The organism is Streptomyces sp. NPDC033136 (assembly GCF_055578235.1).
The window spans coordinates 283,041-339,129 of the sequence record NZ_JBVIPD010000004.1 but is presented as its reverse complement, the minus strand read 5'-3'; the positions used below and the strand labels follow the sequence as shown (position 1 = coordinate 339,129).

Here is a 56,089-nt window from a genome sequence, read left to right as displayed (position 1 = left end):
TCGGCGACCCGCCTGAGCTCGTTCTTCTCCGTGTCGTAGAGCCGCGCCTCGAAGATGTCGGAGTCGCTGCGGCCCCGGTAGTCCTCCGAGCCGCCGGAGATCAGCACGCTGTCGTCGGGCAGGATCGAGGCGTTCGGGTAGCGCGTGCCCCTGTCCAGGGACGGGCCGTCCTCGAAGCTCGGGTCGGCGTCCTTCAGGTCGACGATCCGGGTCTTCTCGCTGGACTCCTGAGACTCGCCGACGCCACCGCCGCCGATCACCATGTACGTCTCGTCCTGCGCCGGCGGCAGCAGCACCGTGCCGGACGTCTCCATCAGCTCGGGGTCGCTCAGCCCCGGTATCTTCGTGAACTTGTTGGTGTCCACGTCCCACACGCCCGGGTCACGGCCCACGTCGTCCGGCCCGTAGCCCGCGTTGGACCCCGAGTAGAAGACCTTGCCGTTCTGCATGAGGAACAGCGCCGGGTAGGTCGGGAACTGCCGGACCCTGCCGGTGTAGGTCCACTTCTTGGTCTTCGGGTCGAAGACCTCGTTCTTGCCCGGGACCAGCTGGCCGATGTCGTCGAGGCCGGAGACGCTGAGGATCCTCCCGTCGCTCAGGGTGGTGAGCGTCGGGTACCAGCGGGCCTCCTTCATCGGGTCGACCTTGATGTACTTCTCGGCCACGGGATCGAACTCGAAGGCGTCCCGGATGCCCTGGAAGTCCTTCTTGTCGAGCGCTAGCTTCTGCGCGATGCCGTAGGTGTTCTGGGCGTCGGCGCCCTTCAGGCCGTGCACGCGGTAGTTGTCCTGCGTGCCCGTCTCGTACTTCTTGCCGCGCTTCTGCGCCTCGACGTAGATCCGGCCGAGGCCGGGGTCGTTGCGCAGGAACCTGCCGGTCGCCTTGTCGAAGACCTTCTTCGCGCGCGGCACGAGCACCGGGTCCTTCGAGACGAAGGTCCGGCCGTTCTCCTTGCCCGTGAACTTCGTGCCGGCGGGCAGCGTGATCGGCTTGTCCGGGTTCTCGTTGTGCACGATCATCAGGCCGCCGGCCTTGGTGACGTCACCCTTGAGCTTCTCGTAGCGCTTCGTGCCGCCCGCGATCAGCAGGTTGCCGTTGGCGAGCTGCGTGTGGCCGGTGCAGAACAGGTCGGCAGGTGTGGGGACCTTCTTGACGGTGCCCTTGACCGGGTCCCAGATCCGGGTGTCGAACTTCTTCGCGTCGAAGTTGTCCTGGTTGTTGCCCGACCCCGCGACGAGCAGCACCTTGCCGGTGCGCAGCAGTGCCGCGTGGATGGTGTTCTGCCGGTACTCCTCGGGGAAATCGATGATCTCCCACTTGCCGTTCGCGGCCTTGTACTCCGGCTTGTTGATTGTGTACTGGTGGTATTTCTCGGTGCTGAAGCGGTAGAGCCACGGCCCGTTCATCCCGGCCAGCGCGAGTACCACCGCCGTGCCGATCGCGAGTCGACGGGCCCGGCGGCGGCCTGCACGGTCGTTCATTCCTTACGTCCCCCAAGTCCACCAAGGGCGATCTGCATGGTCTGGTCGGATTCCCCGACCTCCCCGTTTCCGCCCGGGGCGGCGGCCCAACCGGGCTGGTGCCGCGGGGCGTGGGCCGCGGGCTGCTGCGGGATGGGCAGCGGCTGCGTCCGGTTCGGCCCCGCGGGGTCCTGCGGCTGCTCCCCGGCGGGGGCGGCGGGCTTCTTGGCGTCCTGCCGCAGCTGCCAGCGCCAGGCGAACACCGGCGAGGCCGTGATCAGCAGCGCGAACGTCGCCCAGATGATCATCGCGGGGTGGGAGTGGCCGAAGACGAAGCCGGCGGCGATCGAGGCGGCGAAGATCAGGATGAAGTACCAGTGGTAGCGGAACGTGCCGAACCAGCGGTCCGGGCTCGCCGAGTCGCCCTTGGGCGTGACCACGAACTTGCTCTTGCGCCGCAGCACGGAGTCGATCAGCGCCTTCGCGTACAGCGGCGCCGACAGCGCGGACATCACCATGCCGGCCACACCGCCGGAGCCCTCCGGCTCGTGCGGCGAGACGTTGTGCCGGCGGTTCCAGACGTACAGGCCGATCTGCAGGGCGGAGGCGTTGCCGTAGAGCATCAGCCAGACCGCCGGGTCGATGTTCACACCCGAGGCGCCCAGGCCCAGGAACAGGCAGCAGCTCAGCGCCGCCAGGATCCAGTTGAGGGCCGACATCGGGTAGAAGATGATCATCATCGTGTAGTTGAAGAGCTTGCTCGGCGGCAGCGAGTACCAGCCCTTCCAGTACTGCCCGATGATCGTCTCGTACGTCCCCCGGGACCAGCGCATCTGCTGGGTGAAGAAGTCCGTCCAGGCGCTGGGGCCCTCACCGACCGCGAGCACGTCCGGCGTGTACACCGAGCGCCACTTCTTCCCCGTCGCCGGGTTCTTGTGGCGGTGCATCTCGAAGCCGGTCGCCATGTCCTCGGTGATCGAGTCGTACAGACCGCCGATCTGCTTCAGCGCCCTGATGCGCACGGCGTTGGAGGTGCCGACGAACATCGGGGAGCCGTAGCGGTTGCCGGCGCGCTGGATCAGTGCGTGGAAGAGGAACTGCTGCGACTCTGCGGCCTTGGTGATGGGGTTGTCGTAGTTGCCGTAGACCTGCGGGCCGATGACGAAGCCGACGTCCGGGTCGCGGAAGAAGCCGAGCATCCGCTCCAGGTAGTTGGGCAGCGGCACGTGGTCGGTGTCGACCGAGGCGAAGAAGTCGTAGTCGTCGCCGTGCGCATCGAGCCAGGCGTTGTAGTTGCCGTGCTTGGTCTTGGCGCGGTGCGGGCCCTTGGCCTGGTTCCACTTCGCGACGCCCTTGCGGGAGAAGTGGTGCACGCCCAGGCGCTCACAGACCGCCTTCACCTCGGGGTCGTCGCCCTCGTCGAGCAGCCACACGTGCATCAGGCCCCGGTGGCGGATCCTGACGGCCGCCTCCAGGGTCTTCGTCACCATCTCCAGCGGCTCCTTGCCGGGCACGAAGGAGGTGAGGAAGGCCACTCGGGTGCCGGTCTCGGGTACCACCGGGATCGGGTCGCGGGCCACCAGCGTGGCGTGCGCGTTCGACAGCACGTTCATGCAGCGGAAGAACTCGATCAGGCCGATCGAGACGAGCATCACCATGTCGAGCGTCGGCAGCCAGTCGAAGGCCGGGTAGTCGCGCTCGGTCCAGTGCTCGGGCTGGAGCAGCCAGAACAGCAGCACCAGGGACAGCACCGGGGCGGCGGCCAGCATCAGGGCGACGCGGATGCGGTGCGGTTCCTGCGAGATGAGCGAGCGGTACTGCACCTTGTACGGCTTGCCCGGATCCGGCTGGGTGAGGGGACCCGCGAGCCGGCTGTAGTGCTCGTAGTCGTATCTCGGCAGGGTCTTCTTGATCCGCCGGAACGTCCCCGTGGTGCTCATGCGGTGCGTTGGCACCCTGAGCTGAGTGGTCTGGGACGGGTCGTCGTCCTGCCGGGCACCCGTGGGCCTCGACGTCATGAGTCATCCCCCCACACGCGGACAGCCGCGTGTTTCGTAGCTTCCTACCGTCTGCTGCGGGTCCCCCTCGACCTTCACAGACGTATCAGTGGTGGATCGCAGTCACCACGTCATCCACACCCTATAGACACGGCAACGCGACCTTCCGGTTGCATGATGCCCCCCACGGCATCGCTCCAGGACCGGGGCCCCTACCCCCGCCCGGCGCGCGACCGGCTCCGAATCCCCCCAACTGCCACGAAACCGCAGCATCTTGAAAAAGAAGAAACCCAGGGTTCTACGGCGCCCGTCATGATCGCAAGATGCGAAACGCGGTGGTTACCGGTCATACGCGTCATACGTGTTCATTGGGGTGAGTGTGGAGGACCGGTGGAGTAGCTGTGGACAGGCGGGCGCGGATGTCGCCGAAGTGCTCCCTCATGGCCTTGATGATGAGCTTCTTGATCCGCTCCCGGAGGTCACGCGCTGCCATGGCGAGAGGGTATCCGTCCCCTCGCACGGTGCGCCGGGTTCCGGCCAGAGAGGACCAGAGAGGGGGAGCGCCCTTCAGGTGTCGGGGCATACAAGAAGGCCCCCGCTTCCGCGAAGGGCCTTCCGGTCGGTGCGCCGCCAGGGACTCGAACCCCGGACCCGCTGATTAAGAGTCAGCTGCTCTAACCAACTGAGCTAGCGGCGCGCGCTGACGGCGTAACTCTACCGGACCTCAGGAGGTGCTCCCGACCACCCGACCGGCCCCCTGGCGGTCCCCCACAGGGCCCCGGCGTACATCGTTCGGACCGTCAGCATGCGCGCACGGAAGACAGTTGCGAAACTGACGACGCGCGCCCGGACGTGCACGGGCACCGCATTTTCCGCCGGAAGTGTGAGGGGAATCGCATGGAGTCTCCGGTATTCGAGGAATTCGACCCCGCGAGCGACTGCGACTGCCCCGGCTGTGTCCACTGGCGCCGCGTCCTGCCGCATTCCCCGGCGGGCCGCCGCACCGCCCACCCGGCCGCGCACCGGGCTCTCGCCCTGGCCGCCGTGGCCTCCGCCGCACTCGGCGCGAGCCATGCCGTCCCCGCCGGTGCCGCCCCGCACGCACCCCACCGGCCGGGCGTTCCCGCAGGTGACGAGCCCGACACCTCTCAGGGCCACCAGGCCCCGCTGCACGGCCCCGGCGGCCGCCCCGCGAGGCTCCCGGCGCTCTCCAAGCCCACCGCCATCACCCGTGCGGAGATCATCGACCGGGCCAAGACCTGGGTCGCCGCGAAAGTGCCGTACAGCATGACGGCGTACTGGTCCGACGGTTACCGGCAGGACTGCTCCGGTTATGTCTCGATGGCCTGGCGGCTGCCCGGAAACGAATGGACCGGCAACCTCACCCGGTACGGGGAGCGGATTTCCAAGGAGGAGCTCCAGCCGGGCGACATTCTGCTGTTCCACGATTCGTCCGACCCCGCGAAAGGCTCGCACGTCGTCATTTTCGGCGGCTGGACGGACACCGCACACACCTCCTACCTGGCCTACGAGCAGACCCGTCCGCACACCCGCCGGCAGTCCATCCCGTACGCCTACTGGAGCGACTCCGACCGGTACGTCCCCTACCGCTACAAGGGCGTCACCCCGGAGGGACCGCGGACCGTACCGGGCAAGGAACCGGCCGCCGGGAAGCCGGGCGCACCGGCCGCCACGCCCTACCCGGGAGCGGCGTATTTCGGCCCCGGCGCGAACAACAAGTACGTCACGCTGCTCGGCCGCATGCTCGTCGCGCGCGGGGCCGCGGGCTCCTACGCCTCGGGCCCGGGGCCGCGCTGGACCGACGCCGACCGGCGGGCGACGCGGGCGTTCCAGCTGGCCCAGGGCTGGACGGGCGCGGACGCGGACGGGCTGCCCGGCCCGCGCACCTGGGAACTGCTCGTCACGGGCCGGGGCAAGGACGTGAAGGGCGGGGCGGTGGCGCCGCCGCCCGCCTCCCACGGCGTCCCCGGTTACCCGGGGCGGGCGCTGTTCCGCCCGGGCGCGAGCAACACGTACGTCACGCAGCTCGGGAGGCAGCTCGTGCGCAAGGGGTTCGGCAGGTTCTACCGGGTCGGGCCGGGTCCGCGCTGGAGCGAGGCGGACCGGCGCGCCGTCGAGGCGTTCCAGCGCACCCAGGGCTGGCGGGGCGGCGCGGCGGACGGCTACCCGGGGCCGGAGACCTGGCGGCGGCTCTTCTCGTAGGCCCGGCCGACGGGTCCCGAACCCCGGTCGGGACCTTCCGGCGGGCCCGCACCCGGCACCGGGGACCACCCGTGACGCATCTGGCGCGGAGGCTGGAGGCACGCATGAGTACGACCACTTCCCACACGTCCGAGCCCGACGGACCGGCCGGAGGGCCGGTCCGGCCCACCCGGCTCATCCAGAACGAGGCCACCACCGAGATTCCGGTCCACCTGCTGTTCCGCGACGCCCCCGCCCCGGCGCCGGTGCCGCTCAAGCCCGCCGTCGTGGCCCGTCGGCAGGGCACCGGGGAGCAGCCGCGCCTGCGGCGCCCGGCGCCCGCGCCGCCCCGCCCGGTGCCGAAGGTCGACCCCGACCTGGTGGAGCGGCCCGCGCGGGTGCTGCCCGGCGCGGCGGGCGTGCTGGCCGCGGCGTGCGGGGTGGCCGGGTGCGCGGTCACCTCCTGGTGGGCCGGGGTGCTGCCGCCGCTCGTGCTGGAGGCGCTGCGGCTTCCCGCCCAGGCCGGGGCCGGGCTCGGTCCCGCGCAGTGGGCGGCGTACGCGGGAGCCGGGGCGCTCGGGCTGTTCGGGCTCGGCGGACTGGCCCGGGGCCGCACCGGACGGGCCTGGGTGCTGGACCTCTTCGGCCGCTACCGGGGGACCGTCCGGCGCTCCGGTCTGCTCTGGGTCAACCCGCTGCTGCTGCGCCGCCGGGTGGACGTGCGGCTGCGGCACTGGCGCAGCGGACCCGTGCCCGCGGCCGACGCGGGCGGGGTCGCGCTGCGGGTGGTCGTCCAGGTGGTCTGGCGGGTGCGGGACACCGCGCGGGCCATGCTGGGCGTCGAGGACCACGAGGCGTATCTGCGCGAGTGCGTGGAGGCGGCGCTGGCCCGGGTGCCCGTCGAGATGCCGGGCGCGGCGAAGGGGGCCGGGGGTGCGGCGGCCGGGACGCTGACCCGGCTGGTCGCGGCGGACGCGGCCCCGGTCGGCCTGGAGGTGTTCTCGGTGCAGCCGCTGCGGGTGGAGTACGCCCCCGAGGTCGCCGCCGCGATGCACCGCCGCCGGATCGCCGCGCTGGACGCCCAGCACCGGGCGAGCGTGCTCACCTCGGTCGTGGACTCGGTGGAGGACACGGTGACCCGGCTGACCACGCGGGGGCTGGTGGAACTCGACGACTACGAGCGGAAGGCGCTGGTGAGGGATCTGACGGTGGCGTTCTGCGCGGGCCGGGGAGAAACGGCTCCGTGATTGGTATGGACATGTTCAACTAGCGTCCCTGCCCTCAGACTTGATCCAGACCAGCGGCAGACTGCCGTCCGGGCTGAGCGGCCACCACGCCATCGTCGCGGTGTGGACGATCGCCGACACGGCCAACGCGTTCTACGCCTGCTCGGACGTCACGTTCTGAACCTCTGAGGTTCTCTTGAGTCACCGGTGCGGCCGGCGTGGGTAGGTTCCTCCCACGCCAGCCGATCGGGGCCGGCGGGGGACCTCGGGGGATGTGCGATGGATGTGATGTTCTACGGCGTGCCCGGCCTGATCATGGTCGGCGTGCTCTTCATGGCGTACCGCGTGCTCTGTCGCTGGCTGCAGATCCGCGGCGCCTGGAACAGCGGCCTGACGGCTCAGGCGCGTTGCCTGCGGGCGTACACGACGACCGGCGGCGGTCATGACACGTCCGTCCGTACGACGCTGCACCACGTCTACGAGTTCTTCACGCACGACGGTCGGGTGATCCGGTTCGAGGAGGAGGACGGACGGGGGACGATCCTCGAGGGCGACTACGTCACCGTCTACTACACCGACGGCCCCCAGGTCGTGGCCACGGCCCACGCGCCGAGCCGGGGCAAGCACGCGGCGGCCACGTTCGGCATCCTGGCGTTCCTCGGCGTGATCGTCGTGTTCTGCGTCGGCTTCATGGTCGTGTACACCGAGATGTCGGCGATGGCCTCGGACGTCGCCGGATTCTGACACCGGGGCCCCGAACACGCCGAAGGGCCCTCCGCTCCCACAGAAGGCCCTTCACCGGTGCGCCGCCAGGGACTCGAACCCCGGACCCGCTGATTAAGAGTCAGCTGCTCTAACCAACTGAGCTAGCGGCGCATGACTCCCGCCTGCCGCCGGAAGTGTGTTCCGCGGCGGGCGACGCGGAAAATACTACCTGGTCCCGAGGGGTGCTCCGGACCACCCGGCGGCACTTTCACGGCACTAGATCGCCATGGACAGCAGGAGCGGTGCCGCGTTGCGGTTGAGGGTGTCCGCGGCCTGGCGCAGGCGGTGCGCGTGCTCCACGGGGAGGGAGAGGGCCAGGCAGCCGACCGAGGAGCCGGCCGTGACGGGGACGGCCGCGCAGACCGTGCCGACCGCGTACTCCTGGAGGTCCAGGACGGGCACGGTGGGCGAGTGGGACTCCAGCCGGGACAGCAGCAGCCGGTCGCTGGTGATGGTGCGCGAGGTGAGGCGGGCCATCTTGTGCCGGGCGAGGTGGTCGCGGCGGCCGGCGTGGTCGAGCTGGGTGAGCAGGCTCTTGCCGATGGCGGTGGCGTGGGCCGAGGAGCGGAAGTCGACCCACTCGTTGACCTTGGGCGTGGCCGGGCTGTCGGCGTACTGGGTGACGCTGATCTCGCCGTCGACGTAGCGGCTCATGTAAACGGCGGCGCCGACCGAGTCGCGCAGCCGGTCGAGGGTGTGCTGGAGCTTGTCCCGCAGCGCCTGCTCGCGCTGGCGGGCGGAGCCGAGGCGGGCCAGGGTCTCGCCCGTGACGTACGCGCCGTCGGCGACCTGCTCGACGTAGCCCTCGCGGCGCAGCATGCGCAGGAGCGTGGTCAGCCGCTCCGGTCCGATGCCGGTGCGCCGGGCGAGTTCGGTGTCGGTGACGCCCGAACTGTTTCGCGCCACCGACTCCAGGACGCGCAGGGCTTCCTGGGCCGAGTGGTACGGGGTGGTCGGCTCGTGCTTCAGCGCCACGGTGGTCTCCCCCTGCGCTTGCTGTAGGGCCGTAATCCGGTCAGTGAACCTGTTCCAGGTTAACCGGCAAAGGCCGTGCGCGGGGCGGGGGTTGACAAGATTGCCGGGCACCCGAACTGGGGCAATGACACTCTGGCATATGCCAGAAGCATGCCCCAGTCCGCGGGCCCCGGGTTCTGCCTGGTCACACGGCGTAGTCAGAGGACTGCGCTGAGGAACTCCCGGGTCCGGTCGTTCTCCGGTTCGCTGAAGATCCTCTCCGGCGGGCCCGACTCGATGACCCGGCCCGAGTCGAACATCAGTACCTGGTCGGAGATGTCCCGGGCGAAATTCATCTCGTGGGTCACGCAGAGCATCGTGATGTCGGTGGAACGGGCGATGTCCCTGAGCACGTCGAGCACGCCCGCGACCAGCTCCGGGTCGAGCGCGGACGTCACCTCGTCCAGCAGCAGCACCCGCGGGCGCATCGCCAGGGCCCGGGCGATCGCCACCCGCTGCTGCTGCCCGCCGGACAGCTGCGCCGGATGCGCGTCCTGCTTGTCGGACAGGCCCACCATCTCGAGCAGGCCCTTGGCCCGCTCCACGGCCTCGTCCTTGGACATGCCGAGGACCGTGACCGGCGCCTCGGTGATGTTCCGCAGCACCGTCATGTTCGGGAACAGGTTGAACTGCTGGAAGACCATCCCGATCTTCTTGCGGACCTCCCGGACCTCCTTGTCGGAGGCCGGGAACAGCTTCTGCCCGTCGACCGTGATCGTGCCCTCGTCGGGCTTGAGCAGGGTCATCAGCAGCCGCAGGATCGTGGTCTTGCCGGACCCGGACGGGCCGATCAGGGTGACGTGCTTGCCGGCGTCGACCGAGAAGTCCAGGTGGTCCAGGACGGTGTTGGTCCCGAACCGCTTGGTGACCTGCTCCAGCCGGATCAGCTCGCCGGTGCTCGCGGCGGAGTCCTTCTCGGGGTTCTTCTCGGGGTCGGGGATCGTGTCAGTGGGCAAGGCGTCGCTCCAGGGCTCGCAGGGCAAGGGAGGCCAGGTAGGAAATGACGATGAAGGCCACGCCGATCACCGTCAGAGGCTCGGTGAACTGGAAGTGCTCACGGGCGAAGAGCTGTGCCTCGCCGAGCATCTCCAGCACGGTGATCGCCATCAGGATCGGAGTGTCCTTCAGCATGGCGATGACGTAGTTGCCGAGTGCCGGGACGACCCGGCGGACCGCCTGCGGAAGGATCACCGCCGACCAGGTCCGGCGGGGGGGCAGGTTCAGCGCCGTGGCGGCCTCCCACTGACCCACCGGAACGGCCTCGATGCCGGCCCGGTACACCTGCATCGTGTAGGTCGAGTAGTGCAGGCCGATGCCGACCACGCCGGTGGTCAGGGCGGAGAAGGTCAGGCCCCACTCGGGCATCACGTAGAACAGGAAGAAGAGCTGCACCAGCAGCGGGGTGTTCCGGATGAACTCGGTGACCACGCCGACGGGCCAGGTGACCCAGCGCGAGGGCGACCGCATCAGCAGTGCCCACACCAGGCCCAGCACGAAGGAGATCACCGAGCCGATGACCAGGATCTGCAGGGTGACCAGCAGACCGTCCCAGAAGTGCGGCATGAAGTCGGCCACCGCGCTCCAGTCCCACTTCACGAGAAACCTCCCACACCGGTGGCCTGGGGCTGCAGCCTGGATTCGGCGTCGGCCTTGGGCTCCTTGCCCACCCCTGCCTTCAGCTTCTTCTCCAGGCCCCGCATGAGCCGGGTGAGCAGGAAGGCGATGACGAAGTAGATCAACAGGATGTACGTGTAGATCTCCGCGCTCTCCTGCAGCGCGAGGCGCACCAGGTTGCCGCTGAACGCCAGGTCACCCATGCCCATCAGGGACACCAGCGCGGTGCCCTTCAGCAGTTCGACCAGCAGGTTCGAGAACGGTGGGATCATCTCCGGAACCGCCTGCGGCAGCAGGATCAGTCGCATCCGCTGCCAGGGGGTGAAGCTGAGGGCGATGCCGCCCTCCCGCTGGGCCGGATCGACGGCGGCGATGGCGCCGCGCACGATCTCCGAGCCGTACGCCCCGTAGGTGAGCCCGAGCGCGAGCGTTCCCGCCCACATGGGCACGAGCTGCCAGCCGAAGCTCAGCGGCAGCACGAAGTAGATCCAGAAGATCATGATCAGCGCGGAGGTCCCGCGGAACACCGTGGTGTAGAAGCCCGCGAGGAACCTGACCGCCCGCGACTGATGGGTGCGGGCGATACCGACGACGAACGCGACCGCCGCGCCCAGCAGGGCGCTGAAGACCAGCAGTTGGAGGGTCGTCCAGATGCCTCTGACGACGAGTTCCCAGAGTCCGGATGTCATCCGCCGCAGAGCTCCTTCGCGGTCATGTCCGTCATCTCGTTCTCGGTGAAGCCGAAGGGCTTGAGAATCCGGAGCAGTTCGCCGCTGTCCTTGAGCTTGTGCAGCTCCCGGTTGAAGGCGTCACGCAGGTTGGTCTCGCTCGGCCGGAACGCGAAGGCGCCGCCGTCGACATGCGGTTCACCGTCGACGATCGGCTTGAACGGCTCGGTCACCTCGGCCTTGGTGGACTTCTTCACCACCTCGCGCGTGGTCAGCGCCGTACCGGCGAAGACGTCCGCGCGCCCGGTCTCGACCGCGTTGAGACCGGCCACCTGGTCCGGCACGATGAGGATGTCGTCCTGTTTGTAGCCCGCCTCGACGGCGTAGGCGATCTCGGCATAGCCGGTGCCGGTCGCGAACTTCGCCTTCTTCTCGACGACGTCCTTGTAGTCACGCAGGCCCAGCGGGTTGCCCTTGCGCACGATGAACGAGTCGAGCATCTGGTAGTCGGGGTCGGAGAAGATGACTTGTTCGCAGCGCTCGGGGTTGATGTACATCCCGGCGGCGACGATGTCGAACTGCTGTGAGTTGAGGCCGGGGATGAGGGAACCGAACTCGGTGGGGACGGGCTGCACCCGGTCCACTCCGAGCCGCTTGAAGATGACCCTCGCCAACTCCGGCGCCTCGCCGGTCAGCTCGCCGTTCTTGTCGATGTAGCCGAAGGGGATCTCCCCGGCGATGCCGAGCCGCGCCACGCCCTGCGCGCGGAGTCGCTCCAGGAGCTCACCCCCCTCGGTACCGGAGGCGGTGGCCACGCGCGAGCATCCGGACGCACCCAGCGCGCCGAGCGCCGCGACCCCCGCGAGCAGCGACCGGCGGGTGGGCCCTGATGTGCGATCACGCCTGACTATGGGCGGAATTCTGTCTGGTGGTGAGGCCATGGGCGCGCGGCTACCCGAAGCACTTCGAGTTATGCCGATCTTTTTGGGACCGATATCGCGCCGATGCGCCCTTGACCGCGGCGGTCCTGGGCACTGCCATGGAGGGCATGGCTGATCGCTTCATCGAAGTCTCGCTGGTCAAACGCGACATCCACTGCACCGCACGGCTGCTGGACGACCGCGCCCCCCTCACCTGCGCGGCCGTCTGGGACGCGCTGCCCCTCGCCGGCGACGTCTACCACGCGAAGTACGCACGCAACGAGATCTACGCCCTCTTCCCGCCCTTCGCCGCGACCGAACCGCCACTGGAGAACCCGACCGTCACCCCCATCCCCGGCGACCTGTGCTATTTCGCCTTCGCCGGGGCGGAGTTGGGGACCAAGGCGTACGGCTACGACCGCGAGGTCCGCGCCGGGACCACACTCGTCGACCTGGCCCTGTTCTACGAACGCAACAACCTGCTGCTGAACGGCGATGTCGGCTGGGTCCCCGGCACCGTCTGGGGCCAGGTCGTCGACGGCCTGGAGACCATGGCCGAGGCGTGCAACGACCTGTGGCGGTCGGGAGCGGCGGGGGAGACGCTCAGCTTCCGGAGGGCCTGAGCCGTCCGGCCGACGCCACCCCGGGCCCTTCTGACGGATCTCCGCGGCGTCACGACGCCCGGCACGCACTCTCGCCGCACCGCACGAAAGCCCGAGTAACACCGCTACGAGGGCTTCCGCGCGGCACGCCGAGAGCACGCACCGGACGCCGTTCCTTCTCCCACGGAGATCCGTCAGAAGGACCCCTAAGCCTCGTACAGCGCGTGGGCCGCCCGCAGCACCAGATCGTCCCGGTGCCGGGCGGCCACGAGTTGCAGCCCGACCGGCAGCCCGTCCCCGTCGGTGCCGACCGGCACGCTCGCCGCGGGCTGCTGCGTCATGTTGAACGGGTAGGTGAACGGCGTCCACCCCGTCCAGCGCCGGTGGCCGGATCCTTTCGGCACCTCGGCGCCCGCCTCGAACGCCGTGATCGGCAGGGTCGGCGTGACGAGCAGGTCGTACGTGTCGTGGAAGCGGCCCATCCGGCGGCCCAAATCCATCCGGACGTCCACCGCGGCCAGATAGTCCAGCGCCGAGTAGCGGGCGCCCCGCGCGCAGATCTCCCGCAGGCCCGGGTCCAGCAACGCGCGCTGGTGCGGGCCCAGATGCTGGGTCACCCGGGCCGCCCCGCTGAACCACAGGGTGTGGAAGGCCTCCACCGGGTCGGTGAGGTCCGGGTCGGTCTCCGTGACGTACGCGCCGAGCTCCGCCAGCCGCTCCACGGCCTGCCGCACCGCCCGCGCGACCGCCGGCCGCACCGCCACCTGCCCGCCCAGCGACGGCGAGTACGCCACCCGCAGGCCGCGCACCCCGCCGGCCAGGCCCGCCGCGTACGCCCCGGGCGGCGGGGCGAGCGCCGACCAGTCGCGCGAGTCCGGGCGGCCGATGACGTCCATCAGCAGCGCCGCGTCCGCCGCGTCCCGGGTCATCGGCCCGACGTGCGCCAGCGTGCCGAACGCGCTCGCCGGGTAGAGCGGCACCCGCCCGTAGGTCGGCTTCAGCGCGAAGATCCCGCAGAACGACGCCGGGATCCGCACACTGCCGCCGCCGTCCGTGCCCAGCGACAGCGGTCCCGCGCCGAGCGCCACGGCCGCCGCGCTGCCGCCGCTCGACCCGCCCGCGGTGCGCGCGGGGTCGTACGGGTTGCGCGTCACGCCGCTGAGCGGCGAGTCGGTCACGCCCTTCCAGCCGTACTCGGGAGTCGTCGTCTTGCCGATGAAGACCGCGCCGTGCTCCCGCAGCCGGGCCACGGACGGGGCGTCCTCGTCCCAGCGCCCCGCCGGGTCCACCGCCTTCGACCCGCGCAGGGTCGGTGCGCCGCGCAGCAGCAGGATGTCCTTGACCGTGACCGGCACCCCGTCCAGCAGCCCCTGTGGCTCACCGCGCCGCCAGCGCTCCTCCGACTCCCGGGCCCGCTCCAGCGCGTCCTCGGCGGTCAGCCGGACGAAGGCGTTCACCTCCGGCTGGACCGCCTCGGCCCGCTCCAGCGCCGCGCGGGTCGCCTCGACGGGACTCCACTCGCCCTTGCGGTACCCGTCGAGGAGCCGTACGGCGGTCAGCTCGGTGAGCTCGGTCATCCACTCTCCTTAGGAATGTCAGTGTCCGGGTACGTACCCACGCCGCTTGTCGACCACGTTCCTCAACGGCTCGCCGGCCGCCCACAGTTCGTACAGCTCCACGAACTGGGCCCCGAGTTCGTCGCGCCAGCCGACGGTGTCGCCGCTCATGTGCGGGGACACGATCAGGCCCGGGGCCTGCCAGAGCGGGCTGTCGGCGGGCAGCGGCTCGGCCTCGAAGACGTCCAGGGCAGCGCCCGCGATCCACTGCTTGGCGAGGGCGTCGGCCAGCGCGTCCTCGACGACCAGCTGACCGCGGCCGATGTTCACGAACCGGGCGGACGGCTGCATCACGCCGAAGCGGCGGGCGTCGAACATGCCGTGCGTCTGCTCCGTGAGCGGCGCGGCCGCGATCACCCAGTCGGCGCGAGCCAGCAGCCGGTCCAGGTCCTCCGGGCCGTGCACGCCGGTGCGGGCGGCGCGGCCGACCAGCGCGGTCGTGATGCCCAGCGCCCCGAGGGTGTGCGCGATCGCCCGGCCGATCGGTCCGGAACCGACCACGACGGCCCGGCCCCCGGCGACCTTGTGCGACTCGCGGTGCCGCCAGGTCCGCTCCCGCTGCAGCTCCAGCGTGCGCGGCAGGTCCTTGGCCATCGCCAGCACGAGCGCGGCCACGTACTCGGCGATCGGCTGGTCGAAGATGCCACGCGCGTTCGTCACCACCGTGTCGGAAGCGGCGAGCTCCGGACACATCAGATGGTCCACGCCGGCGCTGGCCGTGTGCACCCAGCGGGGCCGCGGACCCTCACCCGGCCACGCGTCCCGTACGGCGCGCGAGGTGAAGTCCCACACCAGGAGTGCGTCCGCGCGCGGGAGGCGCTCGGCGAGCCCCGCCGCGTCGGTGTGTTCGATACGGGCGCGGCCGGTGAGGCGGCCGAGTCGGGGGAGGGGCTCGGCGTCCAGGACGAGCAGAGTGGGGGTGGACATGAGCAGCCGTTTCTCCAGCCGTTCGGCGGGGCCGGCGGGCCTTGAGGCGCCGGTCGGTGACGACGAGTTAACCCGGCGTTGACCAAGGGGTGATCCGGGCGGATTGACCACGCTCGCACCCGAACCTACCGTCGTCAACACGGGCGTTCCCACGATCCGTTGCACACTCGTTGCCCAGTGTGAGGCCGGTGCCTGCCATGGACGTCTCATTTCTCGGCGGGCCCAGCCCGCAGCGCGGGGTCGGCGTGGTCGCCCCTTTTGACTTCGCACTCGACCGCGAGCTGTGGCGCTGGGTACCGGACGAGGTCTCCCTGCACATGACGCGCACGCCGTACGTGCCGGTCGAGGTGAGCCTCGACCTCGCCCGCCTGGTCAGCGAGCACGAGACGCTGAGCGAGGCGGTCCGCACCCTCAACGCGATCGCCCCCGAGGTCGTGGCCTACGCCTGTACGTCGGGCAGCTTCGTCGGCGGCACGATGGGCGAGCGCGCGATGTGCGAGGCGATGAGCCGGGCCGGAGCCGTGCCCGCCATCACCACCTCCGGCGCGCTGCTGGAGGCCCTGGTGGAACTGGACGTACGGCGGGTCGCGCTGGTCACGCCGTACACGGTGTCGGTCACCCGGTCCCTGGAGGCCTACGTCGCCCAGGCGGGCGTCACGATCTCCGGCTGCGCCTTCATGGGCCTGACCCGGCACATCTGGAAGGTCCCCTACCGGGAGGTCGTGGACATGGCCCGGCAGGCCGTCCGCGGGGACGCCGACGCCCTGTTCATCAGCTGCACCAACCTGCCCACCTACGACGTGATCCCCCAACTGGAGGCCGAGCTGCGCATCCCCGTGATCTCGGCCAACCAAGTGACGATGTGGGCGGCGCTGCGCCGACTGGGTACCCGTGCGGTGGGGCCGTATCAGGCGCTGATCAATCCGGCGGCGCGTTCCGGTCCCGTAGCGCCGGGGGCGGACCCCGGTCCCGTAGTGCCGGAAGAAGAGCAGCAGCAGGAAGGCTGGACATGACAGCACTGGGATTCCTCTACCCGGGCCACTCCGCCGAGGACGACTATCCGCGCATCGAGCAGTTGCTGGGAAGTGACGTCCGGGTGGACCTGGTGCACACCGACATCGGTGAGGACGCGCACCGGGTGGACGCGCTGCTCGAGATGGGCTCCGCCGGGCGGCTGGCGGCGGGAGTCCAGGAACTGCGGCACGCCGGTGCGGACGCCGTGGTGTGGGCCTGCACGAGCGGCAGCTTCGTCTACGGCTGGGACGGCGCGCAGGAACAGGTCCGCGCGCTGGCCCAGACGGCCGGCATGCCCGCCTCCTCCACGTCCTTCGCGTTCGTGCACGCGCTACGGGAACTGGGGGTACGGCGGGTCGCGATCGGTGCGACGTACCCGGAGGACGTGGCGCAGCTCTTCGCGCGGTTCCTGCGCTCGGACGGCGTCGATGTCGTCTCGGCCAGCAGCTCCGGCATCATCACGGCCGCCGAGGTCGGCACCTGGGGCGAGGCGGAACTCCTGGCCATGGCCCGGGACTCCGACCACCCCGACGCCGAGGCCCTCCTCCTCCCCGACACGGCCCTCCACACGGCGGCCCACATCGCGGCCCTGGAGAAGGAGCTCGGCAAGCCGGTCCTCACCGCCAACCAGGTCACGGTCTGGGAGGCCCTCCGCCTCGCGGACCGGCGGGTGAACGCGCCGGAGCTGGGGGCGCTGTTCACACGGGAGCCGATCGTCCAGGCGTGAGCGCCGGCCCTCGCCGCCTGCCACGGTTGCCGCAGACGGCGAGGGCCGGCCTGCGACCGATAGCGGCGGTGGCGGAACGGAAGGCACGGCAGTGTGCGCGGCGACTGGGAGCACGCCGCCGGTGCGCCCGCCCGGCCCTCACCGGAATAACCGGAGACAGTCCCCTGTTAGAGCCGGAACGACAGCACACGGCCCACAGCAGGAGGCACCCCACCGTGGCGGCAGACGAGATACGCGGCGCAGCGCAGGGCAGCGCCCCCGTCCCCCTCTCCGTACTGGACCTGGTCACCGTGGGGGCCGGCCGCACCGCATCCGACGCGCTGCGCACCAGCGTCGACCTGGCCCGCCTCGCGGAGCGGCGCGGCTTCCACCGCCACTGGGTCGCCGAGCACCACTCCATGCCGGGCGTGGCCTCGTCGTCCCCGGCCGTGATCCTGGCCCACCTCGCCGCCCACACCGACCGCATCCGGCTCGGCTCGGGCGGCGTGATGCTGCCCAACCACGCCCCGCTCGTGATCGCCGAGCAGTTCGGGACGCTGGAGGCGATGGCCCCCGGCCGGATCGACCTCGGCCTCGGCCGCGCTCCCGGCACGGACGGTGCCACGGCCGCGGCCCTGCGCCGCACCGACCGGCCGGGCGAGGGCGCCGACGACTTCCCCCAGCAACTCGCCGAGCTGACCCGGTTCCTCGACGACGACTTCCCCGACGGGCACCCCTACCGCCGTATCCACGCCGTACCGGGCCCCGTCCAGGCCACCTCTCCCGGCGGTGTCCAGTCCCCGCACCGCCCGCCGCTCTGGCTGCTCGGCTCCTCCGGCTTCAGTGCCCGGCTCGCCGGCACCCTCGGGCTGCCCTTCGCCTTCGCGCACCACTTCTCGGCGCGGAACACCGTCCCCGCCCTGGACCTGTACCGCGAGTCCTTCCAGCCGTCCGCCGTGCTCGACGAGCCGTACGCCCTCATCGGCGTCTCCGCGCTCGCCGCCGACGACGAGAGGGAGGCCCGCCGCCAGGTGCTGGCCGCCGCCCTCAGCATGGTCCGGCTGCGCACCGGCCGCCCCGGCCTGGTGCCCACCCCACAGGAGGCGGAGGCCTACACCTTCAGCCCCGTGGAGCGCGACTTCGTCGACTCCTGGAACGCCAACGTCCTCCACGGCACCGCCGACGAGGTCCGCTCCGGCCTGGACGACCTGCACAAGCACACCGGCGCCGACGAGCTGATGATCACGGCCAACGCGCACGGCGGAGAGGTCCGCCTGCGGTCCTACGAACTCATCGCCGACGCCTACGGCTTGCCGACGCCCGCCTCCGCCTGAAGATCCGGCGTGCCCAGCAGCTCGGAGATACGGTCCGGCGGCACCGGACGGGAGTAGAGCCAGCCCTGTCCGGTGTCGCAGCCGATGCTGCGCAGCCGGGTCGCCTGGGCCGAGGTCTCCACGCACTCGGCCGTGACGGTCAGCCCGAGCCGGTGCGCGAGCTGGATCATCGCCTCGACGACGACCTCGTCGGCCGGGTTCGCCCGGGCGGCCGCCTCCCGGTCGTCGTACTGGAAGCCCCGCACGAACGATCCGTCCAGCTTCAGCACCGACACCGGCAGCCGGCTCAGGTACGCGAGGTTCGAGTAGCCGGTGCCGAAGTCGTCGATCGCGATGCGGACGCCCATGTCGCTGAGGGCCTTCAGGGTCTGCAGCGGGCGGCCCGCCGAGCCCATCACCGCCGACTCGGTGAGCTCCAGCTGGAGCAGGTGCGGCGCCAGGCCCGTCTCGGCCAGGGTCTCCGCCACGTCCGCCACCAGGTCGGAGTCCCAGATCTGGCGGACCGCCACGTTCACGCTGACGAAGATCGGCGGCTCGTCCGGGTGGTCCAGCTGCCAGCGGCGGGCCTGTTGACAGGCCGTACGCAGCACCCAGCGGCCCAGCGGGACGATCGAGCCGTCCTCCTCCGCGAGCCCGATGAACCGATTCGGCGTCAGTACGCCGAACTGGGGATGGTGCCAGCGGATCAGCGCCTCGACCCCGTGCAGCCGGTCGTCCTCCATGCCCACCAGCGGCTGGTACTCCAGCCGGAACTCGCCCCGGTCGATGGCCGGGCGGAGCGTGGAGGCGAGGGCCTGGCGGGTCATGCGGTGGGCGTTGCGCTCCGGGTCGAACAGGGTCCAGCGGGCCTTGCCGTCGGCCTTCGCCCAGTACAGCGTCGTGTCCGCCGCCTGCATCAGGGCGGTGGGCGTCGTCCCGGCCGCGTGCCGCTCCACCACGCCGATCGACGCCGACACCGACAGCCGCTGGCCGGCGATGTCGAACGGGTCCTGGACCGCCCGCAGCGCCGACTCGGCCAGCTCGGCCAGCTGTTCGGTGCCGGTGGAGTCCTCGACGAGCAGCGCGAACTCGTCGCCGCCGAGCCGGGCCACCAGCGGGACGCTGGTCCGGGAGTGGCCGGCCTCGTCCGCGCAGCGCGTCAGACGCTCGGCGACGGCGGCCAGCAGCCGGTCGCCGACGCGGTGGCCGAGGGTGTCGTTGATGGCCTTGAAGCCGTCCAGGTCCAGGCAGCACAGCCCGATCCGGCCCGTGCCGCTCTCCTCGTACGACTCCGCCTCCAGCGCGGCCGACAGGCGTTCGAAGAACAGCGTGCGGTTGGGCAGCCGGGTCACCGGGTCGTGCATCTGCAAGTGCCGCAGCCGGGCCTGGAGTTCCCGGCGGCCGCTGATGTCGGCGACGGACAGCAGCACGCCCCGGTCCTCGGCGGGCAGCGGGGCGACCGTCACCTGCACCCACAGCGAGTGCCCGTCGGGGTGCTTGAGGCGGCGCGTGCAGCGCAGCCGGGACTGCCGGCCGCGCAGCACCTCGCGGTAGGCGTGCCAGGTGCGGGCGTCGGAGGTGAGGTCGACCAGGTCGGCGGCGACGGCTCCGGCGAGCGCGTCCGGGGAGCTGCCGAGCAGCGCGGCGAGCGCGTCGTTGGCGTCGGCGACCATGCCCTCGCGGTCGACGACGGCCATGGCGAGCGGGGCGGCCGTGAAGACGGAGCGGTAGGGCTGCCGTGACGGGGGCTCGGTACGGGGAGACGTGTCGATCTCACTCTCTGCGACGACCGGCCGGTCGAGGTCTGCCGCGGGCGCCGGCCCTTCGGAGGTTCCGCTCACCGCTCGCTCCCGCATGTATTCGATCTCTGTCCGTGCAGGAAAGGTCAGGAAAGTGTGCCGATCATAGAGGCTGGCCCCAGGGCCTTCCAGCCGGTGTCCAGTGTCCCGGACCAACCCGCCCTTCTGCCAGATCGTTTCTGCTCGCCCTTGGGCGGCTTCTTCAGGCCCTCGACCAGTTGTGACGTTCCGTGAGCGCTTCAGGGGTGTCGGCTTCCGTGATTTTTCGGCCCCTTCACCCAACTGGTGTAGGCAAACAGGACGCAGTACGACAAATCATCACAGGCTGGGTGCGGTGTCCCGCGAACCGTACCCGGAGGTACCCGTGCCGCGTCCGTTTCCGCGCGCCCGACTGCGCAGCACCGCGGCCGTGTTCACCACCATGTCGGCCCTGGCCGCCACCTCCCTCGGCACCGGCCCGTCGGTCGCCGAGTCCGACCCGGCCGCGCCCTGCGCCCTGACCCGCACCGACGCCCACCACTCGGAGGGCCTGGACACCTGGAACGCCGCCTATCCGCGCCCGGCCCGGTCGCTGGACGCGGTCATGGTCTTCCTGTCCTTCCCGGACGCCCACCCGCTGACCACGCCGCAGGAGCTGACCGCCGACCACTTCCCGGCCACCACCCGCTTCTTCGGACGCGCCTCCTACGGCCGCTTCACCCTGCGCCCGCACTCGCTCGGGCACTGGATCCAGATGCCACAGCCGTCCACCGCCTACGACATACAGCGCGACTGGAGTCCCAGGCACCGGGCCGCATATCTGCGTGACGCCCTCTCCGTGACCGACCCGCAGGTCGACTTCTCGCGCTACGACATCGTGTACTTCGTGGCCGACCCCGACGCGCCCGGCGTGGACTCCGACGCGACCAAGGTGGTGAACCTGACGAGTCCGCTGCGGGCCGACGGCACCGACCTGCGCCGGATCGTCACGGTGTTCGAGCAGCATCCGCCGGACCGGCTCGTCCTCGCCCATGAGACCGGGCACGTGTTCGATCTGCCCGACCTGTACCACCGCCCCGTGGACGGCAAGGGTGACTGGGACACGCATGTCGGCGACTGGGACCTGATGGGCAGCCAGTTCGGACTCGCCCCCGACCTGTTCGCCTGGCACAAGTGGAAGCTGGGCTGGCTGAATCCGAGGCAGGTGCGGTGCGTGCGGGACGCCGGGCCCGCCCGGCTGACCCTGGAGCCACTGGCGGCGGGGCCCGGAGGGCCGGCGACGGGGGCCGCGGGCACCCAGGCCTTCGGGCTCGGGCGGGGCGCCAAGCTCGCGGTGGTGCGGACAGGGCCCGACACCGTGCTCGCCCTGGAGGCGCGCGGGCCGGTGGGCAACGACGTGGCCGCGTGCAAGCAGGGGGTGCTCGTGTACCGGGTGCGCGGCGGCGCGCAGTCGGGGGGCGGGCCGATCGAGGTGATCGACGCCCATCCGCACACCGAGGCGTGCTGGGAGGACTCCGTCTACCCGCCCCTCGCGGACGCGCCGATCGCCCTCGGGGAGAGCTTCACGGTGCCGGGGGAGGGCGTGCGCGTGGAGGTGGAGGGGCGGACGGCCTCCGGGGCCTGGACCGTGAAGATCACGGTCGGCCGTTGAGGGCGCGGCGCTCCGTTCCGGGTATGCGAAAGACCCCTCGCTCTCGCGAGGGGCCTTTTGTCGTCTGTGCGCCGCCAGGGACTCGAACCCCGGACCCGCTGATTAAGAGTCAGCTGCTCTAACCAACTGAGCTAGCGGCGCCTGCTGACGTCGTAGACCTTAGCATCCTGGTCGGCGGGAGGAAAAATCGATATCCGCACGGCGGACCGGGCCGCCCGCACGGCCGCCCACAGCAGTACCTCGGGGCCGGGAAGCCAGGGCTGACGGGTGTCGGGGGCCACGAGCCAGCGGGAGCCGGAGCGGGCCGGGGCGGCGGCTCCACCGGACGCCGGGATGGTGCGGGAGGTGCTCTCCGCCGGTGCCGGGACGGTCACGGCGTCGCCGGTGCCGTGGCACAGCAGCGGGGGCACCGCGTCCGTGCGGCACTCCCGGGCTTCCCGCGGATCCTGGGCGTCCCGGGCGCGGGTGCCCCACTCCTCCCACTCCAGGAGCGCCGGCAGCCGCTGGGCGGTGCCCGGCGCGGCGAACAGCAGCATCCTGCACCGGAGCTCCGCGACCGGGCCCGAGCCGGGACCGTCGTCCCACAGCCGGTCGAGCATCCGCCGCCCGAACACCGCGGGCGCGCTGACCACGTCGAAGACCGAGCCGCAGGGCAGCACGACCGGGGCGTCCGGACGCTCCTCCCAGAGGGCGAGCGTGCTTCGCGGATACGTTCCTGCCGACGCGAGCCAGGCGGCTCCGTCCGGGGTGACATCGGAGGCGTTCCATGCGCTGCTCATGGCACCCAGGTCTACCGGCCGTGAGCGCGTGATTCCCGAGGGTTGCGGGAAACCGGGACGGCAGGGGGTGGGAGGGGGTATCTTGCCCGCCTGGCATATGCCCTGGGGGTCGGGTCCGCTTCAGCCGTGGGCCGCTTTCACAGGGCGTCGCCGGGCCCCCGGTCCTCGGCACCGCCCCGCAGCAGGTCCCGCCCGAACTCCACCATCTTCTTGGCGTAGTCCTCGGTCCACTCGGCCCGCTCGGCGATGTCCGCGGTCGTCAGCCGGTCGAACCGCCGGGGGTCGGCCAGCTGCGCCGCCGCGATCGCCTGGAACTCCACCGCCCGGTCCGCCGCGGCCCGGAACGCCAGCGTCAGCTCCGTCGCCCGGGCCAGCAGCGCCCGGGGATCGTCGATCGACTCGAGGTCGAAGAAGTGCTCAGGATCCGAGGCCGCCTCCGCGGGCTCGAAGAGCAGGGGCGCGGGGCGTAGCCGCGGTTCGTTCCGACGCGGCGTGGGCTCCGCCATGTCTTCTCCTCCTCGTACGTCGCGCATGACCCGCCCGGTGCAGCGGGCCACCGTCCATTCTCTCGCGGGCGCGCAAGTGGGCATCGTGGTCGTGGGTACGGCTGCCACACCACCCGGTGTTCGCCACGGCTGCCGGGACACGGGGTGTTCCGGCCAGATCCGCGAGCCGACTGGGTCCGCGCGTGCCGCCCCTCTTGCCGACGCGCGTCACGGTCGCCATACCACCCGGTGTTCGGCCAGGTGTGCGAGCACCGCGTGGTTCGCCTCCCAACCGTCAGGGCTGTTTCATCGGCCGCCTCCGGCGGCGTACCGGCCTCCGGCCGGCGGAGGCGGGGGGGAGGTTCTGTCCGGCGTGGGTCACGGTCGCCATACCACCCGGTGTTCGGCCAGGTGCGCGAGCACCGCGTGGTTCGCCTCCCAACCGTCAGGAAACTTCACCACCGTGCCCAGCTGCACCGGCTCGGTCGACGGATAGTCGTCCAGGAGGTCGGTCACCCCCGCGCGGCACACCACGATGCAGGCGTGCCGGTGGCGGGAGGCCAGGACGCAGAGGCGGCCCGTCTCCAGGTGGAAGGCCGTGGCGTCGGGGCGGCCGGAGAGGGGGTGCAGGACCACCGTGACGTCGTACTCCCGGCCCTGCAGCCGGTTCGCCGTGTCCACGACCACGTCGGTGACGCCGAGGTCGGCGAGGGCGGCCCGGACCGCCGCCGCCTGGTCCCGGTGGGCCGTGCCCACGGCGACCCGGTCGGCGGTCAGGGGGGAGGGGTCGGGGGAGCGCTCCGAGGTCGCCGCGCCACCGCGGTCCAGCAGACGCAGTACGACCGCCGCCACCGCCCGGACCGCCTCCGGGTCCGTACGCGGAGTGTGCCGGGCGGGCAGTTCCAGCAGGCCCCAGCCCGCGGCGGCCGCCTCGTCGATCACCCGGTCGGGGCCCGAGCCGTCCGACGGCACGGCGAAGGACAGGGAGCGGTCGCCGTGGCCGGTGCCGCTGCGGAACGGTGTGAAGGGGTAGAAGGCGTCCGACACCAGGGGCGCCGCGGACGCCGGGAGCCGCCAGGACACCGGCAGGCGGTGCTGGGGCAGGTCCGGGTTGTGCGCGAGCAGGGTCGTCACCGCCGAGGCCGACGGGTCGTAGGCGAGGCCCGCCCACTGCTCGCTGCCGACGATCGCGAACGGGTCCAGCTGTCCCGGGTCGCCCACGAACAGCGCCCGCTCGAACAGCCCGGCCACCGCGAGCAGCGCGTCCGAGCGCATCTGGTAGGCCTCGTCGACGATCGCGTGCCGCCACGGCTCGTCGACCTTCACATGGGCCCACTTCGCGGCGGTCGAGATCACCACGGCCAGCCCGGCGAGATCGGCCGCTTTCGCCGACTTGCGGACGTTCTCCAGGCCGTCGAGCGCCTTGTCGTACGGGTCGGCGTCGCTGCTGTGCAGCCGCCCCACCGGCAGCTCGGGGTTCTTCTCGGCGAGCCGCAGGACGAGGTCGTCGACCTGGGCGTTGGTCTGAGCGACCACCATCAGGGGGCGGCCGGCCTCGGCCAGTTCGAGGGCCGCGCGGACCACCAGCGTGGACTTGCCCGCGCCGGGCGGGGAGTCCACGACGACACCGCGCGCGGTGCCCCGCACCGTGTCGTGGAGGATCGCGTCCGTGGCCCGGCCCGCGGCGGCCGAGGGGTCGAACACCGTGGTCACAGCACATCCTCCTCGGTCACCGGGTCGGCGGCCTCCAGGGCCGCCTCACCGGGCGGCCCGCCGTGCGTCCACGGCGTCTGCTCCGGATCGGGCAGCTTCGCGCCGCCCCGCTGCTCGTGCTCGAAGAGCGTGAAGCAGACCCGGTCGCCCTTCTCCGGCACCGACCCCGGCTCGGGCTCCTTGCCGCGGCCCATCTTGTCGAGGATCCGCAGCACGACGCAGGCCCCGTCCTCCTCGGCCGCGACGAACTCCGCCGACTGCGGCTTCCCGCCCAGCGACCGGTACACCTTCGTCCGCTCCCCGAGATGCGGCCGGTCGTCCGTGCGGACCGTGACCAGGGGGCGCGGGCTGGGCCGCTTGCCGTCGCTGTACGCCATCACGACATCGGTGACCTCCCCCGCGAACGCCTCCCCGGACAGTCGCCGGCCCGCCATCACCAGCGGGTCGTCGAGGGCTTCCTGCGCCTCCAGCCGGGCCTGTTCGCGCTCGCGCGTGGCGAGCTTGTTCGCGGCGGTGACCGCGTCGTCGCGGCGCGGCTGCGGGGGCTCGCCGGCCAGGACCCGGTCGCGGTGGCCGGTGAACGACCAGCGGTCGCGGGTCCACCGCTCCCCGACATGTGCCCCCTCGGGCAGCCCCCGCAGCAGGTCGAGGCCCTGCCAGACCTTGTCCCAGGTGGGCAGGGTGCGGCTGAGCACCAGGTCCCGGATCTCCCGCTCGGCGGCGGCCAGCGCACCGAACCGGTCGTCGGCCTCCAGGCCGTCCTCGGCGGCGGCGAGCGCCGTGCGGGCCCGGTCGTAGCGCTCGACGGCTGGGGCGAGCAGCTTGTTGTCGAACGCCGGGTCGGTGGCCGGACCGGCCGGGGGGCACGTCAGCTGCCCCTGCTCGTCGCGCTCCAGCTCGGCCCGCAGCGCCGCCTCGGCGCCGGTGACGCCCTCGGGCGGGTCGATCCAGGCGAGCAGTGCCCCGAGGTGCTGGTCCTCCAGGGTGGACTGCCCGGTCGCCCAGTGCCGGCCCAGGACGTCGGTCATCGCCAGCAGCAGCGAGGAACCGGGCACCCGGGCCCGCTCCCCGAAGTGCGTCAGCCACCGCCCGAGCAGCGGCACCCGCGGCGGCGCCGGATACGGAGCCTCCGGCTCCTGCTCCGCCGTGCGCCGGAACCGCATGGAGCGCCCGAGGAGCCGCACCAGGTCGATGCCGGCCCGGCTCGGCACGATCAGCTGGGGCGCGTCCGCGCACAGATCCACCTCGACCTTGACCCGCTTGCCGGTCTCCGGGTCGGTCTCGGTGCGCTCGGCGGCCTCCACGACGTCGGCGTACGCGTCGACGTACGGCAGCAGCATGTCGGCCAGCTCGGCCAGGAACGTGAACCGCAGGTCGCGGTCGCGGGGCTGCGGGACGGCCAGCAGGCGCGGCGCGTCCCGGTCGGTGCCGACCAGCGCGCCGAGCGGGGCACCGGCCTCACCGGCGGTGACGAGCGGCACGAACACCAGCGGGTGGTCGCCGAGATGCCGGTGCCGGACGGTGGCGGCGGGCTGGGCGCGGCCGGTGCTGACGGCCTCGAGGCGGGCCAGGGTGGAGATCAGCGACACGCCGCCTCCAGTGCCTCGGCGCGCAGGGCGGCCGCGCGCCGCAGGGCCGCCACCGCCGGATCACCGGGATCGCCGGCCTCACCGCGGGCGGCCGCGAGGACGTCCTCCACGGTCGTCAGGCCGCCCAGCTCCGCCCGCACCGGGCGGCCGAGCGAGGTCACCGCGCCCGTCTCGCGTGACCGGCCCCGGCAGTGGAAGGCCAGCTCGCACGTGGACAGGCACTCGGGCGCGTAGGACGCCGGGACCGACTCCACGGCGGCCGTCAGTTCGCCGGCGGGCAGCTCGGGCGAGAAGCACGTGCCCTCGGGGAGCGCGTCGGCGATGTCCTCGATGCGGGTCAGCCGGGCCAGCTGGCGGGCCGTCACCGCCCGCTGCTTGCGGATGTCCACGGCGGACGCGGCCGCCATGTTGGAGAAGTCCCGGGGGCAGACGAGCAGAATCCGGTGCCGCACGCGCGGGGCCGGGTCCAGCCGGGCCGCGACCTCCTCCAGCGCCAGCACGTACACCGCTGCCTGCCGGGCCGCCGCGCCGACCTTCGCCGGGTCCGCCGACCCGTCCAGCAGCGGGAAGGACTTGATCTCCACGACCGTCCAGCTGCCGTCCGGGTGCACCACGACCGCGTCCGGCTCCAGGAACGCGGGGGAGCCCGCGACGTCCAGCGCGAGCATCGGGTGGTCGAGCAGCGTCCACTCGCCCGGGTGCGCGACGGCCTCCCGCAATTCCAGTTCCGTACGGGCCGTACGCCCCTGCGGGCCGGGCGCGGTGAGGTCCGGCACACGCGCGTCGGCGGGCGGCTCGGCCGAGCGGTCCAGCTTCTCGTGCACCAGCCGCAGCAGCTCCGCACCGCCGTCGGCCTTGACCCGCGCTTCGAACGCGTTGCCCCGCGTGAGCGCGAACTGCGACTGCCCGAAGGCCGGCGGCGAGCCCAGCGCGCTCGCCAGCGTCGCCTTGTTCACCCCGGCGCCGTCGAGGATCGCGCGCCGCGCACAACCGGGGTTGGCGGCCAGCGCCGCCAGAGCGCGCGCGTCCAGTGCCTTCGCGGGTACGTCGGGGCCGCGCAGCTCAGCGAGCCTTCCCCAAGCTCTCGACTGCGCTCGAGCAGGGGAGACCCCTATCCGCAGCGCCGTCCCCCGCGTCCTGGGGGGAGGCACTCGGCTCGGCTCCCGCTCCGAGCCGCGACTCGCGCTGCCGTGGAATTCGCTCACCCGCGGAAGTCTGGCATCCGGCACTGACAATCGAGGAACCCGCGACGGAAGAGTCCGCCGCGACCGGTGCGACGCGCGGCACGAACGGTGCCTTGACCCGGTCCGCGGTCCGCATCACGATCGGCGCCAGCAGCAGCCCGGCGGCCATCACGGCCGCGCCCGCGGCAGCGTCGAGGAAGTAGTGGTTGGCGGTGCCCATGACCACGATCGTCGTGATCAGGGGGTAGGCGACACCGGCCGCCTTCGCCAGGCGCGTACCGCCGTAGCGCCACAGCATCACTCCGCACCACAGGGCCCAGCCCACGTGCAGACTCGGCATCGCCGCGTACTGGTTGGTCATGCCCCCCATGCCGCGCGGTGCGCTCGCCGCGCCGCCCCACCAGCCGTAGGAGCTGTACTGGGCCATCGTGTCCACGAAGCCGTGGCTCGCGTCGAGGAGCCGGGGCGGGCACGTCGGCAGCAGGGTGAAGCCGATCAGGCCTATGAGGGTGGACGTCATCAGCCAGGTGCGGGCGGCGCGGTAGCGCACGGCCCTCGAACGGAACAGCCACACCAGGATCGCGGGAGTCACCAAATAGTGCAGCGAGGCGTACCAGAAGTCGGCGGGTATGCCTATCCAGGGTTCGCGCGTGAAGAGGCGGTTGAGCGGATGCTCGGCGTTGAGATACAGGGCCTTCTCGATGCGCAGGATCGCCAGGCCGTGGTCGACCGCAGTGGAGACGTCGCCCCGGGCGAGGAGCCGGCCCGCCGTGTAGCACGCGTAGACCAGAAGGATCAGAGGCAGCTCGGTCCACCAGCGCAGCCTGGCCGCGGGGGCCGCCTCGGTGCCCGGTGTCTCGGTGTGCGGCATCCGATCGCCCTCCCCCTTGGTCATCACGCGTAGCCCGGTCGGCCGTGCCACTTTACGGCGTGGGCGCGCGCCCCCGGGGGCGCCCTCCGGACCTCGAAGACGCAGAGATCGCCCCCCGGGTTGCCCGCGACCAGGGTGCGCGATGATGGAGGAGTTCCGCTCGCGTTTTTCATCCGGAAAGGTTCCCCATGGCCGCGCGCATCCTCCTGGCCCGCCACGGACAGACCGCGTGGTCCCTGTCCGGCAAGCACACGGGCCGGACCGACGTGCCGCTCCTGGAGGAAGGCCGGCGCGGCGCCAAGCTGCTCGGGGAACGCCTGCACCGGGCGCCGTACGACGGGCTGCCGGGCGTCGAGGTGCGCACCAGCCCGCTGGCACGCGCGCGTGAGACCTGCGAACTGGCCGGCTTCGGCGACCGCGCGCGTACCTGGGACGCGCTGCTGGAGTGGGACTACGGGGCGTACGAGGGCATGACCCCGGCGGACATCCAGGCCGCCCGGCCCGGCTGGCTGATCTGGCGCGACGGTGTCCCGGACGGCGAGACGCTCGCCGGCGTCACGGCCCGGGCGGACGAGGTGGTCTCCTGGGCGCGCTCCGAGGACCGGGACGTCCTGGTCTTCGCCCACGGGCACATCCTGCGGTCCATCGGGGCGCGCTGGCTGGGCCTGCCGATCGACTTCGCGGCGCGGATACGGCTGAACCCGACGTCGTTGTCGGTGCTGGGCTGGGCGTACGGGGAGCCGGCGATCGAGAGCTGGAACGACCTGGGACACCTGGCCTGAGATCCGGGGCAGGTTCGGGGCAGGCCCGGGGCAGTTCTGGATCAGACCTGGATCAGAGCTGGATCAGACCTGGACCAGGTCCGGGTCAGGCCTCGATCAGGTCCGGCTCATGCCATACGCGGCAGCGAGGCGTGCCTCTCCAGGAACGCCGACACCCCCGAAGCCCTCCGGTGCGGCAGCAGCACCCGCGCCGTGGCCGCCAGCATCGTCTGGACGCGCGACGACTGGACCTCCTCCAGCAGATCCAGCACCTTCATCCCCGCCACCGCCGCCTCGTCCGGCCGGCCGCCCCGCGCGAGGTCGTCCGCCAGCTCCGCGGTGTACAGCGCGATGTTGCGCGTGAAGTGCGGATCCTGCAGCTCCGCCGCCCGGCGCGCGTGCCGGGCCGCCCGGGGCCAGTCGCCGAGGGTGGACCAGCACTGCGCTTCCAGGCCCTCCAGTTCGGCCTCTCCGTAGAAGCTCATCCACTCGGGGTCGGTGTCCGAGAGGCCGCGTTCGAAGAGGGCCTGGGCCCGGGCCAGGGCCTGCTCGCAGCCGACGCGGTCGGCGAGGCCGGCCCAGCCGCCCGCCTCGCGCAGTGCGAGCAGCGACATCAGCCGGGCCGAGCCCACCGGCCGTGCGACGCGCTGTGCGGCCTGGGCGGCCCGGACCGCCTCGCGCGGCCGGCCCGCGTCGCGTGCGAGGAACGCCGTGTTGCAGAAGGCGTGCGCCTCCAGACCCGGGTCGCCCGTCATGCGGGCGGTCGCCAGGGCCTCGGCGTAGTGGGAGCGGGCGTCGTCGAAGCGCCCCGAGTCGTGGGCCAGCCAGCCCACGGAGATGGCCAGTTCACCGGCGCCCGAGTAGAGCCGGTCCGCCGTCGTCTGCCGGGTCGTGCCGGCGTCCAGCAGGGCGTAGGCCGCGCGCAGCGGGGCGGCGGCGCGGCGGTAGAGGCCGTCCGCCCCGTGCCGGTCGTCGAGCAGCCGGATCCGGATGACGGCTTCTTCCAGGGCGCCCGCGTCCCTCGCCCCGGCGCGGCGCACGGGGCGCTGAGCCGCCGCGGCGTCGCGGGCGAGGCCGACGGGCCCCAGCGAGGCGGCGGCCACCGTGGCGCCCCCGCCGGTCATGAACGCGCGACGTAGCACGTCGCTCTCCTCGTAGGTGTCGTGCGGGTGGTACGGGTCATGCGGGTCGTGCGGGTTCTGCGTTGCATACGGCTCGCACGCCCCACTGGTCTCACTGGTGGCGTTCGCCGGGTTCGTGGTGCGCGTCGGGGGTACGTCCTCGGTGTCGCGCGCCCGGCGTCCGCGTACCGACGAGCGCGGCGCGAACCCCAGGTCGGTGAGCGTGCGGCCTGGGAACATGTGCAGGAACACCCGTTCGTACGCGTAGTTGGGACACCGGATCTCGCCCGCTTCGACCCGGCCGATGTACCGCGCGTCACAGCTGACCTGCTCACCGATCTCCATTCCGGCCCGGCGGATCACCGCGGCGAACTCGGTCGGCGAGCGCTGTCCGCGCAGGTGCCGGAAGACGAGGTTCGGCCGTGGTGGCCGGTGGGGCTGAGATGAGGTCACCGTTGACGACGCCATGGCCGGGTCCTCTCGTGCGAACCATCGAACCATGCCGGATTCAGGGTGGCTTGTCACGCGTTATCCGCATCGTCGGCCCTGGGTCCGGCGGGCAAGAACGTACCTGCTGTGTCGGAGCCCTCACGCTGGGTTTGACTACAAACCGGATATCTCATCCGTGATCTGCCATGAAGTGCCATCCTTTGTGGCTGACTTCCGCCGTAGCCGTTGACGGTCCGCCGCGTTGACACCGTGGACCGGGAGAAGGCCCCCGCCTCCCGACCGCTCGTCCAAGCAGGGGTTTTCGTGGTGGAGGCCGGGATGGATACCAGCCGGATCAGCGATCCTCGTACGCCGCCGTGTGCACGGGCGGCGGGCTGCGATGTCGTGACGGTGCCCGCACGGCAGGGACTGGAGGCGGTCGACATCCTGCGGCGCGGCCCCGGGGAAGCGGTGGGACCCGTCCTGCACGACGACGGCGGGGGCACGCTGGGCTTCCTGGTCCCGCCCGGGACGGCGGCGGCGTGGGACGTGCCGGGGAGCACGTGCACGGAGACCGGCGGACACGGACCGACCCTGGCGCCCGCGCCTCCGGTCGAGGGGTCGGACTGGCTGCTCCCGCCCGGCGAGGCGGACCTCGCGACGGACCCCGCGGTACTGCGCAAGGCCCTGGGCGAGGCGGCCCGGACGATCAAGGCGGCGGACAGCTGCCGCTGAGGCGCGGGGAACTCGGGGGAGGTGGAAGACCCGGGCGCCGGACGGGGCGGAGCCGGTTTCCCGTGGGACAGGCCACCCGCGCTGTGGCGCCGGGCCGGGTGGGGCCTCGCGGGCCGGGCGGTGGAGCGTACGCCCCGCTCAACAGGGCCACCCCGATAATGACCCCATGGGAAAGTCCAGGAGCGGCCGGCGCAGACAGGCCCGTGCGGAGGCCGTCGTCGAGAGCGTCGACGGCGGGCTCGCCGAGCTGATCCCCGACCGGGAGCGGGCCCGGGCCTGGACCCTGGTGATCGACGGAGCCCCGCAGTCGCACGTCGACCTGGACGACCCGTCGTACCTGTCCTTCGAGTACCAGCGCCGCCTCGGGCACGTCATCGACCTCGTCGCCCCGCCCGGCCGGCCCGTGCACGCCGTGCACCTCGGAGGTGGCGCCCTCACCCTCGCCCGCTACGTCGCCGCCACCCGGCCCCGCTCCACCCAGCAGGTCGTCGAGCGGGACGGCGCCCTCGTCCAACTGGTCCGCCGCGAACTGCCGCTGGATCCCAACGCGCGCGTGCGGGTACGGTCCGTCGACGCCCGTGAGGGACTGGCCAAGGTGCCGGACGGCTGGGCCGACCTCGTGGTCACCGATGTGTTCAGCGGAGCCCGGACACCGGCCCACCTGACCTCGACCGAGTTCCTCGACGACGTCCGCAGGGCCCTGGGGCCGGGCGGTGTCCACGCCGCCAACCTCGCCGACGGGCCGCCGCTCGCCCACCTGCGAGGCCAGATCGCCACCGCCGCTGCCCGTTTCGGGCACCTCGCGCTGATCGCCGACCCGACGGTGCTGCGCGGCAAACGCTTCGGCAACGCCGTCCTGGTCGCCTCCGACCACCCGCTGCCCGTCGCGGAACTGACCCGCCGCGCCGCTTCCGACCCGCACCCCGGCCGGGTCGCGCACGGCAGGACGCTGACGGACTTCACCGGCGGGGCCGCCCCCGTCACGGACCTCGCGGCGGTGGCCTCACCGGCGCCACCCGCGTCGGTGTTCAGGTAGCCCGAGCGGCCCGCACGAACCCCGGGCCGAGGGTGCCGTCGACCCCACGTCGACCCCACGTCGACCCCACGTCGCCACGTCGACCCCGTACGGTACTCAGTGGTCCTCGGCTCGGTCGCGGTCGCCGACCGGCTGGGCGTCCGGATGGTCCGGCCCGCGCAGCGCCTGGTCGAGGGGGCGCGTGAACTGGGGGAGGGCAAGCTGGGCGCCCGCGTGCCCGAGGAGGGCCCGACCGAACTGCGGCTGGCGGCGGTCGCGTTCAACTCGATGGCCGACCAGGTCGTCCAGCTCCTGGCGAACGAGCGGGAGCTGGCGGCCGATCTGTCCTCCGCTCTCGTCGGCCGGTCCTCACCTCCTCCCGGGAGCCTCCACGCTCACGTATCGGTCACGTTTCGACAAACGGAGGTGACGGCCCTTGACGCATGACCGGACATACGGCTGTTATGGCGCCACCGTGTTCGGTCAAGTTGATTTCTGGTCGATTTGGACCGGGTTTCATGCCGCACCCTCGTGGCCGAACCCTGCCCCCAGGAGCCGTTCATGCGCGACCTCTCCCCCTCAGGCCTCTCCCTCCCCGCTCCCAGCCGCCGCACTCTCCTGCGCGGCATGGGCGGCGCGACCCTCCTCGGCGCCGGCATACCCCTGCTGAGCGCCTGCGGCGGCAGTGGCACGGCCGCCGACCCGAAGACGGTCAGCCTCGGGTCCAACTCCTCGGACGCGGTGCCGAAGAAGGCGTTCGCCGAGATCTACGCCGCCTTCACCAAGAAGTCCGGCATCAAGGTCGACGTGAACACCAAGGACCACAACACGTTCCAGGAGCAGATCAACTCCTATCTGCAGGGCACGCCCGACGACGTGTTCACCTGGTTCGCCGGCTACCGCATGCAGTTCTTCGCGTCGAAGAAGCTCGCCACCCCGATCGACGACGTGTGGCAGAAGATCGGCGGGAACTTCCCGGAGGCGATGAAGAAGCTCAGCAAGGGCGAGGACGGCAAGTATTACTTCGTGCCGCTGTACACGTACCCGTGGGCGGTCTTCTACCGCAAGAGCGTCTTCGCCCAGCACGGCTACGAGGTCCCCACCACCTGGGACGACCTCGTCGCCCTGTGCAAGCGGATGCAGAAGGACGGACTGGTCCCGATCGCCTTCGGCGACAAGGACGCCTGGCCCGCGATGGGCACCTTCGACCAGATCAACTTCCGCACCAACGGCTACGACTTCCACGTCGAGCTGATGGCGGGCAAGGCCTCCTGGACCGATGCCAAGGTGCGCAAGGTCTTCGACCACTGGACGGAGATCCTGCCGTACCACCAGGAGGGCGCGGTGGGCCGCACCTGGCAGGACGCGGCGCAGACGCTGGTGGCGAAGAAGGCGGGCATGTACCTGCTGGGCACCTTCGTCGGCCAGCAGTTCACGAACAAGGCCGACCTGGACGACCTTGACTTCTTCGCCTTCCCGGAGATCGACCCGCAGTTCGGCCAGGACACCGTCGAGGCGCCGACCGACGGCTTCATGCTCTCCAAGGCCCCGAAGAACAAGGCGGGCGCCGCCGAGCTGCTGGAGTTCCTGGGCACCCCGGAAGCCGAGCAGATCTACCTGAAGTCCGACCCGAACGTGGTGGCCGCCTCCACCAAGGCCGACACCTCCTCGTACACACCGCTGCAGAAGAAGGCGTACGAGATGATCTCCGGCGCGAAGAGCCTGACGCAGTTCATGGACCGCGACTCCCGCCCGGACTTCACCTCCACGGTGATGCAGCCCGCGCTCCAGAACTTCGTCCGCGACCCCAAGAACGTCGACAGCGTCCTCTCGTCGATCGAGCGCCAGAAAAAGACGATCTTCGCCTCCTCCTGACAGCGGAAACGGAGACCGGACGACTCGGATCTGACATGACTGCCACCCCCGTACAGGCTCCGGAGCCGGCCGATGCGCCGGCTCCGGGGCCCGCCCCCGTGCCCGAGCCCGCCGAGGCGCCCCACGGGCACCGGCGCCTCCTCACCCGCCGCGACCGCATCACGCTCGGCCTGATGGCGGGCCTGCCGACGGTCCTGCACGTCGCCCTGGTGTGGCTGACGGCGCTGGCCTCCATCGCGCTGGCCTTCACCACCTGGGACGGCATCGGCTTCGGCGCCATCCAGTGGGTCGGCCTGCAGAACTTCAAGGAACTGTTCACCACCAACCCGCAGTTCTGGCCCGCCGTCGAGCACAACGTGATCTGGTTCGTGGTGCTCATCGTGCTGCCCACGCCCTTCGGCCTGTTCCTCGCCGTGCAGCTGGACAAGAGGATCCGCTTCAGCCGCGTCTACCAGACCGCGTTCTTCCTGCCGGTCGTGATGTCCCTGGCGGTCATCGGCTTCGTCTGGCAGCTGGTCTACAACCCCGACACGGGCCTGATCAACAGCATCATCGGCGCCAACAAGCCCGGCCACTACATCGACTGGATCGGCGACCCGGACCTCAACCTGTGGGCCGTGCTCATCGCCGCGTCCTGGCGGCACACCGGCTACATGATGATCCTCTACCTGGCCGGCCTGAAGGGCGTCGATCCCGCCCTGCGCGAGGCCTCCGCCCTGGACGGCGCCGGCGAGTGGCAGACGTTCAAGAACGTCGTCTTCCCGACGCTGCGCCCGACCAACACCGTCGTCCTGGTCGTCACGATCATCGAGGCCCTGCGCGCCTTCGACCTGGTCTTCGTCTTCAACAAGGGCGCCCAGGGCACCGAGCTGCTGTCGATCCTGGTGACCAACAACATCATCGGCGAGTCCAGCCGCATCGGCTACGGCTCCGCGATCGCCGTCGTCCTGCTGGTGATCTCGCTCGCGGTGATCATCCCCTATCTGATCGCCACCTTCCGGAAGGAGCGGCGCGCATGAGCTCCCACCCGTCGCCCACCACCACCCTGAACGTGGCGCTCCGCACCGCCCCTTTGAACTCTGGCGCCCCGCGCAAGCAGCGCACCCCGATCCGGCCCGCCCGGATTCTGCTGCACACCTTCCTCGTCGTCACGGCACTGGCCTGGCTGGCGCCCCTGCTGTGGGCGCTGCTCGCGGCGATGCGGCCGTACGCGGAGACCAGCGAGAAGGGCTACGTCTCCTGGCCCGACAAGCTGACCTTCGACAACTTCACAGACGCCTTCCAGCAGTCGGACATGCTGCACTACTTCGGCACCACGCTGCTGGTCGCGGTCCCGGCCGTGCTGCTGACGCTGCTGCTGTCGTCGATGGTCGCCTTCTACGTCAGCCGCTTCGACTTCCGCCTCAACCTGGCGCTGCTGCTGGTCTTCACGGCGGGCAACCTGCTGCCCCAGCAGGTCATCATCACCCCGCTGTACCGGCTGTACCTGCTGATCGACCTGCCCGGCATCACCATGAGCGGCAAGCTCTACGACTCCGCGCTCGGCCTGGTGCTGATCCACGTGGCGTTCCAGTCCGGCTTCTGCGCGTTCGTGCTGAGCAACTACATGCGCTCCCTGCCGCACGAGCTGACCGAGGCCGCCCTCGTCGACGGTGCCTCCGTCTGGCGGCTGTACTGGCAGATCGTGCTGCCCCTGTGCAAGCCGGCGATGGCCGCCCTCGCCACCCTGCTGTCCATCTGGATCTACAACGACTTCTTCTGGGCCATCGTCCTCATCTCCACCGGCGAGAACATGCCGATCACCTCGGCGCTGAACAACCTCTCCGGCCAGTACTTCACCGACCCCAACCTGGTCGCCGCCGGCGCGCTGCTCACCGCGATCCCGACGCTGATCGTGTACTTCGCGCTCCAGCGCCAGTTCGTCAGCGGCCTGACCCTGGGCGCCAACAAGGGCTGACCGTTCCTCATCAGCCTCGGGCAGTCTCTAACCGGTGTCGTTCTGGGTCGGAAAGCTCCAGGCCTGGCGGCTCGACTGGGCCTTCTCCGCCACGGGGGCCAAGGCCCACCGCTACCGGCTGACGGATCCGGAAGGGTTGTCGTCGCACCGGGCCCAGGAGTTCTTCCTGTCCGTCTGAGCCCGGACGCCGATCCGCGCGCCGGCCGGCGCGCGGATCACCTCACCCGGTCACCTCACTTGGTGAGCCCCCGGCTCTCCAACAGCCGTTCGAAGCACTTGAGCTTCACGTCCTCGTCCTGCGTGCCGTGCATGGAACCCGGCTGGTTGCGCAGGTCGCTGTGGCGGACCCGCAGTGGCCACCACTGCGGGTAGGCGATCCTGCGGTCGCCGGAGGTCCCGACGTGGCTCGCCAGGTTCTCCCACTGGTACTCGAAGCCCGCGTGGCTGACGAAGGTGTCCCGGTGGAAGGCGCCGAGCCGCCGCGCGACGGGGGCGAAGCGGGCGGTGTCGTAGGCGATGAGCTGGTCCACCACCCGGTTGACGGAGCGGACCCCCGGCTCGATCTCCGGCCCGACGTCCTCGAGCGGCCAGTCCCACTCCTCGTGGTCGTCCACCTTGCTGATGAGGGCCACCTCGGGATTCCGCTCGAAGATCCGCGCGGTGGCGTCGAGGACGTCGAAGTCCTCGTCGGTCTTGTGGATGAACGTGTCGTCGGTGAACGTGATCAGGTACGGACTGGTGGTCGTGAAGTGGTTGCCGTGGAAGTTGTTCGACGGCGCGCCGGAGAAGGAGTTGCGGTCGGTACGCCGCCACCGCAGCTCGTCCACGCCGAGATCGGTCAGCCGGGGCAGCAGCCGGGTGACGACATCCTCGGACGCGCGTTCCGCCACCAGGACCACCTCGAAGTCGTGGCGGGTGGGGTAGGTGAGGGAACGGATCGCCAGCGGCAGTGTCTTGTCGAGGAGCCGTTCGGTGTTGTGGAAGGCGCAGACCAGGGTGAAGAAAGCCATGACGGATACCTCCGGGAGCTACGCGAGGACCGCCGCGAGCGCGGCGGCCAGCTTGGCGCTGTCGTGAGCGGTGCCGTGTGACGGGTCGGAGCGGGCGAGGTCGGCGCTGACGACCGGGACGCCGACGTACCCGGTCGGTAGCGGACCGCCCTCGTGCACCAGCACCAGGTCGGGTTCGACACCGTGGGCGCGCAGCGCCTCGACATGCGCGGCGACGTCGTATCCCTGGGTCTCGGCCACCTCGGGCTCCAGGTTGCAGACGTAGACGCGCTGGGCGCGGGTCGAGGCGAGGGCGGCGTGGAGATCGTCGACCAGGGCGGCCGCGAGGATGGACGTGTACACCGAGCCGGGGCCCAGCACCACCTGGTCCGCCGCGTGGATCGCCTGGGCCAGGCCGTCCGGTGGTTTGACTCCGGGCGGGACGAGTTCGACGCGGAGAATACCCGCCGTCTTCGATATGGCGTACTGCCCGCTCACCCGGGTGCCGTCGGACGTGACGGCACTCAGGTCGACCGGTTCCACCGTCGCCGGGACCACCCGGCCGCGCTCCGGGTCCAGGCCCAGCAGCGCCGCGGTGCTGTCGGTCGCGGTCAGGAAGTCGCCCGTGATGGCGGTGAGCCCGGCCAGCAGCAGGTTGCCGAGCGCATGACCCTCCACGTCGGTGCCGCCGAACCGGTACTCCAGGGCCTGGCCGAGCGGTTCCTCCTCGGCGCCCGCGAGCGCCGCCAGACAGCGCCGCAGGTCGCCGGGGGCGGGGATGCTTAAGGCGCTGCGCAGCCGTCCGGTGGAGCCGCTGTCGTCCGCGGTGGCGACGATGGCGGTGGTGTGGGCGGCGTACCGGCGGGCGGCCCGGAGCGTGGCGGTCAGCCCGCGTCCGCCGCCCATGGCCACGACGCGGGGGCGCCTTGATCGGGCGCTCACTTGTGGACGTCCCGGTGGAGGACGCCGGGGGTGAAGCCCAGCCGCCGCAGGACGGCCGCCAGTTGTTCGGCCATGGCCACCGAGCGGTGCTGGCCGCCGGTGCAGCCCAGCGCGATGGTCAGGTACGCCCGCCCCTCGTCGGTGTAGGCGGGCAGCAGCCGGCCGAGCATCCGCTCGGCGTCCTGGAGGAACGGCTGCGCGATGGGCTGGGCGAGGACGTACTCGCTGACCCGCGGATCGAGACCGGTCAGCTCGCGCAGCTCCTCGACCCAGTGCGGGTTGGGCAGGAACCGGCAGTCGAAGACGAGGTCGGCGTCGAGCGGCAGGCCGTGCTTGTAGCCGAAGGACAGCAGCGTCATCTGCACGTGCTTCGCGGTCCGCGCGTCCGCGAAGCACGTGCCGAGTCTGCGGCGCAGCTCGTGGCGGTTGAGCGTGCTGGTGTCGAGCACCACGTCGGCCTCGTTGCGCACGGGCGCGAGCAGTTCGCGTTCCTGGTCGATGGCGGCGACCAGGCGCTGTTTGTCGCCATCGGCCAGGGGGTGGCGGCGACGGGTGTGGTCGTAGCGCCGTACGAGGACGTCGGTGGCCGCCTCCAGGAACAGCACCCGCACGTGCGCCCCCGAGGAGCGCAGCCAGGACAGCATGGGCAGGACGTCGTCCTGGTAGGGCGCGGTGCCGACGGCCAGGGCCACCCGGGCGATGGACGACTTCGGGGCGTGGGCCAGTTCGACCACCTTGGGCACCAGTTTGGGCGGCAGGTTGTCGATGGTGAACCAGCCGAGGTCCTCCAGGTGGTCGGCCGCCAGGCTCCGTCCGGCCCCGGACAGACCGGTGATGACGACGAACTCGCTCTCGGCTCCGGGAAGAAGTGCCATGGTCAGCTTCCGGAGGGTTCGGCGGCGAAGCGGTCCAGCTGCCCGATGGGCTCCTCGGGACGCCAGCTGAGCGCCGGGATGTGGGCGTTGACGAGTTCGCCGTCCTCGCGAAGGAGCGACGCCGGGGGGTGCTGCATGTGGAGCATCCAGTCGTCGTGGTTGAAGAAGGGGGCGGCGATGTCGAAGCGGTAGGCGAAGTCGTTGTCCTCGCCACCCCACCCCTGGTACCGCTCGTCCATGCCGCCGACCCGGTGGAAGATCCCGGTGCGCACCCACAGGCAGCAGCCGGGCGGGCGGCGCAGCTGGAAGGCGCGCAGGTGGTCGGGGTCGGCCGCGGCGCCGCGGCGCTGGACCCGCTCGCGGATGGCCCAGGCGGTGGTGGGGCCGTCGAGGCAGCTCATCTTCCGGTACGTCAGGTGGCCGCCGACGCCTGGTGACCGGAAGCGTTCGGCGTTGCGGGCGACGAAGTCCCGGTCGGCGAGGACGTCGGCGTCGAGGATGCACAGCACCTCGTTGCGGCCGGGAGTGTTCACCACACCCGCGTTGACCGCCCACGACTTGTTGAACATGCCGGCCTTGGGGGCGAACAGGTAGTGGTCGGTGAAGGGTGTGATCGCCTCGCGATTGCGCGGGGAGTCGTCGGACTCGACCACGGTGACCTGGTACCGCTCGCGCGGGTAGGACTGGTCGCGCAGAGCGAGCAGGCAGGCCAGCAGGTTGCGCAGCCGGGCGCCGCCGGTGTCACGGTCGCGGAACGGGACGACGATCAGCACCTCGGGGTCGGCTCCGGCGGGCAGCCCGGGCCCCGGCGGCAGGGCACGGAGTTCCTCGGCGGAGACCGGCTCGGCCTCGCGCGTGTGCAGCGCGCCGAGGTGGAAGCCGATGCGGGAGTTGCACTCCGTCTGCCAGGCGGTGTCGAACAGGGGAGCGGTGGACGGCAGGCCGGCCTGGTCGACGAGGGCGGCACGGAGTTCGTGGTAGTGGTCGGGCACGGCCGGGTCCTGGGCGAGGCGTTCGCCGAGAGAGCGGATCTCGGGGTTCTCGGCCTTCTTGACCGTGGCGACGACGGCTTCGGTCCACGGCCGGGCCATCTCCCAGTAGAAGAGGCCGGAGTGGCGGGCGTCGGGGTCCGAGGCGACGACGACGCTGTCGACGACGGCGGTGGCCAGGACTTCCGGATCGCCCGGACGGAGCTGTGTCACGGGAATTCCCTTCGGGTGGCGGTCAGGTGAGGGGGCCGGCGGTGCGAGCGGGCGGCAGGTCGGCCGCTGCCCGCTGACCGGACGTGACGAAGCGCAGGAGTACGGCGGCACCGAGCGCCAGCACGCTCACCGCGCCGAGCGCCGCGGGCAGTCCGGTCAGCTGCGCGAGGAATCCGATCAGGGGAGGCCCGGCCAGGAAGCCGGTGCCGGCGATGCTGGAGACGACGGTGATGGCCGGGCCGGTGGTCTGCCCGCCCATCCGGCCGGCCATCGAGAAGACCGCGGGCATCACGATGGACAGTCCCGCCCCCAGGGCCGCGAACCCGCAGACGGCCGCTACCGGATGCCCGGCCAGCAGCCCCGCGGCGAAGGCGCAGCCCGCGCATGTCACCGCCCATGTGACCACCCGTACGTCGCCCCAGCGGGCCAGGAACCGGTCGCCGAGGAAGCGCCCGGTGGCCATGGCGACGGAGTACGCGGAGTAGCCCAGGGCGGCGAACTGGGCGCTGGTGCCGAGGCTGTCGCGCAGATAGATGGCGCCCCAGTCGCCGACCGCGCCCTCACCCGCCATGCCGCACAGGCCGACGAAGCCCAGCAGCACCAGCGGCACTCTGTGCCCGGCCGGCAGCCTGGCCCAGCCCCCTTCGGCGCGCTTCGGGGCCAGATCGCTGCTCGCGGGCAGCAGCCAGGCAGATGCGGCCAGGGCGACGCAGCCCAGCACGGCGCCGACGAGCGCCAGGTGCACCAGCGGGGACAGCCCCCGGGCCTCGGCGGCCCCGCCGGCCAGCGAGCCGAGCAGCCCGCCGATGCTGTACACGCCGTGCAGGGACGACAGCACCGGACGGCCCAGGCGGTCCTGTACGGCGACGCCGTGAGCGTTCATCGCCACGTCCACGATGCCCATCGCCGCGCCGAAGCCGATGAGGGCGAGCCCGAGTGTGACGATGTCGCCGGCCAGCGCCGGGAGCATCACCGCCAGGCAGCTCAGCGTGATGCCGATCCGGGTGACGGGGCGGCTGCCGTACCGTGCGACGAGTTGTCCGGAGACCTGCTTGGACAGCAGTGCCCCGACGGCGAGGCCGAGCAACGCCAGCCCGAGGGGACCGGTGTCCGCGTTCACGTGGTCCTTGACGGTGGGGATGCGCAGCACCCAGTTGCCGAACAGGGCTCCGTTGACGAAGAACACCACGCTCAGGGCGATCCGGGCATGCCGCGGCCGCACCGCGGCGGACGCCGGTTCCTGCGTCACACCGCGCCTTCGGGGTTCGCCGGCGGCGTCTCCTCGAAGCCCTGGGTGATCCAGATGCCCTTCCACACCTCGGGGTCGGACGGCAGCACGATCTCGACCAGGCTGGGACCCTCCTCGGCCGCACTCTTCTCCAGTGCGGTCTCCAGCTGGGACACCGCCGCATCCACCGCCGCCCGATCGCCGCCGACGGGGACGACGACCTGCTGGGCGGGCACGCCGAGCGCATCGGCGACCTGGTGGTAGGCCATATGGGAGACGTTCGCGAGATACGCGCGGCCCGTTCCACCGTAGGAGGCGGCGGCCTGCTTCTTCAGCGAGACGGACTCACCGTTGTTGCACACGACGAACAGCACCCGGGCCTGTTCCTGCACGGCGGCCACCAGCCCCTGGAACGAGTTGGTGAACGCCTGGTCGCCCAGCGTGCACATCACCCGGGCGTCCCGCTCACCCGCGGCCAGGCCCGTCGCGTACGCCAGTCCGCCGCCGACGAACGCCCCGTGGTCGCCGAAGACCCTGAGCCCCGGGGGAAAGTCGTCGTAGTGCTCGGACAGCAGCCCGCCGAACATCTGGCTGTCGTCCACGAGCACCGGCCGCTCCCAGGCGGCGAGTGTCGCCGCGAGCGCACGGGCGACGGCGCGGCGTCCGTCCTCGACGGCGGCGGCGGCCCGCTCGGGACTCACCAGGTGCCCGGCTCGGGCCCCGGCCGGGCACCAGGGCTCGCGCGCCTGCTCCCCGGAGGCGCTCAGCCGGCCGGCCAGCTCCGTGAGGATCAGGGCCGGCTCGCCGACGACCAGCGGCTCGTCCGCGTGCAGGTACTCGTTCTTGAGGACCTTGGCGGGGTCGGTGTTGACGGCCGCCTTGCGACAGCCGGGCAGGGGGCCGACGACGCGTTCGTAGATGTTGCGGTCCTCCACCGTCACCAGGAGGTCGCACTCGGCGAGCAGGGCGCGGTGCTCCGTGCTGAAGGGGTTGAGCCAGCCGACGAAGTTCGTGACCTCCTCGTCGCGCAGCCGTTCGAAGAGCATCGGGCCCCGGCGGTACCGCAACTGAGCCACGGCCGCGCCGGTCAGGGCGCTCAGCCGGTCGAGCGCGGGGCGCAGCTCCGGGTCGTGCAGCGCGTAGTCGTCGACGAGGAACAACGGGCGTTCGGCCTGCCGCAGTTCGCCCAGCAGCGCGTCCAGAGCCGGCTGTCGCAGGTCGGTGGCCGGCGCGGCGGGGGGAGTCGTGAGCAGCGCGTCGAGCGGGATCCAGCGCTTCTCGGCGACGTCCTGAGGGATGCCTAAGAGGGCCGGCCGGTACGGCGGTGTGGTGCAGAAGGCCAGGGCCGCCCGGAGCCGTTCCACGAACCGCTCGGCCGCCGCGCGGCGTTCGCCGGGTTGCTCGGGCACCGCGGAGGCCTCCCAGGACCAGTCGGCGAACCGGCCGATACCGTCGAGCAGGCCGTGTTCGCCGTGCGGCGGCAGGAAGCGGGCGGACCCGCTGGAGGGCAGGCCGACGAGGAACAGGGTCCCCGCCTCGTTGCGCCGGGCGTCGGCCACGGCTCCGGCGGCGTTGGTGAGCCCGCGCGCCCCGTGCAGTACGGCCGCGCCTCGGCCCGGTGTCATCAGGGAGGCACCCGCCGCCATGAAGGCGGACTCCTTGTCCCCGCGTCCGTTGGCCAGGTGGATGCCTTCGCTGCGGTCCAGCGCGTCGCAGATCGCGAGTTCCGAGGTGCCGGCGTAGACGAAGACGTTGCGGACGCCACCGTCGGCCAGCAGCGCTGCCACGGCCTCCGCTCCGGTCAGCAGCGGTGGCTGCTCACCGTCGGCGTCGGCGGCCGGCGGTATGGGGGTCCTTGCTGCCTGGGTGTGGCCGGCGAGTACGCGCCGGGCCAGGACCAGGGGGTCGGTGGCGTGGGTGGAGTCGGGGAACCGGGGGTCCTGGGCGGAGCCGGAGGGCATCTTGTTCATGTCGATTCCTGGAAGTCGTGCGAGACGAATGCGGTCAGCCATGCCCGGAAACCCGGCCCGAGATCGTCGCGCTCGCAGGCCAGACGGACGATCGTGCGCAGGTAGTCGGCCCGGTCGCCGGTGTCGTAGCGGCGGCCGGTGAAGAGCACGCCGTGGACCGGCGCGTGGGCTGTGCGGCGGCGGGCCATGCTGTCCAGCGCGTCGGTGAGCTGGATCTCTCCGCCGTGTCCGGGCGGGCTGCCGCGGAGCTCGTCGAATATGCCGGGGTGGAGGACGAACCGGCCGATGACGGCGCAGGCACTGGGTGCCTCGCCCGGGCCGGGCTTTTCGACAAGGCCGGTGACGCGTACGACGTCGCCCTCGTCGGTGGGGGCGATGTCGGCGCATCCGTACAGGTGGATGTCGCGCGGGTCGACCTCCATGAGGCCCACGACGCTGCCACCGAATCGTTTCTGTACGGCGATCATGCGACCGAGGAGCGGATCACGGGGGTCGATGAGGTCGTCGCCGAGGAGGACGGCGAACGGTTCGTTCCCCACATGCGCTTCCGCGCACAGGATGGCGTGGCCGACTCCTTTGGGGGTGCCCTGGCGAATGTAGTGCAGTGCCATGGGCTCGCTGGGCTCGTGCACCTGGTCCGCGTTTGCTTCATTGCCTTTGCGGGCCAGGGCTTCTTCGATTTCGAGATTACGGTCGAAGTGGTCCTCCAGCTGCCTTTTGTTACGGCTGGTGACGACAAGGAGATTGGTGAGGCCGATGGCGACGGCTTCTTCCACCACATATTGGATGGCGGGCTTGTCGATGACCGGCAGCATTTCCTTGGGAAGAGCCTTGGTGGCCGGCAGGAAACGAGTTCCCAGACCTGCGGCCGGAATGACGGCCTTGGTCACGTGCGGGAGACTCTCTGATCCTTCCCAGGGGTATTCAGATCGATGCACTGGATTTCACGCCGCGGTGGTCGAATCGCTCCGGGCCGTGCGCCTGCGACGTGATGATCTGCTGTTGGAGGAGTGCCAGGCGCGCGGACGGTTCGAGGCCGAGTTCGCCCACGATCCGCTGCCGCAGGGAGTGGTATGCCTCCAGGGCCTCATTCCTGCGGCCGGCCTGGGAGAGGGCCACCATCAGCTGCCCGTGCAGGTTCTCGTGCAACGGGTGCCGGGCCGCCAGCTCGCGCAGTTCGCTCAGTACCTCCAGCGGGTTGCCGAGCTGGAGTTCGAGCGCGATGAGCTTCTCCGTGGCGTTCAGGCGGGACTCGTTGGCCCCTTCCGCCCACACCCGCAGGACAGGCCCGCAGCTGATGTCTGCCAGAGCCGGGCCTCGCCACAGGCTCAGCGCCGCGCGGTAGTGCAGCACGGCCTCCTCCGCCCGCTGGGTGCGCCGGGCCTCGTCCGCCTTCTCCAGCAGCCGGTGGTACCGGGCGATGTCGTAGCGCTCGGGGTCGACCCGGAGGAGGTAGCCGCCGGGCTGGGTGATCAGCAACCGCTCGGAGACGGCCTGCGGGGTGACCGCCAAGGCCTCGGTCATGGAGCGCCGTAATTGGCCGACGTAGGTGTGCAGGGTTGCCGCAGCACTGCGCGGGGGCCGGGCGCCCCACAGTTCACGGTAGAAATCCTCGGTGAGTATCAGCTGGTTTGCGCGGGCTGAAAGGAGAGCCAGTACCTGGCGTTGTTTTGGAGCCGTCGGGGTCATGTTCCGCTGTGCGGCAAGAAGGGCCAGGTCCCCCAGAGTGTTTACGGCGACTTCCATGAAGCACTCTCCCCGTTGCTGTTCGAAAACGAACGCAACAGAAGGTATCACGCAGTGACCTGAGGTGGCCAGATTTTCTTTTGATTCTGAGCTTCGCGGGATGGCCGGATTGCGCCCGTCTTCAGGTGCTCGCCAAAGGTGCAGGTCGGAACAATCCCGGCGGTGCGACTCTGGAGGGAAACATTCCATTTCCACGTGCAGCAGATACCGGAACTGTAATTTCCGGGCACACGATTACCGGACGGAGGTCTAAAAGATGATCATGTCGAATCGGGTATTCGATCGACTGAAAAGGTATGCGCCCAGCCGTCCTTCCGGCCCGGAGCGAGGGCGGCCCCGCGTCGCCGTGCGGCCGTCCCCCAGTCTCCCGCCACGCGGCCGGCGGCCCGGAGGGCGCCGATCGAGTTCGGCCACCCCGGAGAGAATCCTTCGCCATGCGCCGGGAACGCGGCGTCGCCCCGGGCGGACTGATCCCCTACAGTCCGGACGCCGGTGCACCCGCGGCGGCCCGGTGGCACCAGCCGGGCGACTCCTGGGTGTCGCCTTCAGACCGTTCAAACGGTGATCCACCTCAGACCGTTCATACCGTGATCCAGAGGAGAACTTCGAATGGAGCAGCGGCGAATCGGCGGCGCGTCCGGGTTCGACACCAGTGCCCTCTGCTTAGGCGGGTGCACTTCGGCACCCGCACCGACGAGGCGACGGCGTTCACCGTCCTCGACCGGTTCCTGGAGGCCGGCGGCACCTTCATCGACACCGCCAACACCTACGCGTTCTGGGTCGAGGGTGGCACGGGCGAGGAGAGCGAGGCGCTGATCGGCAGGTGGCTGCGCAGCCGCGGCGTCCGTGACCATGACCCTGGCGACCAAGGTGGGAGCGCTGCCCGTGCCCCTCGACGCCCCGTGGCCGCAGGCCGCCGAAGGGCTGTCGCGGAGGTGATAGAGCGTCAGGTCAAGGCCAGTCTGGACCGGTTGGGCACCGACCGCGTCGACGTGTACTACGCCCACATCGAGGATCGGCGGACGCCCCTGGAGGAGACGGTCGCCGCCTTCGGGGAACTGGTCGAGGGCGGCACCGTTCGGCTGCTCGGCTGCAGCAACCACGCGGCCTGGCGGATCGAGCAGGCGCGCGCTCTCGCCCGGCAGCTCGGGGTCGCCGGTTACACCTGCGTCCAGCAGCGCGCCACCTACCTCCAGCCGCGGCCCGGCGCGGACTTCGGCGCCAACCCGCACGCCAGCGACGAACTCCTCGACTACGTGCGCTCCGAGCCGGAGCTGACGCTGCTCGGTTACTCGACCCTGCTGGGCGGGGCCCTGAGCCGCGCCGACCGCGCGGTCCCGGAGCAGTACGACCACCCCGGCACCCCGAACCGGATGTCCGTGCTGCGCCAGGTCGCGGACGAGCTCGGCGCCTCGCCCAACCAGGTGGGGCTGGCCTCGCACCTGCACAGCTCGCCCAGCGTGCTCCCGGTCATCGGGGTGAGTTCGGTGGCGCAGCTGGAGGACTGCCTGGCCGCGGTCGACCTCGAACTGGAGGCCGGTCACCTGGAGCGGCTGAACACCGCCTGAGCCGCCCGCCCGGCGCGCCCTGCGCAGAGCCCGGCCCCGATGCCTCCGAGGCACCGGGGCCGGGCTCTGTCGTTCGCGGTAAGGGTCGCCTCACTCGCCGCAGGATCGCTGGCGCCCCGCAAGAGGCGGGCTCGGCGGGGTCGGCAGGGGCGGTGCACTCCGGCAACAACCCCTCCAGAGGGTCGGTATGTACCCGACAGGAGAATCACCAGAAGCCCCCTGAGGACGAGGAAGCGCCACGGTTCCCCGGCGGCCCCGGCGGCACGGCGCTGACCGGCGCGTTCGCGGACCGGGCCCGGCCCGGCGAGCCTTCCGGACCCAGACCATCCGTATGTGCGGCGGAATCCGGCCGCGGCGGATCGGCCTTGCCCCCGCTCCCGTCGCGAGGCAGGGTCGGCCTGCCCGTCGGGACATGAGCGGGATCTCCCAAGAAGCTGTCAACTCCGATCGCACGTGTGCGCTTTGTTCACCACGAACCTTCACCACGAACCGTCGCCTCCAGTCTCATGGCGCCGCCTGAAGGAGAGACATGACGACGCGCAACCCCTTCTCGACCGCCGCGCACCCAGACGGCGCGGGACCTCCGCCCGTGCCGGGCCGAAGACGCCGGCACCCGGCCCCGGGGCATCCCCGTCCCCGCAGCCTCGGTCCCGGCGGAGCGACGACATGACGGTCACGGAGCCGCTCCTGCGCGAGCCCTCCGTCACCCCCGGCCTGCGGGCTAAGGACCTCGTGCTCCTGGTCCGGCCCCGCCAGTGGCCGAAGAACCTGGTGGCCGTTCCGCTGTCGCTGGCCGGCGGCGCGTACTGGAACTGGCACACCCTGTCCCACATGGCCTGGGCCGTCGCCCTGTTCACCCTCGCGGCATCGGCCGTCTACGTGATCAACGACATCGCCGACCGTGAACGTGACCGCCTGCACCCGGTCAAACGCGCCCGTCCCATCGCCTCCGGCCGGGTCCCCGTCCCCCTGGCGGTCGCCCTGGCGGCCGTGCTGACCGCGGCGCTGGCCGCGCTGGCCGCGCTGGGGCCGTGGAAGCTCGCCTGGCCCGTGGCCGTCTACCTCGTGCTCAACGTGCTCTACAGCCACCGGCTCAAGCACATCGCCCTGGTCGACGTCTTCGTCGTCGCGGCCGGTTTCGCGCTGCGGGTCATCCTGGGTTCCCTGGCCGGCGGTATCCCCCTGTCCGTGTGGCTCGTCCTGAGCGTCTACGCGGCCTCCGTCATGATCAGCCTCGGCAAGCGGAGGCACGAGCTGGACCTCGGGGCGGTGGCCGACCGGCACCGTCCCACCCTCGAGGGCTACTCGCGCCCGTTCCTGGACCAGATGGTCATCGTCACCGCGGTCGTCGCGGTGCTGGGCTACGCGGGTTTCCTGCGGGGAGACGCCGCTCAGCCGTTCGGCCAGATGGCGATGCTGCTGACGATGCCGTTCGTCCTGTACGGACTGTTCCGCTACCTCCAGATAGTGATCGCGGAAGGGGGAGGCGGGGACCCCACGGAGACCCTGCTGCGCGATCGGCGGGTCGTCGTCAGCGCGTTGCTGTGCTGCGCCTGCCTCGCCCTCACCTCGCTGCTGGCCGGTCACCCGGAACTCACGGGGGGACTGCCGAGCCGATGACGAATGACCGTGGGAAGCCATGAGGACAGCCCTGTGAACCCTGACGAACCGACCGTCTCCGTCATCATCCCCAACTACAACTACGAGAAGACACTCGCCGCCTGCCTGGACGCGGTGTTCGCCCAGACCCACCAGCCCTGCGAAGTGATCGTCGTCGACGACGGATCCACCGACCGGTCGCCACAGATCGCGGCCTCCTACCCGTGCCGGCTCATCGCGGGAGCGGGCAACCAGGGCGTCTCCGCGGCCCGCAACCTCGGCGCGCGTGAGGCGCGGGGAGACGTCCTCTTCTTCGTCGACTCCGACGTGGCCCTGCGACCCGACGCCCTCGCGAACGCGCTGCGGGTACTCCGCGACGACCCCGAGTGCGGCTTGGTGCACGGCACGTACGACACCCGCCCGCTGTTCGACGACGGCCCCGTCGAGCACTACCGCGTGCTGCACGCGCACTGGTGGCGCAGACGCAGCGTCGGACGGGTCGGTACGGCCGTCTTCGCCCTGGCGGCGGTACGCCGGGAGGTCTTCGCCGCAGCCGGCCCGTTCCACGAGTCACTGCGGGACGCCGAGGACGTCGAATACAGCGACCGGCTGGTCCGGGTCGCAGGCATCCGGCTCACCGACACGGTCGTCGGTCGGCACGACGACTGCTCACGGCTCGCCGACATGCTGCGGGAGCAGTTCCGGCGGTCCCTGCCGCTGGCCGGGTTCGCCGGGGCCCACCGCATGCGCTCGGGCGGCGTGGTGGTCAACCCCGCGCTCGGAGTGCTCGGCGCCCCGCTGTTCGTGGCCACTCTCCCGCTCCTGCTCGCGGCCCCCGCGGCACCCGTGCTCGCGGTCGTACCCCTGCTGTTCCTCGCCCTCTTCCTGCTGGCCGACCCGGGTCTGCCGGGGTTCGTGCGCCGGCAGCGCGGGCTGGCTTTCCTCGCCTACTTCCTGGCCGTGCATCTGCTCGCCCAACTGGCGATCGTGGCCGGCCTGGCCGTGGGAGCCGTGCGCCGGCTGCGCGGCCAAGGCGCCCTTCCCGCCGCGATGCCTCCGGAAGCGGGCGTCCGATGAGACGCGGGGCGCGCCGCGCGCTGGCCGTGCTGTTCGCGCTGGCGGTGGTGGCCGGTGCCGGTGTCGCCCTGCACGGCCAGGACTGGTCCGTGCTGCTCGGACTGCTCCACGGCGGTTCCCTCGCGGCACTGCTGGGAGCCGTCCTGGTCACCGCGGCCGGTCTGCTGTGCGGCACCCGCGCCTGGATGCTGACGCTGTCGGCGATCGCGGTGCCCGTGCCCACCCGCACCGGCATGCGGATGTTCTTCGTCGGCTTCCTGGGCAAGTTCGTGCCGGGACGGGTCTGGGGACTGATCGCCCAGATCCGGATGGGCGAGCAGGCCGGTGCCACCAAGGCCCAGATGGCCGGGACGTACCTGGTCAACCTGGTGATCGTACTGCTCACGGGCGGTGCGGTCGGCATGCTGGTCGCACCTGCCCTGCTGGCCGACGGCGCCTGGTGGCTGCTGTTTCCCCTGGCCCTGCTGGCGGCCCTCGCGGCCCGGCCCGACCTGATTCACACCGTGGCGTGCCTGGCCGCCCGGATCGCCCGGCGTCCGCCGCCGGCCACCCCGGGCCGGCCGCGGGACCTGCGCCGCTCCATCGTCTACCAGACCCTCTCCTGGGTGCTGTCGGGCCTGCACGTCTGGGTGATCGCGGTACTGCTGGGCGCCGACCCGCTGCCCGCGCTGCCCGCCGCCGTCGGCGGGTTCGCCCTCGCCACCGTCGGCGGAACCCTCGTGGTGTTCGCACCCGACGGCGCCGGCGTCCGCGAACTGCTGCTGGCGCCCGCCCTCGCCACGGTCCTGCCGTGGCCCGCAGCCGTCGCCGCCGCGCTCGTCAGCCGGGTGCTGACCCTCCTCGCCGAGCTCACCACCTCCGGCGCCGCCCTGGGCGCGGTCGTCCTGCACGGCCGCCGCACCGTTCCCGCCCCGCTGAGAAAGAGGACCGCCGCATGACAGAACTGATGAGCATCGACGACGCCGAGGAACTGTCCGTCGACCAGGTGCACGGCCTGTACCGCCAGTACGTCAACAAGAGCCAGGTGTCCCTGATGACGTCGTTCGGGTTCGGCCGGGAACTGGTCGACCGGGCGGAGGGCGCGTACGTCCACACACGCGACGGCCGCCGGATCCTCGACTTCACCGGCGGCGTCGGCGTCCTCAACCACGGCCACAACCACCCGCGGATCATCGAGGCCCGTCGGCGGTTCGCCGAACGCGGCCGGATGGAGGTCCACAAGACCTACTTCTCGCCCTACCTGGCCGCCCTGTCGCACAACCTGGCCGCCGTGCTCCCGGGAGACCTGGACATGTCCTTCCTGCCCAACTCGGGCGCGGAGGCCGTCGAGGGCGCGGTCAAACTCGCGTACAAGTACCACGGCGGCCGGCGCAACACGATCCTGCGCAGCGACATCAGCTTCCACGGCAAGCTCCTCGGCTCGGGCAGCCTCACCGGCGGCGCGCAGAACCACTTCGCCTTCCCCGGCATCCCCGGAGTGGTCCCCTTCACCTACGGCGACCTGGACTCCGTACGGGCCGCCGTGGACGCGAGCCGCGACGCCAAGGGCCGGTCCGACGTGTACGCCCTGCTCATCGAGCCGTTCAGCGCCTCCACCATCCGCTGGTGCTCGGAGGAGTTCCTGCGCGGTCTGCGCGAGCTGTGCACCCGGGAGGACATCGTCCTGATCTTCGACGAGATCTACACCGGCTGGGGCAAGACCGGGACCATGTTCTACTTCATGCGGTACCCCGGGCTCATACCCGACGTGGTGACGACGTCGAAGTCCTTCGGCGGCGGCAAGTCCTCCATCTCCGCGTACGTCGCCCGCCGTCCCGTCTTCCGCAAGGCGTACGACAGCCTCCAGGACGCCCTGCTGCAGAGCACCAGCACCACCTACTACGGCTTCGGCGAGGAGTGCGCCACCGCCATCGAGGCGATCAACGTCGCCGTCGAGGAGGACTTCCCGGCCCGCGCCAGGGCGATCGAGAACGTCCTCGGCCCCGGCCTGGAACGGATCGCCAAGGAACACTCCGACATCGTCACCGACGTCCGCGGCGCCGGCGCCCTGTGGGGGGCGTTCCTGGGCAGTCCCAAGGCACTCGACCTCGTCGCCCGGCTCGCCCCGAGCGGCCTGGCCAAGGACCCGCAGTTCGGCACCAAGCTCGTCACCTGCGCCGTCATCAACGCCCTCTACCAGGACCACGACATCTACGCCTACTACACACTCAACGGCCGAAACCCCCTGGTCGTCGGCCCACCTCTGGTCGCCGACCCGGCCGACGTGGAGATCTTCCTGGAGCGGCTCGACCGCACCCTCGCGACCGGACTGACCCGTCTCGTCACCCGCTTCGTCCGGGAGAAGGTGTCGTCGCTGTGGTGAATACGGTGGTCGTGACCGGCGGCAGCGGCATGCTCGGCGGGAACCTGACCCGGTCGCTGGCCGCGGCGGGTCTGCGGGTGCGCAGTCTCGACCTGCGGCCGCCCATGGAGCCGGTGCCCGGCGTGGAACACCTGACCGCCGACATACGGGACGCCGGCCGCGTGCGCGCCGCCCTGACCGGTGCCGACGCCGTCGTGCACACCGCGGCGGCCCTGCCCAGCTACCCGGAGGACGAGATCCGCTCGATCATCGTCGACGGCACCCGGACCGTACTGCGGGCCGCACAGGACACCGGACTGGAACGCGCCGTGCACATCTCCTCCACCGCGGTCTACGGCCTGCCGGACGTCGTCCCCACCACGGAGGACCACCCCCGCCGCCCCGTCGACGCCTACAGCCGGGCCAAGTCCGGCGCGGAGGAGGTCGCCGAGGAGTTCCGCGCCCGCGGACTGTGCGTCCCGATCCTGCGGCCCAAGACGTTCCTCGGCCCGGGCCGGATGGGCCTGTTCGCCATGCTCTTCGAATGGGCGGAGGAGGGCCGCAACTTCCCCGTCCTCGGCCGGGGTGACGTACGCATCCAGATGTTCTCGGTCGACGACCTGGTCGACGCCGTGGCCACCGCGCTCACCGCACCCGCGGAGAGGGCCGACGACACCTTCAACCTGGCCGCCGCCGAGTTCGGCACCCTGAGGGAGGACTTCCAGGCCGTACTGGACGCCGCCGGACACGGCAAACGGGTGGTCTCCGTCCCCGCCACGCCCGCCGTCGTGACCCTGGAACTGCTGAGCCGGCTGCGGCTGTCCCCCGTGTACGGCCGGCTGATCCACAAGCTGCGCGCCGACTCCTACGTCAGCACCGACAAGGTGCGCGAGGTGCTCGGCTGGTCCCCCCGCCACTCCAACCGTGACGCCATCCTCAGCACCTACCGGTGGTGGCGCACCAGCCAGGCCACCGCCCGGGCGACGGCGTCCACCGGCCGGACCAGCCGCGAGCCCTGGAAACAGGGCGCCCTGAGCCTGGCCAAGGCCTTCTTCTGAGCAGCCCGGCACCGCGCCCGGCGGCACGCTCCTCGCCACCCGCCACCTCTCACGCCCCTCCAGGAGGACCCCCGTGCCCCGACCTCTCGTGTCGGTCGTCATCCCGAACTACAACTACGGCAACTCGATCGGTCTCTGCGTGGACGCCGCCCTCCAGCAGACGTACACCCCGCTGGAGGTGATCGTGGTCGACGACCACAGCACCGACGACTCCCTGGAGACCGCCCGCAGCCGGGACGTGACCGTGCTGCAGACACCCCGCAACAGCGGTGTCGCCGTGGCCCGCAACACCGGCGCGGCCGCGGCCCGAGGCGAGATCCTGTTCTTCGTCGACTCGGACGTGGCCCTGCGCCCCGACGCCGTGGAGAAGGCCGTCGAGGAACTGCTCGCCCACCCCGAGTACGGCGCGGTGTGCGGCATCTACGAGGACGAGCCGCTGATCCGGGACAGCGTCGTCGAGGAGTGCCGGGTCCTGCAGGCCTACTGCTGGCGGATGGACTCGCTCGGCACGGTCAGCTTCCTGTTCTCCTCGCTGACCGCGATCCCGCGCCGCGTCTTCACGGAGATCGGCCCGTTCAACCCGCGGCTGCGGCAGACCGAGGAGGTCGACTACGGCGAGCGGATGTCGGAGCACTACCAGATCAGGGTCACCCCTCACGTCCTCGGACGGCATGACGACGACGACAAGCTGCTGCCCCTGATGCGCAAGCTGTTCCGCCGCGCCCGGCTGAGGGTCCCCCTGTTCGCACGGCGCCGGCGCTTCGCCAAGGGGTTCGAGACCGCGTCCCGGTCGATGGGCGCGGTGGCCGCGCTCGGCGCCGTCGCCACCCTGCCGCTCGCCCTCCTCGGCCCCTGGTGGCTGGCGGTGCCGGCAGCCCTGGCCGGCCTGTCGGTCGCCGGCGACCTGCCGATGTACCGCTACGTCCGCGGCCGCCGCGGATGGCGTTTCCTCACCGTGTTCACCACGGTGGCCTTCGCCACGAACGTCGCCATCTCGGCGGGCATCGCGGTGGGCAGCGTCCACTGGCTGGTGTCCGGCCGCTTCCGTCGGCTGTACGAGTCCCAGTGGCCGGCCGCCGGGGAGCGGACCTGGAAGGCACCGGAGCAGAGGCCCGGGATGACGGCATGAGCACGCCGCTCGCGAAGGAGGAGATCCGGGCGGCCCCGGCCCCTGCCCCGGCCCCGGCCCCGCCCCGGCCGCGGGGCCTGAGGGCGGCCCGGCTGCTCACCGCCGCCGTCGCACTGTGGGCGGCGTTCCTGACGGCGTTCCTCGTCCTCACCGGTGGGCACTGGTGGTGGAGACCGCTGGAACTGCTGCCTCCCCTGACGTTCGCGGTCGTCCCGCTGCTCCTGGCGGCACTCGCCCCGCTGGCTCGCCCCGCCCGCCTCCGGCTGGCCGCGGCCGCGCTGTGCTGCCTGCTGCTCGGCCTGCCCCTGACGGGACTGAACGTCCACGCGCTGCCCGGTCTCGGCGGCGGGTCGGCCGTACCGCAGGGGGCGGTCCGGGTGTTCTCCTGGAACACCGAGTACTGGAGCGACGGCGGCGACCCGGACGAGTTCTACGCGTATCTGAAGGCGCAGCGGGCCGACGTCTACCTGCTGCAGGAGCACGTCTCCTGGGACGTCGCCGGCCACCGCCCGATCCGCGCCGACCACGTGGCCGAACTCCGCGAGCGCTTCCCCGGGTTCCACGTAGCGGCCGTCGGGGAGATCCTGACCATGTCCCGGTACCCGATCGAGGACTGGCGGGGCCTGGACAACTGGCCGTACCTGTCCGACCCGGACATCGGCAGGCCACCCGACGGACGGTTCCCGGACTACTACCGGTACAAGGTGCTGCGTACCGACCTGCGGATCGACGGCCGTACGACGACGTTCTACAACATCCACGTCCCGGTGCAGCTCGACATCTCGATGGACCCCTCCTCGGCGGAGTTCACCGCCTTCATGCGGGCCCAGGAGGTCCGGCGGCAGGCGACCTACCGGGCCCTGGAGCAGGACCTCGGCGAGAACCGGCTGCCCGTGGTGGTGGCGGGCGACATGAACGGCACCGCGGCCATGGGCGAGGTGCGCGGACTCGGCACCCGGCTGCGGGACGCCCTGCCCGCCAACGACCAGACGTACCCCACCTCGTGGCCCGCGGGCGGACCGGCGCTCTGGCGGCTCGACTGGGCGTTCACCAGCGAGCCCGTGAGGGTCCACACCTACCGGATGGTGGACAGCCGCGGCATGTCCGACCACCGTGCGCAGGCGCTCACGCTGACGGTCCCCACCGGCTGAAAGTCGTCCGGCAGGGGCGCCCGCCGGACGACTGCCCGTCCGAAGCAGCCAGATCGTTTCGCAGGCGTCCCGGCCGGCCACCGCTTCTCCTACGGTGTCACCGGCGTCCGCCCGCGCAAGACGCGGGCGGACCTCTTCAGCGATCCCACCACGTACGAGTACGAGCTCGGAGGAACGATGCGACAGCGATCCCTGGATGGCGGCGGCACTATGGTCAGCAGGCTGTGCCTGGGCGCCATGCCGTTCGGCACCACCGTGGACGAGCAGACCTCATTAGCCATCCTCGACCGGTTCGTGGAAGCCGGCGGGACCACCATCGACACGGCCAACTGCTACTCGTTCTGGGTCCCCGGCGGCAGCGGCGGCGAGAGCGAGACGGTGCTGGGCCGCTGGCTGAAGGACCGGGGCGGCCGTGAGCGCCTGACCATCGCGTCCAAGGTCGGTTCCGGCCCCGGAAGCGACGGGCAGGCCGAGGGGCTCGCGCCCGCGGTGATCCGGGAGCAGCTGGAAGGCACCCTGCGCAGACTGGGCACCGACCACGTGGACGTCTACTACGCGCACCGCGAGGACCGGACCACACCCGACGAGGACACCCTCGCCGCCTTCCACCAGGCCGTGACCGACGGCAAGACCCGGTCGCTGGGCGCGAGCAACCACGCCGCCTGGCGGCTGGCCGAGACCCGGTCCCTGGCCGAGCGGCACGGCTGGACCCCGTACACCGTCGTCCAGCAGCGCTACTCCTACCTCCAGCCCCGGCCGAAGACCACGCTGCCCGAGGGCGGCCACGTCCACGCGAGCGACGAGCTGCTGGACTATGTGCGCGGCCACGGGCTGACCATGTTCGCGTACACCACCCTGCTCTTCGGCGCCTACGGGCGACCGGAGAGGCCGCTGCCGGAGCACTACCTCCACCCCGGCACCGAGCGACGGCTGCAGGCCCTCGCCAAGGTGGCCGACGAACTGGGCGTGACCCCGATCCAGGCGGTCCTGGCCTGGCTGACCGGTGGGGAGCCCGCCGTCGTGCCGATCATCGGCGTCAGCTCGGTGGCCCAGCTCGACGAGTGCCTCGCGGCCGCCGACCTGGAGCTGCCCGGGGAACTGCGCCAGGTCCTCGACGACGCCGCCTGACGAACGCCGCGCGGGGACGCGACCGTAAGGGGTCCTTTCACTGTGAGCGACCTGATCGGACGCTCATAGTGAAAGGACCCCTACGAGACGGCCGCGTCC

Annotated in this window: 50 protein-coding genes, 3 tRNA genes and 3 pseudogenes (1 of these 56 running past the window's edge); 26 read left to right on the top strand and 30 right to left on the bottom strand. The window is 71.4% G+C overall.

Annotated features, from left to right (window positions below):
• From glxA to ACZ5TL_RS09795, 4 genes are all read right to left on the bottom strand, one after another.
• Positions 1 to 1,481, bottom strand: partial view of a radical copper oxidase GlxA gene (gene glxA / locus ACZ5TL_RS09810; protein WP_468588857.1) — the 5' portion only. 460 nt of this gene lie to the left of the window's left edge; only the first 1,481 of its 1,941 coding nucleotides appear in the window; its start codon is at positions 1,479 to 1,481; the stop codon falls past the left edge of the window.
• Positions 1,478 to 3,478, bottom strand: a complete 2,001-nt coding sequence (locus tag ACZ5TL_RS09805; RefSeq protein WP_468588856.1) for a glycosyltransferase family 2 protein — start codon at positions 3,476 to 3,478, stop codon at positions 1,478 to 1,480. Before ACZ5TL_RS09805 ends, glxA begins: the two co-directional genes overlap by 4 nt.
• A gap of 334 nt (positions 3,479 to 3,812) precedes the next feature.
• Entirely contained in the window at positions 3,813 to 3,950 is a 138-nt protein-coding gene (locus ACZ5TL_RS09800) for a hypothetical protein (RefSeq protein WP_468588855.1), read from the bottom strand.
• 130 nt (positions 3,951 to 4,080) lie between these two features.
• Positions 4,081 to 4,154 (bottom strand) — tRNA-Lys (locus ACZ5TL_RS09795).
• 200 nt (positions 4,155 to 4,354) lie between these two features.
• On the opposite strand from ACZ5TL_RS09795, the gene ACZ5TL_RS09790 reads away from it, so the two are divergent.
• The 4 genes and pseudogenes from ACZ5TL_RS09790 (at position 4,355) to ACZ5TL_RS09775 (ending at position 7,629) form a co-directional block, all read left to right on the top strand.
• Complete coding sequence (locus ACZ5TL_RS09790; RefSeq protein WP_468588854.1) at positions 4,355 to 5,680, top strand: peptidoglycan-binding protein; 1,326 nt, start codon at positions 4,355 to 4,357, stop codon at positions 5,678 to 5,680.
• Positions 5,681 to 5,784: 104 nt separating this feature from the next.
• Positions 5,785 to 6,906: an SPFH domain-containing protein gene (locus ACZ5TL_RS09785; RefSeq protein WP_468588853.1), complete on the top strand. Its 1,122-nt coding sequence runs from the start codon at positions 5,785 to 5,787 to the stop codon at positions 6,904 to 6,906.
• 52 nt (positions 6,907 to 6,958) lie between these two features.
• Positions 6,959 to 7,066 (top strand): annotated as a pseudogene (locus tag ACZ5TL_RS09780) (lytic polysaccharide monooxygenase); the annotation flags it as partial.
• 98 nt (positions 7,067 to 7,164) lie between these two features.
• A complete protein-coding gene (locus ACZ5TL_RS09775; RefSeq protein ID WP_468588852.1) occupies positions 7,165 to 7,629 on the top strand; it encodes a hypothetical protein in 465 nt (154 codons plus the stop codon).
• A gap of 58 nt (positions 7,630 to 7,687) precedes the next feature.
• Here the strand turns inward: ACZ5TL_RS09775 and ACZ5TL_RS09770 are convergent.
• From ACZ5TL_RS09770 to ehuB, 6 genes are all read right to left on the bottom strand, one after another.
• A tRNA-Lys gene (locus tag ACZ5TL_RS09770) sits at positions 7,688 to 7,761 on the bottom strand.
• Between the two features lie 105 nt (positions 7,762 to 7,866).
• A complete protein-coding gene (locus tag ACZ5TL_RS09765) occupies positions 7,867 to 8,625 on the bottom strand; it encodes an IclR family transcriptional regulator (RefSeq protein ID WP_468588851.1) in 759 nt (252 codons plus the stop codon).
• 197 nt (positions 8,626 to 8,822) lie between these two features.
• On the bottom strand, positions 8,823 to 9,620 hold the full coding sequence (ehuA, locus tag ACZ5TL_RS09760) for an ectoine/hydroxyectoine ABC transporter ATP-binding protein EhuA (RefSeq protein WP_468588850.1): 798 nt from the start codon (positions 9,618 to 9,620) through the stop codon (positions 8,823 to 8,825).
• Positions 9,610 to 10,260: an ectoine/hydroxyectoine ABC transporter permease subunit EhuD gene (gene ehuD / locus ACZ5TL_RS09755; RefSeq protein ID WP_468588849.1), complete on the bottom strand. Its 651-nt coding sequence runs from the start codon at positions 10,258 to 10,260 to the stop codon at positions 9,610 to 9,612. Before ehuD ends, ehuA begins: the two co-directional genes overlap by 11 nt.
• Positions 10,257 to 10,967: an ectoine/hydroxyectoine ABC transporter permease subunit EhuC gene (ehuC, locus tag ACZ5TL_RS09750; protein WP_468588848.1), complete on the bottom strand. Its 711-nt coding sequence runs from the start codon at positions 10,965 to 10,967 to the stop codon at positions 10,257 to 10,259. The genes ehuD and ehuC overlap by 4 nt, the downstream gene beginning before the upstream one ends.
• Positions 10,964 to 11,887, bottom strand: coding sequence for an ectoine/hydroxyectoine ABC transporter substrate-binding protein EhuB (ehuB, locus tag ACZ5TL_RS09745; protein WP_468588847.1), 924 nt, complete (start codon positions 11,885 to 11,887; stop codon positions 10,964 to 10,966). Before ehuB ends, ehuC begins: the two co-directional genes overlap by 4 nt.
• 107 nt (positions 11,888 to 11,994) lie before the next feature.
• On the opposite strand from ehuB, the gene ACZ5TL_RS09740 reads away from it, so the two are divergent.
• Positions 11,995 to 12,489 carry a DUF3830 family protein gene (locus ACZ5TL_RS09740; protein ID WP_468588846.1) on the top strand — a complete coding sequence of 165 codons (495 nt, stop codon included), beginning with the start codon at positions 11,995 to 11,997 and terminating at the stop codon, positions 12,487 to 12,489.
• 185 nt (positions 12,490 to 12,674) lie between these two features.
• Here the strand turns inward: ACZ5TL_RS09740 and ACZ5TL_RS09735 are convergent, their stop codons facing one another.
• Positions 12,675 to 14,045, bottom strand: a complete 1,371-nt coding sequence (locus tag ACZ5TL_RS09735; protein ID WP_468588845.1) for an amidase — start codon at positions 14,043 to 14,045, stop codon at positions 12,675 to 12,677.
• Positions 14,046 to 14,063: 18 nt separating this feature from the next.
• On the bottom strand, positions 14,064 to 15,011 hold the full coding sequence (locus ACZ5TL_RS09730; RefSeq protein WP_468588844.1) for a D-2-hydroxyacid dehydrogenase: 948 nt from the start codon (positions 15,009 to 15,011) through the stop codon (positions 14,064 to 14,066).
• Positions 15,012 to 15,208: 197 nt separating this feature from the next.
• Here ACZ5TL_RS09730 and ACZ5TL_RS09725 point away from each other — a divergent pair, with 197 nt between their 5' ends.
• From ACZ5TL_RS09725 to ACZ5TL_RS09715, 3 genes are all read left to right on the top strand, one after another.
• Positions 15,209 to 16,024 (top strand): maleate cis-trans isomerase family protein, encoded by an 816-nt coding sequence (locus ACZ5TL_RS09725; RefSeq protein WP_468588843.1) that lies wholly within the window; start codon positions 15,209 to 15,211, stop codon positions 16,022 to 16,024.
• Positions 16,021 to 16,752: a maleate cis-trans isomerase family protein gene (locus ACZ5TL_RS09720; RefSeq protein ID WP_468588842.1), complete on the top strand. Its 732-nt coding sequence runs from the start codon at positions 16,021 to 16,023 to the stop codon at positions 16,750 to 16,752. The genes ACZ5TL_RS09725 and ACZ5TL_RS09720 overlap by 4 nt, the downstream gene beginning before the upstream one ends.
• A gap of 215 nt (positions 16,753 to 16,967) precedes the next feature.
• The gene (locus tag ACZ5TL_RS09715) at positions 16,968 to 18,065 is read left to right on the top strand and encodes an LLM class flavin-dependent oxidoreductase (RefSeq protein ID WP_468588841.1); all 1,098 of its coding nucleotides are present in this window, start codon (positions 16,968 to 16,970) and stop codon (positions 18,063 to 18,065) included.
• Here the strand turns inward: ACZ5TL_RS09715 and ACZ5TL_RS09710 are convergent.
• Positions 18,035 to 19,900, bottom strand: coding sequence for a putative bifunctional diguanylate cyclase/phosphodiesterase (locus tag ACZ5TL_RS09710; protein WP_468588840.1), 1,866 nt, complete (start codon positions 19,898 to 19,900; stop codon positions 18,035 to 18,037). The genes ACZ5TL_RS09715 and ACZ5TL_RS09710 overlap by 31 nt on opposite strands.
• Positions 19,901 to 20,207: 307 nt before the next feature.
• On the opposite strand from ACZ5TL_RS09710, the gene ACZ5TL_RS09705 reads away from it, so the two are divergent.
• Entirely contained in the window at positions 20,208 to 21,473 is a 1,266-nt protein-coding gene (locus ACZ5TL_RS09705) for a M6 family metalloprotease domain-containing protein (RefSeq protein WP_468589004.1), read from the top strand.
• Positions 21,474 to 21,540: 67 nt separating this feature from the next.
• Here ACZ5TL_RS09705 and ACZ5TL_RS09700 read toward each other — a convergent pair.
• The 7 genes from ACZ5TL_RS09700 to ACZ5TL_RS09670 form a co-directional block, all read right to left on the bottom strand.
• A tRNA-Lys gene (locus ACZ5TL_RS09700) sits at positions 21,541 to 21,614 on the bottom strand.
• On the bottom strand, positions 21,605 to 22,252 hold the full coding sequence (locus ACZ5TL_RS09695; RefSeq protein ID WP_468588839.1) for a bifunctional DNA primase/polymerase: 648 nt from the start codon (positions 22,250 to 22,252) through the stop codon (positions 21,605 to 21,607). The genes ACZ5TL_RS09700 and ACZ5TL_RS09695 overlap by 10 nt, the downstream gene beginning before the upstream one ends.
• Before the next feature lie 137 nt (positions 22,253 to 22,389).
• Entirely contained in the window at positions 22,390 to 22,758 is a 369-nt protein-coding gene (locus tag ACZ5TL_RS09690) for a hypothetical protein (protein WP_468588838.1), read from the bottom strand.
• A gap of 357 nt (positions 22,759 to 23,115) precedes the next feature.
• On the bottom strand, positions 23,116 to 24,450 hold the full coding sequence (locus tag ACZ5TL_RS09685) for an AAA domain-containing protein (RefSeq protein WP_468588837.1): 1,335 nt from the start codon (positions 24,448 to 24,450) through the stop codon (positions 23,116 to 23,118).
• Positions 24,447 to 26,039: a hypothetical protein gene (locus ACZ5TL_RS09680; RefSeq protein WP_468588836.1), complete on the bottom strand. Its 1,593-nt coding sequence runs from the start codon at positions 26,037 to 26,039 to the stop codon at positions 24,447 to 24,449. Before ACZ5TL_RS09680 ends, ACZ5TL_RS09685 begins: the two co-directional genes overlap by 4 nt.
• Positions 26,030 to 27,190 (bottom strand): hypothetical protein, encoded by a 1,161-nt coding sequence (locus ACZ5TL_RS09675; protein WP_468588835.1) that lies wholly within the window; start codon positions 27,188 to 27,190, stop codon positions 26,030 to 26,032. Before ACZ5TL_RS09675 ends, ACZ5TL_RS09680 begins: the two co-directional genes overlap by 10 nt.
• Positions 27,102 to 28,094 carry a phosphatase PAP2 family protein gene (locus ACZ5TL_RS09670; RefSeq protein WP_468588834.1) on the bottom strand — a complete coding sequence of 331 codons (993 nt, stop codon included), beginning with the start codon at positions 28,092 to 28,094 and terminating at the stop codon, positions 27,102 to 27,104. Before ACZ5TL_RS09670 ends, ACZ5TL_RS09675 begins: the two co-directional genes overlap by 89 nt.
• Before the next feature lie 188 nt (positions 28,095 to 28,282).
• Between ACZ5TL_RS09670 and ACZ5TL_RS09665 the strand changes: the two genes are divergently transcribed.
• Positions 28,283 to 28,876: a histidine phosphatase family protein gene (locus tag ACZ5TL_RS09665; RefSeq protein WP_468588833.1), complete on the top strand. Its 594-nt coding sequence runs from the start codon at positions 28,283 to 28,285 to the stop codon at positions 28,874 to 28,876.
• A 107-nt stretch (positions 28,877 to 28,983) separates the two neighbouring features.
• On the opposite strand, the gene ACZ5TL_RS09660 is transcribed toward ACZ5TL_RS09665, so the two are convergent.
• Entirely contained in the window at positions 28,984 to 30,444 is a 1,461-nt protein-coding gene (locus ACZ5TL_RS09660; RefSeq protein ID WP_468588832.1) for a hypothetical protein, read from the bottom strand.
• Between the two features lie 300 nt (positions 30,445 to 30,744).
• Here ACZ5TL_RS09660 and ACZ5TL_RS09655 point away from each other — a divergent pair, with 300 nt between their 5' ends.
• The 7 genes and pseudogenes from ACZ5TL_RS09655 to ACZ5TL_RS09625 all read left to right on the top strand — a co-directional run bounded on the left by ACZ5TL_RS09655 (position 30,745) and on the right by ACZ5TL_RS09625 (position 36,165).
• Positions 30,745 to 31,140, top strand: coding sequence for a hypothetical protein (locus tag ACZ5TL_RS09655; protein ID WP_468588831.1), 396 nt, complete (start codon positions 30,745 to 30,747; stop codon positions 31,138 to 31,140).
• Positions 31,141 to 31,306: 166 nt separating this feature from the next.
• Positions 31,307 to 32,176: a spermidine synthase gene (locus ACZ5TL_RS09650; protein WP_468588830.1), complete on the top strand. Its 870-nt coding sequence runs from the start codon at positions 31,307 to 31,309 to the stop codon at positions 32,174 to 32,176.
• A 102-nt stretch (positions 32,177 to 32,278) separates the two neighbouring features.
• Positions 32,279 to 32,512 (top strand): annotated as a pseudogene (locus tag ACZ5TL_RS09645) (HAMP domain-containing protein); the annotation flags it as partial.
• A 204-nt stretch (positions 32,513 to 32,716) separates the two neighbouring features.
• On the top strand, positions 32,717 to 34,030 hold the full coding sequence (locus ACZ5TL_RS09640) for an ABC transporter substrate-binding protein (protein ID WP_468588829.1): 1,314 nt from the start codon (positions 32,717 to 32,719) through the stop codon (positions 34,028 to 34,030).
• A 35-nt stretch (positions 34,031 to 34,065) separates the two neighbouring features.
• On the top strand, positions 34,066 to 35,049 hold the full coding sequence (locus tag ACZ5TL_RS09635; protein ID WP_468588828.1) for a carbohydrate ABC transporter permease: 984 nt from the start codon (positions 34,066 to 34,068) through the stop codon (positions 35,047 to 35,049).
• Positions 35,046 to 35,987, top strand: coding sequence for a carbohydrate ABC transporter permease (locus ACZ5TL_RS09630; protein ID WP_468588827.1), 942 nt, complete (start codon positions 35,046 to 35,048; stop codon positions 35,985 to 35,987). Before ACZ5TL_RS09635 ends, ACZ5TL_RS09630 begins: the two co-directional genes overlap by 4 nt.
• A 34-nt stretch (positions 35,988 to 36,021) precedes the next feature.
• On the top strand, positions 36,022 to 36,165 hold the full coding sequence (locus ACZ5TL_RS09625) for a hypothetical protein (protein WP_468588826.1): 144 nt from the start codon (positions 36,022 to 36,024) through the stop codon (positions 36,163 to 36,165).
• Positions 36,166 to 36,220: 55 nt separating this feature from the next.
• Here ACZ5TL_RS09625 and ACZ5TL_RS09620 read toward each other — a convergent pair whose 3' ends face one another.
• The 9 genes and pseudogenes from ACZ5TL_RS09620 to ACZ5TL_RS09580 all read right to left on the bottom strand — a co-directional run.
• On the bottom strand, positions 36,221 to 36,997 hold the full coding sequence (locus ACZ5TL_RS09620) for a hypothetical protein (RefSeq protein WP_468588825.1): 777 nt from the start codon (positions 36,995 to 36,997) through the stop codon (positions 36,221 to 36,223).
• A gap of 18 nt (positions 36,998 to 37,015) precedes the next feature.
• Complete coding sequence (locus ACZ5TL_RS09615; protein WP_468588824.1) at positions 37,016 to 37,918, bottom strand: gluconeogenesis factor YvcK family protein; 903 nt, start codon at positions 37,916 to 37,918, stop codon at positions 37,016 to 37,018.
• On the bottom strand, positions 37,915 to 38,793 hold the full coding sequence (gene rapZ / locus ACZ5TL_RS09610; protein WP_468588823.1) for an RNase adapter RapZ: 879 nt from the start codon (positions 38,791 to 38,793) through the stop codon (positions 37,915 to 37,917). The genes ACZ5TL_RS09615 and rapZ overlap by 4 nt, the downstream gene beginning before the upstream one ends.
• Before the next feature lie 2 nt (positions 38,794 to 38,795).
• Positions 38,796 to 39,995 (bottom strand): glycosyltransferase family 2 protein, encoded by a 1,200-nt coding sequence (locus ACZ5TL_RS09605; protein WP_468588822.1) that lies wholly within the window; start codon positions 39,993 to 39,995, stop codon positions 38,796 to 38,798.
• A 22-nt stretch (positions 39,996 to 40,017) separates the two neighbouring features.
• The gene (locus ACZ5TL_RS09600; RefSeq protein ID WP_468588821.1) at positions 40,018 to 41,244 is read right to left on the bottom strand and encodes an MFS transporter; all 1,227 of its coding nucleotides are present in this window, start codon (positions 41,242 to 41,244) and stop codon (positions 40,018 to 40,020) included.
• On the bottom strand, positions 41,241 to 43,193 hold the full coding sequence (locus ACZ5TL_RS09595; RefSeq protein WP_468588820.1) for a thiamine pyrophosphate-binding protein: 1,953 nt from the start codon (positions 43,191 to 43,193) through the stop codon (positions 41,241 to 41,243). Before ACZ5TL_RS09595 ends, ACZ5TL_RS09600 begins: the two co-directional genes overlap by 4 nt.
• Positions 43,190 to 44,083 carry a UTP--glucose-1-phosphate uridylyltransferase gene (locus tag ACZ5TL_RS09590; protein WP_468588819.1) on the bottom strand — a complete coding sequence of 298 codons (894 nt, stop codon included), beginning with the start codon at positions 44,081 to 44,083 and terminating at the stop codon, positions 43,190 to 43,192. Before ACZ5TL_RS09590 ends, ACZ5TL_RS09595 begins: the two co-directional genes overlap by 4 nt.
• A gap of 34 nt (positions 44,084 to 44,117) precedes the next feature.
• Positions 44,118 to 44,717, bottom strand: coding sequence for an AfsR/SARP family transcriptional regulator (locus ACZ5TL_RS09585; RefSeq protein WP_468589003.1), 600 nt, complete (start codon positions 44,715 to 44,717; stop codon positions 44,118 to 44,120).
• Positions 44,718 to 44,882 (bottom strand): annotated as a pseudogene (locus ACZ5TL_RS09580) (winged helix-turn-helix domain-containing protein); the annotation flags it as partial.
• Between the two features lie 728 nt (positions 44,883 to 45,610).
• Between ACZ5TL_RS09580 and ACZ5TL_RS09575 the strand changes: the two are divergent.
• The 9 genes from ACZ5TL_RS09575 (at position 45,611) to ACZ5TL_RS09535 (ending at position 55,990) form a co-directional block, all read left to right on the top strand.
• Positions 45,611 to 46,507 (top strand): aldo/keto reductase, encoded by an 897-nt coding sequence (locus tag ACZ5TL_RS09575; RefSeq protein WP_468588818.1) that lies wholly within the window; start codon positions 45,611 to 45,613, stop codon positions 46,505 to 46,507.
• A gap of 666 nt (positions 46,508 to 47,173) precedes the next feature.
• The gene (locus ACZ5TL_RS09570) at positions 47,174 to 48,127 is read left to right on the top strand and encodes a decaprenyl-phosphate phosphoribosyltransferase (RefSeq protein WP_468588817.1); all 954 of its coding nucleotides are present in this window, start codon (positions 47,174 to 47,176) and stop codon (positions 48,125 to 48,127) included.
• 33 nt (positions 48,128 to 48,160) lie between these two features.
• Positions 48,161 to 49,183, top strand: coding sequence for a glycosyltransferase family 2 protein (locus tag ACZ5TL_RS09565; RefSeq protein ID WP_468588816.1), 1,023 nt, complete (start codon positions 48,161 to 48,163; stop codon positions 49,181 to 49,183).
• On the top strand, positions 49,180 to 50,121 hold the full coding sequence (locus ACZ5TL_RS09560) for a lysylphosphatidylglycerol synthase domain-containing protein (RefSeq protein WP_468588815.1): 942 nt from the start codon (positions 49,180 to 49,182) through the stop codon (positions 50,119 to 50,121). Before ACZ5TL_RS09565 ends, ACZ5TL_RS09560 begins: the two co-directional genes overlap by 4 nt.
• Positions 50,118 to 51,545, top strand: a complete 1,428-nt coding sequence (locus ACZ5TL_RS09555; protein WP_468588814.1) for an aspartate aminotransferase family protein — start codon at positions 50,118 to 50,120, stop codon at positions 51,543 to 51,545. The genes ACZ5TL_RS09560 and ACZ5TL_RS09555 overlap by 4 nt, the downstream gene beginning before the upstream one ends.
• A complete protein-coding gene (locus ACZ5TL_RS09550; protein WP_468588813.1) occupies positions 51,539 to 52,582 on the top strand; it encodes an NAD-dependent epimerase/dehydratase family protein in 1,044 nt (347 codons plus the stop codon). The genes ACZ5TL_RS09555 and ACZ5TL_RS09550 overlap by 7 nt, the downstream gene beginning before the upstream one ends.
• A 73-nt stretch (positions 52,583 to 52,655) precedes the next feature.
• Positions 52,656 to 53,711, top strand: coding sequence for a glycosyltransferase (locus ACZ5TL_RS09545; protein WP_468588812.1), 1,056 nt, complete (start codon positions 52,656 to 52,658; stop codon positions 53,709 to 53,711).
• Positions 53,708 to 54,862 carry an endonuclease/exonuclease/phosphatase family protein gene (locus ACZ5TL_RS09540; protein ID WP_468588811.1) on the top strand — a complete coding sequence of 385 codons (1,155 nt, stop codon included), beginning with the start codon at positions 53,708 to 53,710 and terminating at the stop codon, positions 54,860 to 54,862. The genes ACZ5TL_RS09545 and ACZ5TL_RS09540 overlap by 4 nt, the downstream gene beginning before the upstream one ends.
• A gap of 177 nt (positions 54,863 to 55,039) precedes the next feature.
• Positions 55,040 to 55,990, top strand: a complete 951-nt coding sequence (locus tag ACZ5TL_RS09535) for an aldo/keto reductase (RefSeq protein WP_468588810.1) — start codon at positions 55,040 to 55,042, stop codon at positions 55,988 to 55,990.
• Positions 55,991 to 56,089 lie beyond the last annotated feature (99 nt).

Excerpts from the sequence above, each read along its gene's own strand:
- ACZ5TL_RS09660 (WP_468588832.1), bottom strand. The coding sequence starts at position 30,444 with ATGGCGTCGTCAACGGTGACCTCATCTCAGCCCCACCGGCCACCACGG.
- ACZ5TL_RS09775 (WP_468588852.1), top strand. The coding sequence starts at position 7,165 with ATGGATGTGATGTTCTACGGCGTGCCCGGCCTGATCATGGTCGGCGTG.
- ACZ5TL_RS09630 (WP_468588827.1), top strand. The coding sequence starts at position 35,046 with ATGAGCTCCCACCCGTCGCCCACCACCACCCTGAACGTGGCGCTCCGC.
- ACZ5TL_RS09555 (WP_468588814.1), top strand. The coding sequence starts at position 50,118 with ATGACAGAACTGATGAGCATCGACGACGCCGAGGAACTGTCCGTCGAC.
- ACZ5TL_RS09535 (WP_468588810.1), top strand. The coding sequence starts at position 55,040 with ATGCGACAGCGATCCCTGGATGGCGGCGGCACTATGGTCAGCAGGCTG.
- ACZ5TL_RS09785 (WP_468588853.1), top strand. The coding sequence starts at position 5,785 with ATGAGTACGACCACTTCCCACACGTCCGAGCCCGACGGACCGGCCGGA.
- ACZ5TL_RS09650 (WP_468588830.1), top strand. The coding sequence starts at position 31,307 with ATGGGAAAGTCCAGGAGCGGCCGGCGCAGACAGGCCCGTGCGGAGGCC.
- ACZ5TL_RS09790 (WP_468588854.1), top strand. The coding sequence starts at position 4,355 with ATGGAGTCTCCGGTATTCGAGGAATTCGACCCCGCGAGCGACTGCGAC.
- ACZ5TL_RS09670 (WP_468588834.1), bottom strand. The coding sequence starts at position 28,094 with ATGCCGCACACCGAGACACCGGGCACCGAGGCGGCCCCCGCGGCCAGG.
- ACZ5TL_RS09720 (WP_468588842.1), top strand. The coding sequence starts at position 16,021 with ATGACAGCACTGGGATTCCTCTACCCGGGCCACTCCGCCGAGGACGAC.
- ACZ5TL_RS09595 (WP_468588820.1), bottom strand. The coding sequence starts at position 43,193 with ATGAACAAGATGCCCTCCGGCTCCGCCCAGGACCCCCGGTTCCCCGAC.
- ACZ5TL_RS09690 (WP_468588838.1), bottom strand. The coding sequence starts at position 22,758 with ATGGCGGAGCCCACGCCGCGTCGGAACGAACCGCGGCTACGCCCCGCG.
- ACZ5TL_RS09655 (WP_468588831.1), top strand. The coding sequence starts at position 30,745 with ATGGATACCAGCCGGATCAGCGATCCTCGTACGCCGCCGTGTGCACGG.
- ACZ5TL_RS09560 (WP_468588815.1), top strand. The coding sequence starts at position 49,180 with ATGAGACGCGGGGCGCGCCGCGCGCTGGCCGTGCTGTTCGCGCTGGCG.
- ACZ5TL_RS09620 (WP_468588825.1), bottom strand. The coding sequence starts at position 36,997 with ATGGCTTTCTTCACCCTGGTCTGCGCCTTCCACAACACCGAACGGCTC.
- ACZ5TL_RS09740 (WP_468588846.1), top strand. The coding sequence starts at position 11,995 with ATGGCTGATCGCTTCATCGAAGTCTCGCTGGTCAAACGCGACATCCAC.
- ACZ5TL_RS09800 (WP_468588855.1), bottom strand. The coding sequence starts at position 3,950 with ATGGCAGCGCGTGACCTCCGGGAGCGGATCAAGAAGCTCATCATCAAG.
- ACZ5TL_RS09725 (WP_468588843.1), top strand. The coding sequence starts at position 15,209 with ATGGACGTCTCATTTCTCGGCGGGCCCAGCCCGCAGCGCGGGGTCGGC.
- ACZ5TL_RS09710 (WP_468588840.1), bottom strand. The coding sequence starts at position 19,900 with ATGCGGGAGCGAGCGGTGAGCGGAACCTCCGAAGGGCCGGCGCCCGCG.
- ACZ5TL_RS09635 (WP_468588828.1), top strand. The coding sequence starts at position 34,066 with ATGACTGCCACCCCCGTACAGGCTCCGGAGCCGGCCGATGCGCCGGCT.
- ACZ5TL_RS09730 (WP_468588844.1), bottom strand. The coding sequence starts at position 15,011 with ATGTCCACCCCCACTCTGCTCGTCCTGGACGCCGAGCCCCTCCCCCGA.
- ACZ5TL_RS09585 (WP_468589003.1), bottom strand. The coding sequence starts at position 44,717 with ATGACCGAGGCCTTGGCGGTCACCCCGCAGGCCGTCTCCGAGCGGTTG.
- ACZ5TL_RS09640 (WP_468588829.1), top strand. The coding sequence starts at position 32,717 with ATGCGCGACCTCTCCCCCTCAGGCCTCTCCCTCCCCGCTCCCAGCCGC.
- ACZ5TL_RS09570 (WP_468588817.1), top strand. The coding sequence starts at position 47,174 with ATGACGGTCACGGAGCCGCTCCTGCGCGAGCCCTCCGTCACCCCCGGC.
- ACZ5TL_RS09695 (WP_468588839.1), bottom strand. The coding sequence starts at position 22,252 with ATGAGCAGCGCATGGAACGCCTCCGATGTCACCCCGGACGGAGCCGCC.
- ACZ5TL_RS09665 (WP_468588833.1), top strand. The coding sequence starts at position 28,283 with ATGGCCGCGCGCATCCTCCTGGCCCGCCACGGACAGACCGCGTGGTCC.
- ACZ5TL_RS09540 (WP_468588811.1), top strand. The coding sequence starts at position 53,708 with ATGAGCACGCCGCTCGCGAAGGAGGAGATCCGGGCGGCCCCGGCCCCT.
- ACZ5TL_RS09735 (WP_468588845.1), bottom strand. The coding sequence starts at position 14,045 with ATGACCGAGCTCACCGAGCTGACCGCCGTACGGCTCCTCGACGGGTAC.
- rapZ (WP_468588823.1), bottom strand. The coding sequence starts at position 38,793 with ATGGCACTTCTTCCCGGAGCCGAGAGCGAGTTCGTCGTCATCACCGGT.
- ACZ5TL_RS09805 (WP_468588856.1), bottom strand. The coding sequence starts at position 3,478 with ATGACGTCGAGGCCCACGGGTGCCCGGCAGGACGACGACCCGTCCCAG.
- ehuC (WP_468588848.1), bottom strand. The coding sequence starts at position 10,967 with ATGACATCCGGACTCTGGGAACTCGTCGTCAGAGGCATCTGGACGACC.
- ehuB (WP_468588847.1), bottom strand. The coding sequence starts at position 11,887 with ATGGCCTCACCACCAGACAGAATTCCGCCCATAGTCAGGCGTGATCGC.